Raw genomic sequence first — 55272 nt, forward strand, 5'->3', positions numbered from 1 at the left:
GCGCGGTGGTGCTTTATCACCTGCAAAGAACTCTTGAGGCTGAGGCTCAAAGGTAATCACAACGGAAGGCAGGTTTAGCTCCTTCGCTTTTGCCTTTACCTGAGCAAGTACCTGTCGATGGCCTAAATGCACGCCATCAAAATTGCCGATAGTTGCGACACAACCTCGGTGTTTTTCGCGCAGGTTATGTAATCCGCGAATTAGTTCCATCAGGTACTCTTGCTACTGCCAAAAATAAACGCGGCATTATAGCTCAGATAATATCCAACCTGTACTACTGAGACCCGCTGTAAGCAACAGAATGCAAAATAAACTTAATTATGCTTCAAATGACACACTCTCAAGCCTGCAAAAGCCAACACAACAGCATAAACAGCCCCGCCAGTAACCACCAAAATCGCCATTTGAGAGATTCGCACCCACAGATCCATCTGTAGCCACTCGTCAACTGAACCCATCAACTGGATGATGACAATAGCCATCGCCACATTAGCCACCAACATTCGTAGTAATTGCACGACCCAACCCGAAGACCAGCTAAACACGCCCGATTTAATCAACCCATACAACAACAAACCAGCATTCATAAACGCCGACATCGCTGTCGCAGCGGCCAAACCAACATGCGCAAACGGTCCAATAAGGATCAAGTTAAACACCATATTCGACACAGCAGCTTGAATACCGATTTTCACTGGCGTTTTGGTGTCTTGGCGAGAGAAATAGCCCGTAGCCAAAACCTTAATCAGCATAAAGGCGAGCAAACCACAGGCATAAGCACGCAAACTAGCCGCAGCCATAAAGACATCACGATCGGTTAAAGCGCCATAGTGGAACAAGGTGATCAACAACGGTTCAGCCAACACAAACAACGCTACCGCCGCCGGTATACCGATAAACATCACCATCTGCATTGCCCAATTCAAAGTAGACGAAAACGCCTCTCTAGATTGAGTTGTATGCTTACGCGACAAGCTAGGCAGAATGACCGTCGCAATGGCGATTCCAAACACACCCAAAGGCAGCTCTGCCAGGCGATCTGAGTAATACAACCAAGAGACACTGCCGGTTTGCAGAAACGATGCCAACACCGTATCCAAAAGCAGGTTGATTTGAGTAACAGACACCCCAAACAACGCCGGAATCATCAGCGTCATGATGCGGCGAACACCTGGATCATTCCATCCCCAGACGGGTTTAGGCAAAAGATGAATGCGCGCCAGAAACGGCAACTGGAAAACCAACTGCACCACCCCGGCAATCATGACACCCCAAGCCAAAGCCAAGATAGGTGGATCGAACAACGGACTTAGGAAGATCGCAGAACAGATCAAACTGATATTAAGCAGCACAGGCGTGAACGCAGGAACAGCAAAACGCTCATAACTATTCAGGATAGAACCGGCAAACGCAGTCAACGAGATCAATAGCAGATACGGAAATGTAATCCTCAGCATCTCTGCTGCCAGTGCAAATTTCCCCTCATCTCCCATATAAAAACCTGGGGCAAACATAGCGGTTAACATGGGCGCTGCCACCACCGCCAAGACGGTGATTGCGATTAAAATACTACCGAGCGTACCCGCAACATAATTAACAAGCTGCTGCACTGCTTTTAGATCTTTTTGGGTACGATATTCAGATAGAACAGGCACGAATGCTTGAGCAAACGCCCCCTCAGCAAATAATCTGCGAAGAAAGTTCGGAATTTTAAACGCGACGAAGAAGGCATCTGCACTACCACTGGCACCAAAATAATTGGCAACCACAACATCTCGCGCTAAACCTAGCACTCGCGAAAGCATGGTCATCACACCAACCACGGCACTTGATCGCAGTAATCCCGCTGATTTTTTTGCTTCCGTTTCCTGCTTTGACACCGCTTCCGCCTATAATTTCATGAATAACACTCAAGAGAATGGGAATATTACTGCTTCAACAAGAAAATTTCTGCAGTTTTATTGACAGATAGCTCTCAAATATGAATAATCTCGCCTCTAATTTTCGGTGTATACCAATAAGCCGATATTTTACTAACTAATTTTAAGGAGCCGGACTGTGGCAAATTCCGCAGGATCTCGTAAACGTGCTCGACAGGCAGAGAAGCGTCGCCAGCATAACGCTAGCCTGCGTTCCATGGTACGTACCTACATCAAGAAAGTTGTTGCTGCTGTAGAAGCAGGCGAAAAAGCTGCTGCACAGGAAGCATTCCAAGCTGCACAGCCAGTTCTAGATGGTTCAGTGTCTAAAGGCATCTTCCACAAGAACAAAATCGCACGCACTAAAAGCCGTCTGAACAAGCAGATTGCTGCTCTTTAATTAGAGCCAAGCGTAAAAAAAACCGGCTTATGCCGGTTTTTTTGTGCCTAAATTTAGCCCCTCAATTAAGAGAGGACTAAATTATCTCGATGCACCAACTCTTCTTCACCCATAAAACCAAGAATTGATTCAATTTCACCACTAGGCTTACCGATAATTTTTTGCGCATCCCCAACACCGTAGTTCACCAAACCACGCGCAACGATACGACCAAACTCGTCACTGATGATAACCATCTCTCCTCGAGAAAAGTCACCACTCACACTACGAACACCCGCTGGCAATAGACTCTTACCACGCTCACGCAGCGCCTTAACCGCACCCGCATCAAGCATAAGATTCCCACGCGCCTGTAAATGACCTGCAATCCACTGCTTACGCGCCACCATCGGCCCTTTTTCAGGCACCAACAGCGTACCTATATCTTCCGCCTCTCTTAAACGCAGAAGAACATCATCTTCACGACCACTCGCAATAACGGTCACAGCCCCAGAACGCGCCGCTAATTTAGCCGCACGCACTTTAGTGGCCATACCACCACGACCCAACTTACCACCGTCACCTGCCATCGCCTCGAGCGCTTCGTCACCCGCTCTCGCTTCGGAAATCAAAGTCGCCTCAGGATCATGACGCGGATCCGCCGTGAACAGCCCTTTTTGGTCGGTCAGCAGGATTAGAGCGTCAGCTTGAACCAAGTTAGCCACCAACGCCCCCAGCGTGTCGTTATCACCAAAACGAATCTCTTTAGTGACAACCGTATCGTTCTCGTTAACAACCGGAACAACACCCAACTCAAGCAACTCTTTTAAAGTCGCCTGAGCATTAAGATAACGCTTACGATTTGAGTGATCTTCATGAGTCAGAAGAATCTGTGCCGTATGGGTATTATGGCGCTGAAAGTTAGTTTCATAGGCTTGCACAAGCCCCATCTGCCCAACGGCAGCCGCCGCCTGCAGCTTTGAGATCTCGTGCGGTCGCGAATCCCACCCTAGGCGAGTCATACCTTCCGCAACCGAACCCGAGGAAACCAACACGACTTCAAGCCCAGACGCTTTAAGAGCAGCAATTTGATCTACCCAGCGACTAATCGCATCTAAATCCAGACCCTCACCATCATTTGTGAGTAGCGCACTGCCAATTTTTACCACCCAACGCTTCGCGCGCTTGAGTTTTTCCCTACCTACAGCCACTTAAAAACTCCTAACACCGTCTGCAGTAGCAACAATCACATCAATTGCTATTCACGAACATATTCAACTTCAACGTCGTAATCATCATCGTCAAAGTCGTCATCATCCAGATCATCACCCTCGCGACGCGCACGCATATCTGCACGCATCTGCTCAATACGCTCTCGAGCCTCAGCATCAACCTGCTCACGGATCTTCTGCTCTCGCTCAAGAATAGAAGGATCTTCCTCAATCGCCTCTAGACGATGATCCAAGAACGCCTGAATATCACGCATCATATCATCTGTGCCCTGCTGACTTAGCGCCGAGATACGATAAACTGGACCTTCCCACTGCAACTCATCGATCACAGCCTGACAACGCGCTTCGCGCTCCTCTTCCGGGACCATATCCAGCTTATTCAGTACCAACCAACGCGGCTGATCAGCTAGCGTCTGGCTAAACTTCTCCAGCTCACCCACAGCAACTGCTGCTGCCTCCTCAGGAGAAACACCATCCCAAGGCGCCATATCGACAAGATGCAGCAGGATACGGTTACGCGCTAAGTGCTTAAGGAAACGAATACCTAGACCAGCCCCCTCTGCAGCCCCCTCGATAATCCCTGGGATATCTGCAATAACGAAACTGCGATGCTTTTCGATACGTACTACACCTAAGTTAGGCACAAGCGTAGTAAATGGATAATCAGCCACTTTAGGCTTAGCAGCGGACACCGCTCGTATTAGCGTAGATTTACCCGCATTTGGCAAACCTAACAAACCAACATCAGCCAAAACTTTAAGCTCAAGCTTAAGGTTTCGAGTTTCACCCATTGAGCCTTTAGTTGTTTGGCGTGGAGCACGATTCACACTACTCTTAAATCGCGTATTTCCCAAACCATGAAAACCACCCTGAGCAATCTTCTCAACCTGACCGATCTCAGTCATATCAGCAAGAATCTCATCGGTATCCGTATCGATAATGGTTGTACCAACCGGCACACGCAGCACCTGATCTTCACCTTTAGCACCGGTACAGTTACGACCCATGCCAGACTGACCATTAGCCGCTTTGTAGTGACGCGTGAAACGGTAATCGATCAAAGTATTTAGGTTTTCATCTGCCTCAAAATAAACAGAACCACCATCACCGCCGTCTCCACCATCAGGACCACCTTTGGGGATATACTTTTCACGCCGAAAGCTCATACACCCATTGCCACCCTTACCGGCCTCAACCGTGATGACTGCTTCATCGACAAACTTCATGTTATCCCCCAAAAGTTAAACGTAGGAAACCTACAATTAAGCCCTGAAACACCACAAGACTCAGCGGTAGATCCCCTGAAAAATATTTTAAAAAACTATAAACAAAAAAGCTCCGCCTTGGCGGAGCTTTTTAGAAGCTTAAAACCGTTGCTTACGCATCAACTACAGAGATGTATTGACGCTTCTGCGGGCCTTTAACTTCGAATTTAACAACGCCATCTGCTTTCGCAAATAGAGTATGGTCTTTACCACAGCCTACGTTTGTACCAGCGTGGAATTTAGTACCACGTTGACGAACTAGGATGTTACCTGCAGCAACTACTTGACCACCGTAACGCTTGACACCAAGTCGTTTCGACTCCGAGTCGCGACCGTTCTTAGTAGAACCACCAGCCTTCTTATGAGCCATCTATCTAACTCCTAAACTAGGTTAATATTAGGCAGAAATGCCAGTAATTTTAACTTCAGTGAACCACTGACGGTGGCCCTGACGCTTCATGTGGTGCTTACGACGCTTGAACTTGATGATCTCAACTTTCTTAGCGCGGCCGTGCTGAACAACTTCAGCAGTCACTTTAGCACCGTCAACAACTGGTGCGCCGATTTTGATGTCGTCGCCGTTGCCAACTAGCAGAACACGGTCAAACTCAACGTTTGCGCCCGCTTCAGCCTGCAGTTTTTCCAGTTTAAGGGTTTCACCTTCCTGGACACGGTACTGTTTACCACCGCTTACGATTACTGCGTACATTTTAATCTCCGTTATTTGCCCACCCAGCTACTAGAAAAAGGCCTACTTCTAATGGTTACACCATATGGTAGGGAGCCATTATTGGATGGGTCAGGGCGCGCGATTATATAGCAAACCGCCGTTATACACAACTAAGCTTCTTTAATTACATAGCGTAAAACCAGCATTTCTTGACAGAAACTATGCATACACCTAGCATGCGCTATTCTTGATTCCTTTAAGTTAGTAGCAGCCATTACTTATTATGCAGCCTCACCAGTTCAACCCTGTAATAGAACCCCAATTTGAAGCCGTAAACGATTACATCATTAATCACCTTGGCTCTAACGTACCGCTGGTAGAAAAAATTGGTCATTACATCGTTGAAAGCGGCGGTAAACGTCTTCGTCCGTTACTCGTATTGCTTGCTGCTAATGCTGCAAATTATCAAGGCGATAAGCATATCCCGCTAGCGGCGATTATCGAATTTATCCACACAGCCACGCTGCTGCACGATGATGTAGTTGATAATTCTGATCTACGCCGCGGCAAAGATACCGCTAATGCAAAATGGGGTAATGCACCAAGTGTATTAGTCGGCGATTTCCTTTACTCCCGTGCATTTCAGGTATTAGTAGAAATTGGCTCAATGCCGATTATGGAAGTGATTTCCAATGCGACGAACGTTATCGCTGAAGGCGAAGTTCTGCAGCTACTAAACACAAAAAATCCAGATACCACCGAGGAAGCCTACATGCAGGTTATTCTTGGTAAAACCGCTATGCTGTTTGAAGCCGCTACTGAAGCAGGCGCAATCCTTGCCGAAGCCAGCAAAGAAGAGCAAGAAGGCTTACGCTTGTATGGATTACATTTAGGCACTGCCTTCCAACTTATCGACGATGTTATGGATTACTTATCCACAGCAGAAGAGATGGGCAAGAACGTGGGCGATGATCTGGCTGAAGGCAAAGCAACCCTACCACTTATTCATGCGATGCGTGCTGGTAACGAAGAACAACGCAAACTAGTTCGCCAAGCAATTCGCAAAGGTGGTCTAGACGATCTTCAACCGATTATGGATATCGTAAAAGAGACTGGCGCTATCGAATACACCCAAGAGAAAGCTCAAGGTGAAGCAGATAAAGCGATTGCAGCACTTAATGCTCTTCAAGACACATCCTTTAAAGAAACGTTAATTCAAATTGCCAACTTGGCAGTGAAACGTAAAAGCTAAAAGCTTATATCTGTGCACTTAATTACTATAAATTAAGTGCACAGCGAACCCAGATCAGTCACTCAGCAACCAGACGACTTCCTGCCGATCACCATCTACAGCTTCACCTAAACGCTCCACCTTAAAACGCTGACCAAACAAGTTCTTTATCTCTTCGCCAGAAACATTGAACGGTGGTCCTTGCGGGCTATCAAATTCCAAGGTCACCAACAACACTTTCACACCCTTTGGTAACAATTCAATGAGTTTACTAGCATAGTCAGCTCGCATCTCCATTGGCAAAGCCACCAGCGCTGCACGATCATAAACACCTTTAACATCCGATAGACTTTCACTCGTCAATGCAAAGAAATCACCACATAAAAGATTCAGCTTTTCACACGCATGAGAAACAAACAGCTCTGTATCTTCAGTTTTAGCAACTAGATCATTCTCTTTAAAGAAATCCAAACAAGCATTTGAGTTAAGCTCCACACCCAACACATCATGACCACGACCTCTAAGCCAAAGCATATCCTTGCTTTTACCGCACAAAGGGACAAAAACCTTGTCACCAACAGCTAAATCCACCTTTTCCCAATAGGAGACCAAGTAAGCATTAATCTCCATTTGATGGAAACCTATTCGCCCTTCGGACCACTTTTGATGCCAAAAATCATGTTCCATTTCGCCTTTTACACCCTAAGTCGTAAACTTTTTATTCAATAAACCTGACACAGATCGTGCCTAGTGGCATTCAAATCTGTATAATTGCGCGATATTTTGACTTATAAAAACCTGGATAAACAGAAGCTAATGACAAGACCTTCCTCTTTTAATCGCGATGAGCTGCTGTCTTGCGGCCACGGCGAAATGTTTGGACCAGGCAATGCGCGCCTACCAATTGGCAACATGCTAATGATGGATCGCATCCTGGAAATCACCGAAGACGGTGGCGAATTCGGCAAAGGCGAGATTATCGCTGAGTTGGATATCAACCCAGATCTTTGGTTCTTCGGCTGCCATTTTGAGGAAGACCCAGTAATGCCAGGCTGTCTAGGTCTAGACGCTATGTGGCAGATTGTTGGCTTCTTCCTTGGCTGGAAAGGCAACCCAGGCCGCGGTCGTGCATTAGGTGCTGGCGAAGTTAAGTTCTTCGGTCAGGTACTACCGACTGCTAAGAAGGTTACTTACCGAATCCAGCTTAAGCGCGTTATTGAGCGTAAGCTAGTTATGGGCATCGCGGACGGCAGCATGTCCGTTGATGGTCGTGAAATCTACACAGCGAAAGATCTACGTGTAGGTCTATTCACATCTACAGAAGATTTCTGATCTTTTAAGGCCCTGAATTCAGGGCCTTTCTTCTATTTTCCGTCTACTTTTTTACGAATTTAGTGGCAAAACACTACTGATTCACGGAAAATAAGCACCTTAAATTAGAAAAAGAGAGAGAAGCACATGCGTCGCGTTGTTGTTACCGGTATGGGTATCGTTTCTTGTCTGGGTACAGATAAAGAAACCGTTCTGGAATCACTGCAGCAGGGTCGTTCTGGTATTAAATTCCAAGAAGACTATAAAGAGCGCGGTTTCCGTAGCCAGGTAGCCGGCAGCATCGATATCGATTTCTCTGAGCAAATCGACCGTAAATTGCTACGTTTCATGGGTGATGCAGCAGCATACACTTACATTGCAATGAAAGAAGCAATTGCAGATGCAAACCTAGCTGAAGACCAGGTTTCCAACGAGCGCACTGGCCTTATCGTAGGTTCCGGTGGTGCTTCTGCTGACAACATTGTTGAAACTGCCGATATCACTCGCGAGAAAGGCGTTAAGCGCGTAGGTCCATACCGTGTAACTCGCACCATGGGTTCTACTGTTTCAGCTTGTCTAGCGACACCTTTCAAAATCAAAGGTGTTAACTACTCTATTACTTCTGCTTGTGCGACCAGTGCTCACTGTATTGGTAACGCAATGGAACAGATCCAGCTTGGTAAGCAAGACGTAGTATTTGCAGGTGGCGGTGAAGAACTTCACTGGGTACAAACTGCAATGTTTGATGCTATGGGCGCGCTATCTAGCAAATACAACGAAACACCAGAAAAAGCTTCACGTGCATACGATGCAAACCGTGATGGCTTCGTTATCTCTGGCGGTGCTGGCATCCTAGTTATCGAAGAATATGAACACGCTAAAGCACGTGGCGCGAAGATCTACGCTGAACTAGTAGGTTACGGTGCAACTTCTGATGGCTACGACATGGTTGCTCCTTCTGGTGAAGGCGCTGCTCGCTGCATGAAGCAAGCGATGGCAACTGTAGACGGCAAGATCGATTACATCAACGCACACGGCACTTCTACACCAGCGGGTGACATGCAAGAGCTGAAAGCGATGAAAGAAGCCTTTGGCGATGACATGCCAACAGTTACTTCTACTAAGTCTCTATCTGGCCACTCTCTAGGTGCAGCAGGCGTACAAGAAGCTGTTTACTCTCTTCTTATGCAGGAAAACAACTTCATCGCAGCATCCGCGAACATCGATGAGCTAGACCCAGAAGCAGAAGGCCTACCAATCGCTAGCGAGAAGCAGGAAAACGTAGATCTACAACGCGTTATGTCCAACAGCTTCGGCTTCGGCGGCACTAACTGCACATTGGTATTCGAAAAACTAAAAGACTAATCAGTCTTCTAGTTATAAAAAAACCGCCATTCGGCGGTTTTTTTATATCTGAAATTTAGCTTAGGCTATCTCTAGCGCTTTCATATGCTCTTCCAGCCAAGCCACCATATCTTCATGGATTTCATCCACTGTACGACCTTCTACAGGAATTGGCTCGCCCACATGGACTTGCACAGTACCTGGGATCTTCGCAAAGCTTTTGCCTGGCCAATAGAGCCCAGCATCATGAATCATTGGGATCACCGGCACACCCGCACTTAACGCCAGCATAGCTCCGCCTTTGTTAAACTTACCCATTTTACCCACAGGCACTCGCGTACCCTGCGGGAAGATAATCACAGGGATATCATCTTCTAAACGAGATTTACCCTCTGTTAAAAGCTGCTTAAGTGCACCACGCCTTTGGCTACGATCAATCGCGATAGGATTCAACAGGCCTAGCGCCCACCCAAAGAAAGGAATCTTAAGAAGCTCCTTTTTAAGCACTGTACACTGCGGGCGGACCAAGGTTTGTAAAAACAGCGTTTCCCACTCACTTTGGTGGTTAGCTACAACAACATAAGCACCATCAGTAGGCAGATTTTCACGCCCAGTGATCTTTACACCGACACCACAACACAGCTTTAACCAAAAGATATAAAAGTAGTTAATCAGAGTGACAAATTTAAAGCGCTGCTGGAAATTCAATAGCGGTGAGATGATTAAACTCAGCGTGGCATGCACAATGGTTAGAGGGTAAAAGCCTAAGTAATAAAACACTGCACGTAGATAGTGCAGTGGATTCGCTTTTTTAGACATGCTTAGCCCCCAGTTACCGGCGGGAAGAATGCAACCTCATCACCAGCAGCTACGGCGGCATTCTCGTCACACATCTCTTGGTTAACAGCCATCAATATAGGCGTATCAACCAGAATCTTTTGCCACTGCTCTCCGTGAAGCTCAACTAGCTTATTTAGCACTGCAGACACATCAGCAGGCTGACTCACTTCGATAGATTCTTCAGCTACACCTAAACGCTCGCGCAAGCTGGCGAAATACACCACTTTAACCATGATTACTTCTCCACCTTCCAGTGACCGCTTTTGCCACCTTTCTTTTCCAATACTTTAACTGCGCTCATAACCATGCCTTTATCCACGGCCTTGCACATATCGTAAATCGTTAAACCCGCAACAGATGCCGCCGTTAGCGCTTCCATCTCCACCCCCGTCTGACCTGCCAACTTGCAGGTGGCCGTAATCTCAACGACATTACGCTCGGTATTAGGATGAAGATCTACCGCAACTTTACTCAACATCAATGGGTGACAAAGAGGAATAAGATCACTAGTTCGTTTTGCAGCTTGAATACCTGCGATTCGTGCAACCGCTAAAACATCACCCTTTTTATTACCACCTTCCGTAATTAACTTCATGGTGTCAGGCAGCATTTCAACTTCTGCATAGGCAGTCGCTTCACGAAAAGTCACCTGCTTTTCGGAAACATCAACCATGTTAGCGTTTCCCTGGTCATCCAAATGGGTTAAACGACTCATAACTACTCCTGTGTTTGCGTTGCCTGATTTAGAACAGGATTAGCGTACATCTGACGAAGAATATCCTGCGCACCGCCTTCAACACTGTTAATACGCGCTTCTAAACCAGCCTTCTGATCAGCAGTAGCATCATCACTACGACCTGCTGCAATCAGATTAGATGGGTGCAAATAGTAATTTTCATGAATTTGACGATCGATCTCAGCCGCTAGCTCTTCAGGCGTATCGAAGTCAGCATCGATAGGATCACCAAAAGCGACATGCACATGCCCTTTATCACCGGTAATGCCTTTCACAATACTTGCGATATCTTCGTACTGAGACTTCTCATAAACACCATCAGTTGCCTTAGCATGTAGCTCATTCGCTTTTAAGGCATCACATGGATCGTATTCATAAGAGATAGAAACCGGCACAATATTCAGACGCTTAGCCTGCTCAGCAAAACTACGTGATTTACGATGTGCCATATAAAGCATCTTCAAAATGGCTGGATCCGTCGCATCATTACCATCTTTTGCGCGGCCTTCTCGCTGTGCTAACCAGATAGAATGACCACCTAAGATACTGTGATCGATATAAGAAGATAGCTGCGTTAGCGCTTTCATCATTTCACGTCCTGTCGCAGAACGATTGACAATAAAGCTCTTATTCAAACGCATAATGTCAGAAACATAAGGCTTACGAAGCAGGTTATCACCGATCGCAATCCGAACTGTATCCATGCCGTATTGATGACGAACCCAATTGACGAATGCTGGGTCCATTGCGATATCTCGATGGTTTGAGATAAACAGGTAGGATTCTTCAGGATCAAGTTCATCAATACCACTACAAGTCAGCTTAGTGGTCGAACGTCCAATCATCTTCTTCATATAGTTAGCCACCAGCATCTGAAACTCATAGACACTGTCGATCTCACCAATCTTGGCAGCCAAGGCAATACGCACAAATGGTTTTAACAACCATCCAATACTCGAGGATAATTTAGGAAACTGGTAACGCGTAACAGCGGTCAGGAATTCATCATTGTGAAGAATATTAAGGAGTGCATCCGCCACTTCACTATCGTTGAACGGTCTGATCTCTTTATACGGATCCTGCTGATCTGTCATTCTTTCCTCGAAAGCTCTACTAAAAAGGCCGTTATTTTACCGTTTTCTCACGCAAACTTCAGGGAAATTAAATGTAATTAACCGAGAAGTTCAGAAAACGGGATGAATCCGACCAAATCGCCCTCATCTACAACTGTCTGAGGAGGAATAACAGCAATACCATTCGCCCAACTAGCAGACATCAATACACCGGAACTCTGATTTGCGAACGGCTGTAAACGCCCATCCTCAAACCGAACTCGCAGATATTCTTGGCGCTGAATAGCTCGCTTTCTCTGGAAGCCAGCCGGTACTAAAAGTTGCAGTGGCAGTTCGAATGAAGCCCCCTGCAACTTAAGCAAGAAGGCCCTCGCCAACAAGCAAAAAGTTATGAGTGTAGACGTTGGATTACCCGGCAAACCAATAAATGGCGTACCTTTGACCTGCCCATAGGCAACAGGCTTTCCTGGTTTGATCTTGATCTTCCACATATCCAACTGACCAAGATGCTCAACACAAGATTTGACATGATCCTCTTCACCCACAGACACACCACCGGTACTGATGATGGCATCTGCCGATGCAGCCGCTTTTTCCAATGCTGCTAACGTTGCCTCACGCGTATCTGCTACACAACCTAGATCAACAACCTCCATACCTAGACCCTGTAAAAGCCCAGTCAGAATATAGCGATTAGAGTTATAGATCTGCCCTGCACCAAGAGGAAGACCCGGCTCCACTAGCTCATCGCCTGTGGATAAGATCGCAACCTTGAGACGCTTATATACAGAGACAGAAGACAAGCCTACCGACGCTAATATCCCTAGATCAGCAGCTTGCAAACGTGTGCCTACTGCGAGTACCTGGCTACCAGCCAAAATATCTTGGCCAGCACTGCGGACATTATCACCAACCGGCACATCTGCAGGAAAAACAACCTTATCCCCCTCAAAGTGAACATCTTCCTGCATAACAACTGCATTGGCACCTTGAGGAATCTCTGCTCCAGTAAAAATACGTGCACAGGTACCTGCAACTAAAGGCTGCGGAGGCGTACCTGCAGGGATCCTCTGACTCATTTCTAAGCTTGTATTAGCACCTAAATCAGCCGTATTAATTGCGTAACCATCCATACTGCTATTATCAGCCGGAGGGACTGACACAGAAGCGACTGGCGCTTCAGCTAATACGCGCCCTAATGCCTCTGCAACAGGCACAATCTCAGTCACCACAGAAACATGTGCTCCAGCTAAAAGGCGCTGTAGCGCTTCATCAAAAGGGATCAAACCAGGTTGAGAATCACAGCTTCCCATTTTCTTACCTTAAGCGTTATCTTCTTGATGCTTCATGATCAACGAAGCAAAATTACAAGGCTTATGACGATGATCTAACTGCTGCGCAATCACATCATCCCAACCAGTACGGCAAGCACCTGTAGAGCCTGGCAGACAGAAAATCACGGTACCATTTGCAAGACCACCTAACGCTCTAGACTGAATGGTTGAAGTACCGATCTGACCGGCAGAAACTTGACGGAAAAATTCACCAAACCCTTCAATAGATTTATCAAACAAAGGAGCCATCGCTTCTGGCGTAGAGTCGCGACCCGAAAAGCCTGTACCGCCCGTGGAGATAATTACATGGATATTTGGATCAGCAATCCAACGCGATGCAACCGCTCGCATCTGGTAGACATCATCTTTAACTATTTCACGTGCACCAAGTACGTGGCCTGCAGCCTCTAAACGATCAATCAAAGCTTGCCCAGAGGTATCCGAATCAAGAGTACGAGTATCAGATACAGTTAATACGGCAATATTTAGCGGAATAAATTCCGCTCTGGCAGGAGTATGGGACATGAGTATTTTCCTTAATAAGAAAGTACGGGAGCAAGGACAACGATGAACTCGTTTAGCCCCCTGTCATATTCATAAAACGAATGATTTGTGGCTCATCATCTAGATCAAATTCGTGCTTCTCAGGCTTCAAATCCATAGCATCGATAATAACCTGCTTCAGTTTTTCCTGATCATTAGGGTGAGCACGTAATGTATGTAGAAGATCAACAGAGTGTTCGTTACCCAAACAAAGCAACAAACGCCCCTCAACGGTTACCCTGACACGGTTACATTCAGAGCAGAAGTTATGGCTATGAGGTGAGATAAAACCAACGCGGCTTTCACTATCACTCATGCGATAATAACGAGAAGGCCCAGCCGTCCGTTCTACAGTTGGCTGTAACTCATATTTCTGCTCAATAATCGCGCGAACTTCATCACTTGAGCAGTAAACCTCACCACGATCATGTTCGGAAATTTGACCTAAAGGCATCTCTTCAATAAAACTAACATCAACGCCTTTATCACGCGCAAAATCTACAAGATCGAGAATTTCGTCATCATTGCGGCCTTTCATAACCACCGCATTCAACTTAATACGATCAAACCCTGCTTCAATAGCCGCATCAATACCTGCAAGTACTTTTGGCAATTTACCAATACGGGTCATCGCTTTGAAACGATCTTCACGCAAGCTATCAATACTGATATTTAGACGATTGACGCCAGCATCTTTGAGATCCTGGGCCATATGAACAAGCTGAGAACCATTGGTGGTAATTGCTAACTCAGCATCTAACTGACCAACGCTGCGCATCAGCTTTATGACATCACGACGAACCAACGGCTCACCACCAGTCAAGCGGATCTTCTTTACACCTAAGCTAACAAAAGCTTGGGCTATCTGATCAATCTCTTCGAGTGTAAGTACTTGAGCATGCGGAAGAAAAGTCATCTCTTCAGCCATGCAATAAACACAACGAAAATCGCAGCGATCAGTTACAGACAGTCGAATATAGTCAACGGTTCTGCCAAACCGATCTACCAGCGCTTGCGTATCATCTTTAGAATTGGCCATGGTTTGTCAATGGAGCATGTAATTTATAATTTTATCGCACTAAAATAGCACAAATTCATTTCAACAGCAGTTAGACCAATTTTCATAGGAAACCTAATGTACTTTGCCATTAAGCACATCCATTTAACCTGCATAGCCCTAAGCTTCGTACTCTTTCTTTTACGCGGTGGCTTGGCTCTATTTTGCCCAGAAAAACTAGAAAAACGCTGGTTAAAGATCGTACCACATATTATTGATACCGCACTGCTGGTCAGCGCACTAACGCTCGCGGTAATGATTGAGCAATATCCGTTTGTCCATCACTGGCTAACAGCTAAAGTGATCGCTTTGGTGGTGTATATTGGTCTGGGAACAATCGCTATCAAACGCGGTAAAACCAAAGCCATTCAAGCTACAGCACTAGCAGGCGCTCTGTTTGCTTTCATTTACATTGCAGCCGTTGCGGTTTCTAAATCCCCAATGCCTTGGGGTTAAGAAATCTATAGTACTTGGCGGCTAGGATGATGGATAGATATCTCGCATCAACCATTGCAACTCCTGTCGCCAAGGTCTCTGCCTTATCCCAAATACACTCAATAATTTTTTACACATTAAAACAGACGTATTTGGACGTAATGCTTCAGTGACGTAATCTTTACTCGATACTGGGACCAACTTTTCCACATCAAAATTTTCGTACTGACCTGCAGCAATCAGAATCTCTTTACAGAAATCATAACGATTGATCACCTCAGCGCCGCAGTAATGGAAAGTGCCCCAGGCATCGGCACCATTATGAATCTGCTTTAGCATAGCGAGAATAACTCGGGCCACATCTGATGCAGAAGTAGGGCAGCCCTTACGATCCGTTACCGCTTGTAGCTCAGATTGCTTCTTAGCCGCCTCAAGCGTTCGCAGAACAAAGTTATTCCCTTGATCACTAAACAACCAACTAACTCGCAAGATAATATGCTTCGGCAAAGCTTGGCGAAGTCTCTCTTCACCTTGCCACTTACTATCACCATAGATCCCTAAAGGTGCGACTTCATCCTCTTCGGTATAGCCGCTAGCATAGTGACCATCAAACACGTAGTCGGTGGATAAGTGGAACATTGGGATAGACAGATCACCACATGCGAATGCTAAAGCCTCTACAGCATCAGAGTTAACCGCATAACAAAGCTCTGATTGTGACTCTGCTTCATCGACATCATCAAACGCAGCGCAGTTCACAACATAATCTGGTAGATGATGAGCCAGTTGTTCAGAGATCTGCTCTGGATCAGTAACATCTAACTGAGATTTCCCCAAAGCAATAACTTCAAAAAAGCTATCCGCTTCTACAGCACGCGTCAGCGCGCTCCCCACCTGTCCATGAGCTCCGGTAATTAATATTTTGATAGGCTTTAACAGTAGATCCAGTGCCATTAAACCAAACTCTCCGGCATCTCATTTTGACTCATAAAACTATTCATCCTGCATAACAGCAGAAAGTTACCTCACTTCTTAAAAAATATACCTCAATCTCCCGGCAAGGCCCAGTAAACCCTTAGCAGGGTAGCTATTTTTAATCGAAGCTTGATCTAACACCCTGATAACTGGGTAACAACTGCCCGCAATCGGCCTCTCACAGTAACTTCTGCTCTTGAACATAAGCCGAAAAATCATCAAAGCCACCGATATGCTGATTATTCACAAAGATCTGCGGCACAGTTTTGCGCTGAGTGCGTTGAACCATGGTGGTTTTAACCTTAGGTTTGCCTGTAATTTCGATCTCGTTAAATTGCCACCCCAGCTTTTTCAACAAGCGCTTGGCTGCAATGCAGTATGGGCAATAACTCATGGTATAAATTTCGACTGACGGCATTTTTTAACTCCTAAAAATCATTCTGTTTGTATTTATGCTGTCACTAAATTTACCCGTAAAACTTCTGCTATAGGCCTCCAAAGATCCACAGTAACCGTCCAAGCATCCAAAATAGATTTGCGCTCCCAACCAAGCCCTATGAAAGGCCTAAAACGAAAAAACCTCGCAATGCGAGGTCTTTATCGATCTATCCAGCTCTACAAATATTAGAACGGAATATCATCATCGAAATCATCAAAACCCGGTGCCGCTTGCGGTGCAGGCGCTTGCTGCGGTGCTGGAGCAGGACGCTGCTGAGGAGCTTGCTGAGGCGCAGCTTGTGGAGCCATCTGCGGCGCCATTTGTGGAGCAGGTGCTTGCTGTTGTGGCTGTTGTGCATAACCACCCTGTTGTTGCTGAGGAGCATAGCCACCTTCGTTACCGCCACGACTATCAAGCAACTGCATTTCGCTTGCTACAATCTCAGTCGTGTAACGATCCTGACCACTTTGATCCTGCCATTTACGAGTACGCAAGGCGCCTTCAACGTAAACCTTACCGCCTTTACGCATATACTCGCCAGCGATCTCCGCTAGACGGTTAAAAAATACCACACGGTGCCATTCAGTACGCTCTTGCTGCTGGCCCGTCTGCTTATCTTTCCATGATTCAGACGTTGCGATGGTTACATTAGTTACAGCATTGCCATTTGGCATATAACGTACTTCTGGATCTCCACCCAGATTGCCCACCAAAATTACTTTATTAACACCACGTGCCATTTTCTTTCTCCAAAAATCTTCTCTCACGTCAGATTGATAAACCTGCGCGTATAACACTCAAGCTTAACATGCGATCACCCTCTCGCCCACTCTTATCCCATAGAGATTTTATCGTTTAGAAAAGCTACAGCGGCCACGAAAAATCTCTATAATGGGATGTTTTGTTTTCCACATCTGAGAGCCATTATGGATAAGATTCAGGTCCGGGGTGCGCGTACCCACAACCTTAAAGATATTGATCTTGAGATCCCCCGAGACAAACTCATTGTTATTACAGGGTTATCCGGCTCAGGTAAGTCTTCACTGGCATTTGATACGCTCTATGCAGAAGGTCAACGCCGCTATGTTGAGTCTCTCTCGACTTATGCTCGACAGTTCCTATCGATGATGGAAAAACCTGATGTCGATCATATCGAAGGCTTATCCCCTGCTATTTCGATTGAACAGAAATCAACATCTCACAACCCGCGCTCGACTGTTGGTACAATCACCGAAATATACGATTATTTGCGCCTATTATTTGCTCGTGCAGGTGAACCACGCTGTCCGGATCATGATCTACCACTTGCAGCGCAAACAATCAGTCAGATGGTGGACCAAGTACTTGAGCTTGAGCAAGGCAGCAAATTAATGCTGTTAGCACCTATAGTACAAGGCAGAAAAGGTGAGCACTTACACACTATAAACAACCTGCGCGCTGAAGGTTTCATTCGCGCCAGAATCGATGGAATTGTCGTTGACCTAGATAGTGCACCAGAGCTAGATAAGAACAAGAAGCACGATATCGAAGTAGTTATTGACCGCTTCAAAGTTCGCGATGATCTCCAGACCCGTTTAGCCGAGTCATTCGAAACAGCACTTAACCTCAGCGACGGCATTGCCAAAGTTGCTTACATGGATGGTGACGCTGACGAATTAATTTTCTCTGCTCGCTTTGCCTGTCCAGAATGTGGACATAGTATTCAGGAGCTTGAACCTAGACTGTTCTCTTTCAACAATCCTCATGGCGCTTGTCCAAGCTGTGACGGCTTAGGGGTTAAGCAATATTTTGATCCATCTAAAGTAGTTCACGATTCAAACCTGACCCTATCCGAAGGCGCTATTAGAGGTTGGGACCGCCGCAGCTTGTATTATTTCCAGCAGCTTAAAGCGGTAGCAGAGCAATACGGATTTGATATGGATACACCATTCAAGTCCCTGAAAAAATCCGAACAAGATCTTATTTTGAATGGTAGTGGCAAAGAAACCGTTACTTTCCGTTACCTAAATGATCGCGGCGACATCATTAATAAGGCACACCCTTTCGAAGGCGTGCTGAATAATTTACAACGTCGTTATAAAGAAACCGAATCCGATACCGTTCGCGAAGATCTCGCCAAATATCTAAATATGCAGCCGTGCTCGTCCTGTAACGGCAGTCGTTTGCGCCGCGACGCGAGGCACGTATATATAGATCAACAGACACTTCCTGATATCGTTAAGAAACCGATTGGAGAGAGTTTAGAGTACTTCGAGAATCTTCATCTAACAGGCAAACAAGGTGAGATTGCTGAAAAGATTCTAAAAGAGATTCGAGAACGCCTAAGATTCCTTGTCAACGTAGGCCTCGAGTACCTCTCTCTAGATCGCAATGCCGATACTCTATCAGGTGGTGAAGCACAGCGCATCCGTTTAGCAAGTCAGATTGGCGCTGGCCTTGTTGGTGTTATGTACATTCTGGATGAACCTTCGATCGGCCTGCATCAACGAGATAACGAGCGACTGCTCAAAACACTAGTTCACCTTAGAGACTTAGGTAATACAGTCATCGTTGTAGAACACGATGAAGACGCTATTCGTCTTGCCGATTATGTCATTGATATAGGCCCTGGTGCCGGTGTACATGGTGGACAAGTCATTGCTGAAGGTACGCCAGATGAGGTCATGGCAAACCCCGCCTCTATAACAGGTCAGTATTTAACAGGCACTAAAGAGATCGCTGTACCTGAACAGCGTCATCCTGCTGATAGCAAGAAACAGCTATGCCTGAATGGTGCTAGCGGTAACAACCTAAACAATGTCGATCTGAAGATCCCTGTAGGCTTACTAACCTGCGTTACCGGTGTATCGGGCTCGGGCAAATCAACTCTGATCAACGGTACGCTGTATCCAATCGCAGCAACTGAACTTAATAATGCGACTACCTTGGATCCTGCACCTCACGAATCGATCGAGGGCATTAAGCATTTTGATAAAGTGATCGATATTGATCAAAGCCCGATCGGCCGTACTCCGCGCTCAAACCCAGCAACTTATACAGGTATTTTTACACCCGTACGTGAACTGTTTGCCGGTACTCAAGAGGCACGCTCGCGTGGCTATAAGCCAGGGCGCTTTAGTTTTAATGTCAAAGGTGGTCGCTGTGAAGCTTGTCAGGGTGATGGCGTCATCAAGGTAGAGATGCACTTCCTACCTGATGTATATGTCCCTTGCGATGTTTGTAAAGGTAAGCGCTACAACCGTGAAACATTGGAGATCAAATACAAAGGCAAGAATATCCATGAAGTCTTAGATCTTACGGTTGAAGATGCGCGAGAATTCTTCGATGCGATACCAGCACTGGCTCGTCGCCTACAGACCTTAATGGATGTTGGTTTGTCCTATATCCGTTTGGGTCAAGCTGCAACAACACTATCTGGTGGTGAAGCTCAGCGCGTAAAACTAGCCAAAGAACTTTCTAAGCGTGATACAGGTAAAACTCTGTATATCCTTGATGAACCAACTACAGGCCTGCATTTTTACGATATTCAGCAATTACTGAACGTACTCTATCGTTTACGCGATCACGGCAACACAATTGTAGTGATCGAACACAATTTGGATGTGATCAAAACAGCCGATTGGATTGTAGATTTGGGACCTGAAGGTGGCGTTAAAGGCGGTATGATCATTGCCGAAGGTACACCTGAAGAGGTTGCTGAGAACCCAGCTTCGCATACAGGTAGGTTCTTAAAGCCAATGCTTAACCTGAAATAATCAGGTTAAGCATTTGGGTAGAACTCACTACGATCGTGTTTAATGTTGCCAGTGAACACCTTCTTTAATTTTCTTAGAAGGTGCTCCAGCAATGATCACATCTTTCTCGCCAATTGATCTAGTTACAGTAGTATTTGCAGCAACTATACAGCCATCTTCAATCACAGAGTTCTTCAAGACAAAGCTTCTTGCACCAAGCCAGACATTGTTACCAATGACCACTCTATCTTCAATATTGATCTGATCACCTGATTGATCGAATATTGCATGCTGGTCAGTGTCCATGACCACAGATTCCCAAGCGAACATACAGTCGCTACCGATAGACATATGTTTTTCGCAGATAATCGTGTTATCACCTGTGGCGATAAAATTAGCGCCCAAATTCAAATTACCGGCAACAATTAATCGTGTTCCTTTACCTATCTTAACTTTGCCCTTAACAGTGAACTGACCATCAATTTGGAGCATTGTTCGACTGTAGCGATAATCAATCATATCGGCACCAGTAAAGCCGATACGAACCAAGCCAGTTTTAACCTTATCTAACTTAACCTTACCATTTAGTGAGATGAGTTTAGTTTTATTAGAAACAATGATAGGAAACTTGATCGCTTGATTAATAGGTAATAAGCGTAAGTTGACGTAAAGACTTTTTGGAATCGCAGCTAAATAGCGAAACAACTTAACCAATTTATCAGTATTCATTACAGCTAAAAACCTATCATCGAGCAAGCAGTCTGAAGGGTAATAGTAATGTCTTTACTAAATTTCAGGCAATAAAAAACCCGGCATAAAGCCGGGTTTTTTTAGATCAAGAAATCTTAATCTTCTGCTTCGTCAGCAGCTTCTACAGCTGGACGATCAACTAGCTCAACGTAAGCCATAGGAGCGTTGTCACCTGGGCGGAAACCGCACTTCAGGATACGAACATAGCCACCAGGACGCGCGTTGTAACGCGGACCTAGTTCGTTGAACAGTTTACCAACAGCAACTTTGCTGCCAGTACGTGCGAATGCCAAACGGCGGTTCGCTACAGTGTCGTTTTTAGCCAGTGTAATCAGTGGCTCTGCATAGCCGCGCAGTTCTTTAGCTTTAGGCAAAGTTGTACGAATCAACTCGTGCTCAAACAAAGATACTGCCATGTTTTTAAACATAGCTTTGCGGTGCGCACTGGTACGGCTTAATTTACGACCAGATTTACGATGACGCATGATAAATCCCTACCAAACCAGTCAGTTGTTATCGCCGAATCAGGAAGCGACTTTATCGTCGTTCTTCAGGCTAGCCGGTGGCCAGTTCTCAAGACGCATACCTAGGGACAAGCCCTTAGATGCAAGTACGTCTTTGATCTCTGTCAACGACTTCTTACCCAAGTTCGGAGTCTTAAGCAGTTCAACCTCTGTACGCTGAATCAGATCACCAATATAGTAGATCTGTTCTGCCTTCAGACAGTTGGCGGAACGTACAGTCAGCTCCAGATCATCTACAGGACGCAGAAGAATTGGATCAATTTCCGGCTCTTCTGGTTCATCCTTAGCTTGATCAGCACCATCTTCCAGATCAACAAACACAATAAGCTGTTGCTGAAGGATGGTAGCCGCACGACGGATAGCTTCTTCTGGATCAATGGTACCGTTAGATTCGATATCAATAACCAGTTTATCCAAGTCAGTACGTTGCTCTACACGCGCGCTTTCTACTACGTAAGAAACGCGACGTACTGGGCTGAAAGTAGCGTCCAGCTGTAGACGACCGATTGCACGAGTCTCTTCTTCATCAGAAACACGCAGATCAGCTGGAACGTAACCACGGCCACGACCAACAGTTAGCTGCATGTTTAGACTCGCACCTTCATTAAGGTGAGCAATAACGTGGTCCGGGTTAGCGATTTCAACATCCTGATTCAGTTGAATATCACCAGCAGTTACAGGACCTGCTTCAGATTTGCTCAGAGTCAGGGTTACTTCGTCGTTGTTGTGCAACAACACTGCAACCCCTTTCAGGTTCAGGAGGATCTCAATTACATCTTCCTGAACACCTTCAATTGTGCTGTACTCATGCAAAACGCCTTCAATCTCTACTTCTGTTACGGCACAACCCGGCATAGAAGATAAAAGAATGCGGCGTAATGCATTGCCCAGCGTATGGCCAAATCCACGCTCAAGTGGCTCTAGAGTCACTTTAGCGCGCGTTTTGCTGATTTCTTGTACGTCAATATGACGTGGACTTAGAAACTCATTTACCGAACGCTGCATATTTCCACCAAATTAAAGTTAAAATTACTTCGAGTACAGCTCTACAATTAGCTGTTCGTTGATATCTGCGGACAGATCAGAACGCTCTGGAGTGGCTTTATATGTGCCTTCCATTTTTGCAGCGTCTACATCAACCCACTCAACTGCTGCACGTTGGCCAGCTAGTTCTAGAGCGTTTTTAATACGCAACTGAGATTTAGCTTTTTCACGTACTGCTACAACATCACCTGCTTTAACTTGGTAGGAAGCGATGTTCACAACCTGACCGTTAACAGTGATTGAGCGGTGAGATACGATCTGACGAGATTCGGCACGTGTAGAACCGAAACCCATGCGATATACAACATTGTCCAAACGACCTTCTAGCAGTTGCAGAAGGTTTTCACCTGTTGCACCGCTACGACGAGCCGCTTCTTTATAATAACTGCGGAACTGACGTTCCAGTACGCCGTACATACGACGAACTTTCTGTTTTTCACGTAGCTGCAGGCCGTAGTCGGATAGACGACCGCGACGAGCGCCGTGAACACCAGGGACAGTCTCAGCTTTACACTTGCTGTCCAGTGCGCGAACACCGCTCTTTAGGAAAAGGTCTGTACCTTCCCTACGAGACAGTTTGCACTTTGGTCCAAGATAACGAGCCATATTACCGTCTCCAGATTAAACGCGACGTTTCTTCGGTGGACGACAACCATTGTGAGGGATTGGCGTCACGTCAGTGATATTTGCAATTTTGTAGCCTACAGAGTTCAGAGCACGAACCGCTGATTCGCGACCTGGTCCTGGGCCTTTTACAAATACGTCTAAGTTTTTCAGGCCATATTCTAATGCAGCCTGTCCAGCGCGCTCAGCCGCAACCTGAGCAGCGAAAGGGGTACTCTTACGAGAACCACGGAAGCCGGAGCCACCCGCAGTTGCCCAAGAAAGAGCGTTACCCTGACGATCGGTAATTGTAATGATCGTATTGTTAAAAGAAGCGTGGATGTGGGCGAACCCATCCGCTATTTGCTTCTTCGCTTTTTTGCGTGTGCGATTACCTGGCTTTGCCATATTCGGAATTCCTATCGCTTACCACTTATTTACGGATCGGCTTACGCGGGCCTTTTCGAGTGCGCGCGTTAGTTTTACTACGCTGACCGCGAACCGGAAGGTTACGACGGTGGCGAATGCCGCGGAAACAACCAAGGTCCATCAAACGTTTGATGCTCATGGATACTTCACGACGTAGGTCGCCTTCAACAGTAAATTTAGCAACTTCTCCACGAACGATGTCCAATTGCTCATCGGACAAATCAGAGATCTTAGTAGTCGGTGCAATACCGCAAGTTTCTAAGATCGCAGACGATGTCGTGCGGCCAATACCGTAAATGTAAGTCAGAGAAATTACCGCATGCTTATTGTCAGGAATGTTGACTCCAGCTATACGGGCCATTCTATTACTCCGTTTAATAAAAGGTGTTTGTTTAAATTATCAAACACCAATAAAAATTTGTTCTGTTCGCAGAAGGCGCGCAATAATACACATTGATTAAAATTAAATCAAGTGCTGCACACCATCTGCGCCCAAATCAGGGATTAATTAACCCTGACGCTGCTTGTGACGCGGCTCTACTTTACAGATCACACGTACTGAACCGTTACGACGAACGATTTTGCAGTTACGACAGATCTTTTTAACAGATGCACGTACTTTCATGATCTACTCCAGTTGTGGCCTTAGCGCGAAAGTCCTGCGCCGCCACCTTTGAGATTAGATTTCTTCATCAGGGACTCGTACTGATGTGACATCAGATGAGACTGAACCTGCGCCATAAAGTCCATCACGACAACTACGACGATCAGGAGTGAGGTGCCACCGAAATAGAACGGTACATTCGCTGCGACTACTAGGAACTGAGGCATCAAAGATACAGCAGTAATATAAAGCGCACCGAATAAGGTCAATCGGCCCAGCACGGTATCAATGTAACGTGCGGATTGATCACCTGGACGAATACCCGGAATAAAAGCACCTGATTTCTTCAGGTTATCTGCTACGTCCTTAGGATTGAAAACAATCGCTGTGTAGAAGTAGCAGAAAAATATAATTGCGACCGAGAATAACAAAATGTAAAGCGGCTGACCTGGGCCAAGCGCTAATGCAACATTTTGCAGCCAATCCATGCCTTCACTCTGACCAAACCATTGGCCCATAGAGGCAGGGAAAAGCAAAATACTGGATGCAAAAATCGGCGGAATCACACCAGCCATGTTGACCTTCAATGGAAGGTGGCTAGATTGTGCCGCGAACACACGATTACCCTGTTGGCGTTTAGCATAGTTAATGGTGATACGGCGTTGGCCGCGCTCCATAAACACAACAAAACCAACTGTAGCAATCGCTAGTACAGCAATAGCTAACAGCGCAAGGATGTTTAAATCACCTTGACGCGCTGCTTCAAAGGCCTGTCCGATCGCACTTGGCAAACCGGCAACAATACCAGCAAAGATCAGAATGGAGATACCGTTACCGATACCACGCTCTGTGACTTGCTCACCTAACCACATTAGGAATACTGCACCCGCTACCAAAGTGACAACAGCTACGAAATAGAAGCTGGCATCCGCGGTAAACGATACACCTTGATTGGCTAGGCCTACGGCCATACCAAAGGCTTGTACAGTTGCAAGCGCTACAGTCCCGTAGCGAGTGTACTGGTTAATCTTACGACGACCAGCCTCACCCTCTTTCTTTAACTGAGCCAAGGTAGGGCTAACGACCGTCATCAGCTGCATAATAATCGATGCAGAGATGTACGGCATGATACCCAATGCCAAGATACTCATACGCTCCAGTGCACCACCGGAGAACATGTTAAAGAGACTCAGGATTGTGCCCTGGTTCTGATCAAATAATGCGGCCAGACGATCTGGGTTGATACCCGGTACAGGAATATGTGCACCGATACGATAAACAACGATCGCCATCAAAACGAAAAGTAGACGAGACTTAAGCTCACCTAGTCCGCTTTGGTTGCCCGCTGGTATAGGTCCTTTTTTAGCCATTTACGCCTCGACTTTACCGCCAGCAGCTTCGATAGCAGCCTGTGCACCTTTGGTCACTTTAAGACCTTTAACAGTGACAGCCTTATTGATCTCACCAGACAAAATCACTTTAGCAGTTTTGATTTCCTGCTTGATGATGTCTGCTGCTTTCAAAGCATCTAGATCAATTACTTCAGCTTCGATCTTAGCAAGTTCGTTCAGACGAATCTCTGTAACGTAACGAGCAATACGAGAAGTAAAACCGAATTTCGGCAGACGACGCTGCAAAGGCATCTGACCGCCTTCGAAACCTGGTTTTACAGAACCGCCAGAGCGGGATTTCTGACCTTTGTGACCACGGCCACAAGTCTTACCCAAACCGGAACCGATACCACGACCAACACGTTTAGCCGTTTTACGAGAACCTTCAGCAGGGCTTAGAGTGTTCAGACGCATGTTTTGAACTCCCTTATTAGTCTTCTACCTGAAGTAGGTAGTTAACTTTGTTGATCATGCCACGTACAGATGGAGTATCTTCTACTTCAACTGTGTGCCCAATACGGCGTAGACCTAGACCCTTAACGCACAATTTGTGGTTAGGAAGAGTACCGATAGGGCTACGTACTAGTGTTACTTTAACAGTCTTAGCCATTGTCGATTACCCCAGAATGTCTTCTACGGACTTACCGCGCTTAGCAGCTACATCTTCCGGAGACTTCATTGCAGCAAGACCTTTAACAGTCGCGCGTACAACGTTAACCGGGTTTGTAGAGCCGTAGCACTTAGCCAGTACGTTATGGACACCTGCCAATTCTAGTACTGCACGCATCGCACCACCTGCGATTACACCAGTACCTTGAGATGCAGGCTGCATGTAAACTTTAGAAGCACCATGACGTGCTTTAATTGGGTACTGCAACGTGTCGCCGTTTAGTTCAACTGAAACCATGTTACGACGAGCTTGTTCCATTGCTTTTTGAATAGCAGCAGGAACTTCACGAGCTTTACCACGACCGAAACCTACGCGACCTTTACCGTCACCAACTACAGTTAGTGCTGTAAAGCCGAAGATACGACCACCTTTTACTACTTTAGCGACGCGGTTAACCTGAACCAGCTTTTCCTGCAGATCGCCGTCTTTCTGTTCATGATTTGACATATTCGATCCCTTTAGAATTCCAGGCCGCCTTCGCGGGCTGCATCAGCCAAAGCTTTAACACGACCGTGATACTGGTAACCAGAACGGTCAAATGCTACTTCAGATACGCCAGCTTCTTTAGCACGCTGAGCGATCAATGCGCCTACTTTTTCAGCTGCTGCAACGTTACCGCCAGCAGATTCACGCAGATCTTTTTCTACAGTTGATGCAGCTGCAAGAACTTTAGCACCATCAGCAGAGATAACCTGAGCGTAGATGTGACGCGGTGTGCGTGTAACGCACAGACGTGTTGCACCTAACTCACGCATTTTAAGGCGAGAGCGGCGAGCACGACGAATACGAGATTGTTTCTTAGCGTTCATAACCCTGCCCTATTTACTTTTTCTTCGCTTCTTTACGGCGAACATACTCATCAGCATAACGAACACCCTTGCCTTTATATGGCTCTGGTGGACGGAACGCACGAATCTCAGCAGCAACTTGACCTAGAACTTGCTTATCAGCGCCTGAAAGGATGATAGTAGTTACATTAGGCGTTTCTGCTTTGATACCTTCTGGTAGATCGTAGTCGATTGGGTGCGAGAAACCTAGGTTAAGGTTAAGCGTGTTGCCTTTAGCAGCAGCACGGTAACCAACACCTTGTAGCTCAAGAGTTTTCTTGAAGCCTTCTGACACACCAACAACCATGTTGTTAACCAGTGAGCGTGTAGTACCGGACAAGGAAAGAGACAGCTTGGAAGCTTCACGAGCTGTGAAGTTCACAGAACCTTCTTCTAGAGCAACACCAACAGTTGGGTGAACGTCTAGTGAAAGCTGGCCGTTTTTACCTTTAACATTGACAGTCTGACCGTCAATCTTAACTTCAACACCTGCAGGTACGATAACAGGGCTTTTTGCAATACGTGACATATTGAAATACCTCTTAGAATACCGTGCAGATTACTTCGCCACCAACGCCAGCACTACGTGCAGCGCGGTCAGCCATTACACCTTTACTTGTAGAGATAATCGCTACACCCAGACCACCAGATACTTTTGGTAGTTCGCTTGCGTTCTTGTAGATACGCAGACCTGGACGACTAACGCGTTTGATCTCTTCAATTACCGGCTTTCCTTCAAAGTATTTAAGCTCAATGTTCAGAACCGGTTTTACGTCGCCTTCTACTGCGTAGTCAACGATGTAACCTTCGTCCTTAAGAACTTTGGCAATTGATACTTTTACTTTGGAAGACGGCATAGATACGGCCTGCTTTTCAGCCATATGACCGTTACGAATACGAGTAAACATATCCGCTAGAGTATCTTGCATGCTCATGCATTTACTTCCTCTTGTGCAGCACAGTGCGGTACCCAAAGGGCCGGACCACTGCGCTTACCGTTATACAAACTGGTGGATTACCAGCTTGCCTTTTTCAAACCTGGAACATCACCGCGCATCGCTGCTTCACGCAGTTTAATACGGCTAATACCGAATTTACGGTATACAGCGTGTGGACGACCAGTAATCTGGCAACGACGCTGCTGACGAGATTTGCTTGAGTCGCGTGGTAGCTTCTGTAGAGCGATCACTGCATCCCAAACTTCGTCTTCAGATGAATTAGGGTTATTGATAATTGCTTTTAGTGCAGCACGCTTCTCAGCATACTGTGCAACAAGCTTCGCACGTTTGTCTTCACGTGCCTTCATTGATTCTTTAGCCATGATGTATGCCTATCACTTACGGAACGGGAAGTTCAGGGCAGCCAATAGAGCACGACCCTCATCATTGTTCTTAGCAGTTGTAGTGAACGTAATGTCCATACCACGCATCTTATCAACCTTATCGAATTCGATTTCAGGGAAGATGATCTGCTCTTTAACACCCATGCTGTAGTTGCCACGACCGTCGAAAGATTTCGGGTTTAGGCCACGGAAGTCACGGATACGTGGGATAGAGATATCTACCAAACGGTCCAAGAATTCCCACATACGCTCGCCACGTAGTGTTACTTTACAGCCGATTGGCCAACCTTCACGAACTTTGAAGCCCGCGATAGATTTACGTGCCAAACATACAACTGGCTTTTGGCCCGCAATTGCAGTCATATCTGCAACAGCGTTCTCAAGCATTTTCTTATCGCCCAACGCTTCACCAACACCCATGTTTAGAGTGATTTTAGTCAAACGTGGAACTGCCATTACGTTAGGGCAGTTCAGCTCATCTTTAAGCTGCTGCTTAACGGAATCGTTATAAAGCGCTTTTAATCTAGACATGATATCTCCCCTTATCCGCCAATTACTTCGCCGGTAGACTTGAAGATACGAGTCTTAGTGCCGTCTTCAAGAACTTTGAAGCCTACACGATCGCCCTTACCAGTCTGCGGGTTGAAGATCGCTACGTTAGAAACTGCAATTGCAGCTTCTTTCTCAACGATGCCACCTGCTTTACCCAACATTGGGTTCGGCTTAGTGTGCTTCTTCACCATGTTGATACCAGAAACGATCAAACGATCGTCCAGAACACGCATGACTGTGCCACGCTTGCCCTTGTCTTTTCCTGCGATGACAATTACTTCATCGTCACGTTTAATTTTGCGCATAATTTACCTATATCGCTTCCTGCTACCCTCTCATGCTCAAAAACGCCAACACCTTCCGGTGTTAGCGTTTTCACATAAACCGAACAGTATATTGTTCGATCTTTATAGCACTTCAGGCGCCAGGGAAATGATTTTCATGAACTTCTCTGAACGAAGTTCACGCGTCACTGGGCCGAAGATACGAGTACCGATTGGAGCGTCGCTCGCATTCAGTAGAACCGCAGAGTTTGTATCAAAGCGGATTACTGAACCGTCTGGACGACGAACACCTTTACGGGTACGTACCACTACGGCGTTAAGAACCTGGCCTTTCTTCACTTTACCGCGAGGAATCGCTTCTTTAACAGTAACTTTAATAATGTCACCTACAGAAGCGTAGCGGCGGTGAGAACCACCAAGGACCTTAATACACTGCACTCGCTTAGCGCCACTGTTGTCAGCTACGTCAAGCATAGATTCAGTTTGAATCATGGTCTTACTCCACAAACATTTTTAGGCCGCCCGCAATGCGGACGGACCGTCTAATGGAGCAAAGGTGCGATAGTTTACACCTTTGCTGCACGCTCTTCAATACGAACCAACGCCCAAGATTTATTCTTAGACAAAGGACGAGTTTCTGCGATGGTAACTAGGTCACCTTGCTGGCACTCATTTTTCTCATCGTGAGCATGCAGTTTAGAAGAGCGCTTCATGAATTTTCCGTAAATCGGATGCTTCTCTTTGCGCTCAACCAGAACTGTGATGGTTTTATCCATCTTGTCGCTAACAACGCGACCAGTAACAGTTCGAGTACGTTTTTCGGCGCTCATACTTAGTTACCTGCCTTTTCGTTGAGTACTGTCTTCACACGAGCGATATCGCGACGAACCTGTCCTAGAAGATGATTCTGAGCAAGCTGACCAGTCGTCTTCTGCATGCGCAGGTTGAACTGCTCTTTTAGAAGACCTAGTAGTTCTTGCTGTAGCTCATCAACGGACTTTTCACGTAGTTCAGTTGCTTTCATTACATCACCGTCCGTTTAACAATGGTTGTTGCAACAGGCAATTTAGCAGCAGCTAGGTTGAACGCTTCAGATGCAAGCTGTTCATCAACTCCGCTCATTTCGAACAGAATCTTACCCGGCTTGATTTGAGCAACCCAGTACTCAACCGCACCCTTACCTTTACCCATACGTACTTCAAGCGGTTTCTTAGAAATTGGCTTGTCTGGGAACACACGGATCCAGATTTTACCACCACGCTTAACGTGACGTGTCATGGTACGACGCGCTGCTTCGATCTGACGTGCAGTGATACGACCACGACCGGTCGCTTTCAGTGCAAATTCACCAAAGCTTACAGTGCTACCGCGCTGTGCTAGACCGCGGTTGCGGCCTTTCATCATTTTGCGGAACTTAAGACGTTTTGGTTGTAGCATCGACGTCTACCTCACTTACCTTTCTTCTTAGGCGCATTCTTTTCAGCACGAACTTGTTCGATGCCACCAAGAACTTCACCCTTGAAGATCCAGACTTTAACGCCGATCACACCGTAAGTAGTGTGCGCTTCATAAGTAGCGTAATCGATATCAGCACGAAGTGTGTGCAATGGCACACGACCTTCACGATACCATTCGCTACGAGCGATTTCGGCACCACCAAGACGACCACCTAGCTGAATCTTGATACCTTTAGCACCAAGACGCATTGCGTTCTGTACCGCACGCTTCATAGCACGACGGAACATAACACGACGCTCAAGCTGGCTTGCAACACCTTGTGCAACAAGACGCGCGTCTAGTTCTGGTTTACGAATTTCTTCGATGTTGATGTGAACTGGAACACCCATCATTTCAGATACAGTGTTACGTAGTTTCTCAACATCTTCGCCTTTCTTACCAATCACGATGCCCGGACGAGCTGTGTGAATAGTAATTTTTGCATTCTGTGCAGGACGCTCGATTTCGATGCGGCTAACAGATGCTTTTTCAAGCTGCTTGTCCAGGTACTCACGCACCTGCAGATCGTTCTGCAGCTTGCTTGCGTATTCGCTCTTGTCTGCGTACCACACAGAAGTGTGATCTTTAACAATACCGAGACGAATACCCGTAGGATGTACTTTCTGACCCATAACGGAATCTCCTAGCAGTCAGCTCAGTCGGCCACTTTTACAGTGATGTGACAGGAGCGCTTCAAAATACGATCAGCGCGACCTTTCGCACGCGGCTTGATGCGTTTCATAGTCATTGCTTCATCAACAAAAACTGTAGAAACACGTAGCTCGTCAATATCAGCACCTTCGTTATGCTCTGCGTTAGCAATAGCAGACTCTAGTACTTTCTTAACAAGCGCCGCACCTTTTTTAGGACTATACGCCAGGATATCCAGAGCTTCACCGACAGATTTACCACGGATCTGGTCAGCAACCAGACGTGCTTTCTGTGCAGAGATGCGGGCGCCTTTGTGCTTAGCGGCAACTTCCATCATCTAACTCCTTATCGCTTGGCTTTCTTGTCTACTACGTGACCACGGTAAGTACGTGTCACAGCAAACTCGCCCAGTTTATGACCAACCATGTCCTCGGAAATAAATACCGGAACATGCTGACGGCCGTTGTGTACTGCAATTGTCAAACCTACGAAATTCGGGAAGATCGTAGAACGACGTGACCAAGTTTTGATTGGACGACGGTCGTTTGCTTCAATTGCAGACTCTACCTTTTTCAACAGGTGAAGGTCGATAAATGGACCTTTCTTCAGTGAACGTGGCACAGCTGTATCCTCTTACTTAGCGTTACGACGGCGTACGATCAACTTATCAGTACGCTTGTTCTTGCGAGTTTTATAACCCTTAGTCGGAACACCCCATGGCGACACTGGGTGACGACCACCGGAAGTACGACCTTCACCACCACCGTGTGGGTGGTCTACTGGGTTCATCGCAACACCACGAACAGTAGGACGAACACCACGCCAGCGCGTAGCACCAGCTTTACCAAGCTGACGCAAGGAGTGCTCACTGTTGCTCACTTCACCCAGAGTTGCACGACATTCAACTAGGACTTTGCGCATTTCGCCAGAACGTAGACGAAGAGTCGCATAAGCACCTTCACGTGCAACCAACTGTGCAGATGTACCCGCAGAACGAGCAATCTGAGCACCTTTACCAGGCTTCAACTCAACACAGTGGATTACAGAACCCACTGGGATGTTGCGTAGAGGCATAGTATTACCAGGCTTGATATCTACAGAATCGCCAGACATGATCTTAGCGCCCGCAGAAACACCTTTAGGTGCAATGATGTAACGACGCTCACCGTCTGCATATACAACTAGTGCGATATGCGCAGAACGGTTAGGATCATATTCCAAACGCTCAACTGTCGCTGGAATACCGTCTTTGTTACGACGGAAATCGATGATACGGTACTGCTGTTTGTGACCACCGCCAATATGACGAGTAGTGATGCGACCGTGGTGGTTACGACCACCGCTCTTGCTCTTTTTCTCAACAAGAGCTGCATGAGGCTTACCTTTATGCAGTTCAGTGTTAGTCACTTTAACTACATGACGGCGTCCAGCAGAGGTCGGCTTAGTTTTAGTCACTGCCATTTTATATACCCTCTATTACTCGCCACCAAGGAAATCAATCTCAGAGCCGTCAGCTAGAGAAACGTATGCTTTACGCACATCGCTACGCTTGCCGAAACCACGCATAGTACGCTTGGTTTTGCCCTTAGCATTAAGAACGTTCACGCCTTTAACTTTAACGTTGAACAGCTCTTCAACTGCTTGCTTGATTTCTGGTTTAGTAGCGTCTTTAGCCACACGGAATACTACTTGCTGAGAACCATCAGCTACGATAGTAGCTTTCTCGGAGATGTGCGGACCCAGCAGCACTTGATAAATGCGTTCCTGTTTCATGCCAGCTTCTCCTCGATTTTCTTCAGAGCAGCAACAGTAACTAGTACTTTATCAAAGCCAACCAGAGAAACCGGGTCAACGCCAGCAGCATCACGTACATCAACGTGTGGTACGTTACGTGCAGCTAGGTACAAGTTCTGCTCTACATCTTCAGTAATCAGCAGTGCGTTAGTCAGCTCAAGCTCGTTCAGCTTAGCCACAAACTGTTTTGTCTTTGGAGATTCCAAAGCGAAATCTTCAACAACAACCAGACGTTCTTGACGTACAAGCTCAGAGAAGATGCAACGCATTGCTGCGCGGTACATTTTCTTGTTTACTTTCTGAGCGTAGTCACGCGGCTGAGCCGCGAAGGTAACACCACCGGCACGCCAGATTGGAGAACGGCTAGTTCCCGCACGTGCACGACCTGTACCTTTTTGACGCCATGGCTTAGCACCACCGCCAGAAACCGCAGAACGGTTTTTCTGAGCTTTAGTGCCTTGACGACCGCCAGCCAAGTAAGCTGTAACTACTTGGTGAACTAGCGTTTCGTTGAATTCTTTACCAAAAGCCAGGTCGGAAACTTCAACCGAACCATTAGCTCCAGCTAAATTCAGATTCATTTCAAACCCCCTTAGGCGCCAGCTTTAACAGCTGGTTTAACGATTACGTCACCGCCAGTTGCGCCTGGAACAGCACCTTTGATCAACAACAGGTTGCGTTCAGCGTCTACGCGAACAACTTCTAGGGTCTGCACAGTAACCTGAGCATTACCCATTTGACCTGCCATCTTCTTGCCTTTCCAAACACGACCAGGAGTCTGACATTGACCAATAGAACCCGGAGCACGGTGAGAAAGAGAGTTACCGTGTGTCGCGTCCTGCATGGAGAAGTTCCAGCGCTTAACGCCACCCTGGAAACCTTTACCTTTAGACTGACCTGTTACGTCAACTTTCTGACCAGCTTCGAAGCGCGCAACTGTTAGCTCGTCGCCAACGTTGACTTCGTCGCCACCTGACAGGCGGAACTCCCACAAACCACGACCAGCTTCAACACCAGCTTTAGCAAAGTTACCAGCTTCTGGCTTAGAAAGGCGGTTAGCCTTCTTAGCACCAGTAGTAACCTGCACTGCTTGGTAGCCGTCGGTTTCTTCTGTTTTCACAGCAGTAACACGGTTCGGTTCCACTTCGATGACGGTGACTGGCACGGATACGCCGTCTTCAGTGAAGACGCGAGTCATACCCGCTTTACGTCCGATAAGACCTACAGACATTTTCTTTTAAAACCTCTTGCCAGTTGTGTACGGGGCTGTTACCCACTACGGCTGCCCTTTCCAGAGCATTCCACACTAAATAAGCGCTTCATTAATTAAAATTAACTCTGCGCAGTTGCCTTTTAGCCGAGGCTGATCTGCACTTCAACACCCGCAGCAAGATCTAGCTTCATCAATGCGTCAACTGTTTTTTCAGTTGGCTCAACGATGTCTAGAACACGCTTATGTGTACGGATTTCATACTGATCACGCGCATCTTTGTTTACGTGAGGTGAAATCAGAACAGTGTAGCGTTCTTTGCGAGTAGGAAGTGGGATCGGACCTCGTACTTGAGCGCCTGTTCTCTTTGCAGTATCTACGATTTCCTGCGCAGAAGAGTCGATCAAGCGATGATCAAAGGCTTTCAGACGAATACGAATTTTCTGATTCTGCATTTCGATCACACATTTCCAAAAAATAATTTTACGGCATACGCCGACCTCCCCCTACTATGAGGGGGACGCAAATTCTACTTATGTCACTTGCGAAGGTCAACAGTAAGCAGGATTAATTTGTACAATTAACAAACAATCTATACTTACACCCCCGAACAAGCTTATAAGTAGGCACAAAAAAGCCCTCACAGGGAGGGCTTTTTCAAATCAAAGAGTATTAATTACTCAACGATTTTAGATACAACACCAGCACCTACAGTACGGCCACCTTCACGAATCGCGAAACGTAGACCTTCTTCCATTGCTACTGGGTTGATTAGTGTAACGTCCATCTTAACGTTATCACCAGGCATTACCATTTCTACACCCTCTGGAAGCTCACATGCACCAGTGATGTCAGTTGTACGGAAGTAGAACTGTGGACGGTAACCTTTGAAGAATGGAGTGTGACGACCGCCTTCTTCTTTGGATAGTACGTATACTTCACCCTCGAAACGAGTGTGAGGAGTGATAGAACCTGGAGCTGCTAGTACTTGACCACGCTCAACTTCTTCACGCTTAGTACCACGTAGTAGAACACCAACGTTCTCACCAGCACGGCCTTCGTCAAGAAGCTTACGGAACATCTCAACACCAGTACAAGTAGTAGTCGTAGTTTCTTTGATACCTACGATTTCAACTTCTTCACCAACCTTGATGATACCACGCTCAACACGACCAGTTACTACAGTACCACGACCCTGGATAGAGAATACGTCCTCGATTGGCATGATGAATGCACCGTCGATAGCACGCTCTGGCTCTGGGATGTAAGAATCTAGAGTTTCTAGAAGAGTCTTAACAGCAGTAGTACCTAGCTCGTTGTCGTCCTGGCCGTTTAGAGCCATTAGAGCAGAACCTGGAACGATTGGAGTGTCGTCACCTGGGAATTCGTACTGGTCTAGAAGCTCACGAAGCTCCATTTCAACCAATTCTAGCATCTCAGCGTATTCTTCAGAGTCAGCACCACCACAGTCTTCTGCAAGTAGGTCTGCTTTGTTTAGGAATACTACGATGTAAGGTACACCAACCTGACGAGACAGTAGGATGTGCTCACGAGTCTGTGGCATTGGACCATCAGTCGCACCACATACTAGGATAGCGCCGTCCATCTGTGCAGCACCAGTGATCATGTTCTTAACGTAGTCAGCGTGACCTGGGCAGTCAACGTGCGCGTAGTGACGCTCTGGAGTGTCATACTCTACGTGAGAAGTCGCGATTGTGATACCACGCTCACGCTCTTCTGGAGCGTTATCGATGTTAGCGAAATCTACCGCTTCACCACCGAAAACTTCAGCAGCTACACGTGTTAGAGCAGCAGTTAGCGTTGTTTTACCGTGGTCAACGTGGCCGATTGTACCAACGTTTACGTGCGGTTTCGTGCGTTCAAATTGTTCTTTAGCCACTTTTCATTACCTCAAAGTAATTAGGCGAATAAAAATATTAGTTCTGATTGATTACAGCGTCAGCGACATTTTGTGGCGCTTCAGCGTAGTCGAGAAACTCCATCGAGTAAGTCGCACGACCCTGCGTCGCAGAGCGTAGGTCGGTTGCATAACCGAACATCTCACCCAGCGGAACATGAGCGTTGATAATCTTACCCGAAGAACTGTCTTCCATCCCCTGCACAAGACCACGACGACGGTTCAGGTCACCCATCACGTCACCCATGTAATCTTCTGGGGTTACAACTTCAACTTTCATCATTGGCTCTAACAAGCACGCATTTGCTTCTTGTGCGAACTTTTTAAGCGCCTGTGATGCAGCGATTTTAAACGCCATTTCGTTGGAGTCAACATCATGGAAGGACCCATCGTACAAACGTGCTTTAAGGCCGATTAACGGATAGCCAGCAATGACACCGTTATGCATCTGTTCCTCAATACCTTTTTGTACAGCTGGGATGTATTCCTTAGGAATAGCACCACCGACAATCTCGTTGATAAACTCTAGACCCTCTTCATCAGAAGGGCTAAATTCAACGACAACATGACCATATTGACCACGACCACCTGACTGACGTACAAACTTGTGGTTTGCGTCAACAGACTGACGGATCTTCTCACGGTAGGCTACCTGTGGTTTACCGATATTGGCTTCAACCTTAAATTCACGCTTCATACGATCCACGAGAATATCAAGGTGCAATTCACCCATACCGGAAATAATTGTCTGACCCGTCTCCTGATCTGTTTCAACTTGGAAAGATGGATCTTCTTGCGCAAGCTTACCTAGCGCAATACCCATTTTCTCTTGATCAGCTTGAGACTTAGGCTCAACCGCTACAGAGATAACTGGTGCAGGGAATTCCATACGCTCAAGGACAATCTTGTTGTCACCATCACATAAAGTATCACCCGTAGTTACATCCTTCATACCGATTAGAGCTGCGATGTCGCCTGCGCGAACCTCTTTAATCTCATCACGGTTGTTAGAATGCATCTGCACCATACGACCAACACGCTCTTTTTTACCCTTAACAGAGTTAAAGACCGCATCACCCGACTTAAGAACACCCGAGTACACACGTACGAACGTAAGCGTACCTACAAATGGGTCTGTAGCAATTTTAAATGCAAGAGCAGAGAACGGCGCGTCATCATCAGCCTCACGCTGTGCAACAGTTTCCTGTTCATCATCTAGCGTACCTTCGATCGATTTAACCTCGATCGGAGATGGCATGTATTCGATAACCGCATCCAAAACAGCTTGAACACCTTTGTTCTTAAACGCAGAACCAGCCTGCATAAGAACAATATCGTTATCCAAGGTACGAGCACGAAGCCCCTGTTTAATCTCTTCCTCTGATAGATCACCTTCTTCAAGGTATTTTTCCATCAGCTCTTCTGATGCTTCAGCAGCAGCTTCAACCAGCTCTTCGCGAAGCTCATCAGCTTTATCTTGCAAATCAGCTGGAATATCTTCCAGCTCGTAGGTCATACCCTGATCCACTTCATTCCACATAATGGCTTTCATGCGAACCAGATCGACAACACCAACAAAATCTTCTTCTGCGCCAATCGGGAAATTGATTGGTACAGCATTAGCGCCAAGACGATCTTTTAACTGATCTACAACCATGAAGAAATCCGCACCAAGGCGATCCATCTTATTGACGAATACCATGCGCGGAACTTCATATTTGTTAGCTTGACGCCAAACCGTTTCTGTCTGAGGCTGGACACCGGAAGATGCACATAACACAACAACTGCACCATCAAGCACACGCAGTGAGCGCTCTACTTCGATGGTGAAGTCAACGTGCCCAGGAGTATCGATGATATTGATACGATGATCATCGAACTGCTGGTTCATACCCTTCCAAAAGCAAGTTGTTGCAGCAGAAGTAATTGTAATACCACGCTCCTGCTCTTGCTCCATCCAGTCCATTGTCGCAGCGCCATCATGCACTTCACCGATCTTATGAGAAAGACCGGTGTAGAACAGGACACGCTCAGTTGTAGTCGTTTTACCGGCATCTACATGCGCACAAATTCCGATGTTACGGTAACGTGCGATAGGAGTTTTACGAGCCACGACTTAATCCTCAGTATCTTAGAAGCGGTAGTGAGCGAATGCTTTGTTCGCTTCAGCCATACGGTGCACGTCTTCACGCTTCTTAACTGCAGCACCACGGCCTTCAGCAGCGTCCATCAACTCGCCTGCTAGACGCAGAGCCATTGACTTCTCACCACGACCACGTGCAGAGTCTACAGCCCAACGCATAGCTAGAGCCATACGACGAGCAGGACGTACTTCAACTGGTACTTGGTATGTAGCACCACCAACACGGCGGGATTTAACTTCAACCGCTGGCTGGATAGCTTCTAGAGCTTTTTCGAATAGCTCGATTGGATCTTGTTCAGAACGCTCTTCGATTTTATCTAGAGCACCGTAAACGATCTTCTCAGCTACAGACTTCTTACCGTGAACCATTACATGGTTGATAAACTTAGCAAGAACTGTGCTTCCGAATTTAGGATCCGGTAAAATTTCGCGCTTTGCAGCGACGCGTCTTCTAGGCATTGATAAGCCCTCAATAAATTAAAAGGTCTTCAGGTATTCCAAGCAATTGATGCTAGGCCTTACTCTTACCGTGTATTCAACACAGTGTTTAGGTAACTAAAGCACTATGTTGGGACGACGATTAAGACTTAGGACGCTTAGCACCGTACTTAGAACGGCCTTGCTTACGCTCATTAACACCTGAGCAATCTAGTGCGCCACGAACTGTGTGATAGCGAACACCAGGAAGGTCCTTAACACGACCACCACGAATTAGAACAACGCTGTGCTCCTGCAAGTTGTGACCTTCACCACCAATGTAGGAAGCAACTTCGAAGCCGTTGGTCAAACGAACACGACATACTTTACGTAGTGCTGAGTTCGGTTTTTTCGGAGTAGTGGTGTATACACGGGTACAAACGCCACGACGCTGAGGACAAGCCTGCAATGCACGAACATCGCTTGGCTGAACTTTGCGTTTACGTGGTTTACGTACCAGCTGGTTAATCGTTGCCATTAAGCAAACTCCACGTTTTGATTTAACACCATAAAAAAAATTGGATTTACACAATCCAATCACAAAGGGGCCGGAATTTTAATCAATTCCGGCCCTAAACGTCAAATACTGGATACTATTTATTCAATATTTTCGAATAAATTGTTATTCAGCATCTGGCATTGAAGCATTTAGCGCTTCTGTCAGTGCCTGCTGAACTTCTTCAGCACTTACTGTCACGGACTCACCTTCAGCAGGTTGAGCACGTTTGCGCTTACGCTCTTCATGGTAAGCAAGACCTGAACCCGCTGGGATCAGACGACCTACTACCACGTTTTCTTTCAGGCCGCGCAGGAAGTCCTGCTTGCCTGTTACCGCACCCTCCGTTAGAACTCGAGTTGTTTCCTGGAAGGATGCTGCTGAGATGAAGGACTCAGTAGCCAAAGATGCTTTAGTGATACCCAATAGTACGCGATCGTACTTAGCTGGGATCTTACCAGCAGCTTCTAGCTCTTCGTTCTCTGCCAATACAGCTTGGTATTCAACCTGATCACCTGGGATGAATGTAGAATCACCCGCAGATACAATCTCAACTTTACGCAGCATCTGACGAACAATTACCTCGATGTGCTTATCGTTGATGCCTACACCCTGTAGACGGTATACGTCCTGGATTTCACCAGTGATGTATTTCGCCAGCTCTTCTACACCTAGTACGCGTAGAATGTCATGTGGGTTAGACGGACCATCAGAAACAACCTCACCCTTCTCTACATGTTCACCTTCGAACACGTTCAGGTTACGCCATTTCTGGATCATTGTTTCATGTGGCTCTGCATCACTAGGAGAGATCACAAGACGTTTCTTGCCTTTAGTCTCTTTACCGAAGCCGATTAGACCAGAAACTTCTGCAAGAATCGCAGACTCTTTCGGTTTACGTGCTTCGAATAGATCCGCAACTCGCGGCAGACCACCGGTGATATCCTTGTTCACAGTACCTTCTTGAGGAATACGTGCAAGAACGTCACCTACTTGTACTTCAGCGCCATCGCTAAGGTTCATGATCGCTTTAGCTGGTAGTAGATACTGCGCTGCAGAATCTGTACCTGGATGCATTACTTCATTACCTTTCGCATCCAATAGCTTGATCATAGGACGGATATCTTTACCTGCTGCTGGACGATCTTTAACGTCCAATACCTCAGTTGTAGATAGACCTGTTAGCTCATCAGTCTGGCTCTTAACGGTAATACCGTCTTCCATGCCTGAAAGCTCAACCTTACCCGCCACCTCAGAGATGATTGGGTGAGTATGTGGATCCCAGTTAGCTACGATGTCGCCTGCTTCAACAGAGCTACCGTCTTTAACTTTGATCACAGAACCGTATGGAAGCTTGTAACGCTCACGCTCACGACCGTGCTCATCAGTTACACCCAGCTCACCAGAACGAGAAGTTGCAACCAACGCACCATCTGGACGCTCTACAAACTTAAGGTTGTGAAGACGAATTTCACCGCCGTTCTTAACCTGAATGCTGTCTACAGCAGCTGCTCGTGATGCAGCACCACCGATGTGGAACGTACGCATCGTTAGCTGTGTACCTGGCTCACCGATTGACTGAGCAGCGATAACACCCACTGCTTCACCTGGGTTAACCAAGTGACCGCGACCAAGATCACGACCGTAACATTTAGCACAGATACCGTGACGTGTACGACATGTGATCGCACTGCGCACGATAATCTCATCGATAGAAGAGTACTTCTCATCGTTTTCTAGACGATGTTTCCATGCTTCATCGATTAGCGTACCCGCTTCGATTAGAACCTCTACACCCTGTGGATCTAGAACATCAACAGCCACTGTACGACCTAGTACACGATCACCCAGCGCAACTACTACGTCACCACCTTCGATCAGAGGTACCATGCTCAGACCTTCTTCAGTACCACAATCATGCTCTGTGATAACTACGTCTTGAGCTACGTCTACTAGACGACGCGTTAGGTAACCGGAGTTCGCTGTCTTCAATGCCGTATCGGCTAGACCCTTACGAGCACCGTGGGTCGAGATAAAGTACTGAAGTACGTTTAGACCTTCACGGAAGTTCGCAGTGATCGGTGTTTCGATGATAGAGCCATCCGGCTTAGCCATCAGACCACGCATACCCGCCAACTGACGAATCTGTGCAGCACTACCACGGGCACCGGAGTCGGCCATCATGTATACAGAGTTAAAAGATTCCTGCTCGGACTCTTCGCCATCTTTTGTAACAACCGGCTCAGTCTTCAAGTTATCCATCATCTTCTTAGCCAACAATTCGTTAGCACGAGACCAGATATCGATAACTTTGTTGTATTTCTCACCCTGAGTTACCAAACCATCAGCGAACTGACGTTCGATATCCATTACCTCAGCTTCTGCTTCATCGATAATAGTTGTTTTCTCAGCTGGAATTTCGAAGTCGTTAACACCGATAGAAACACCAGACATAGTTGCCTGACGGAAGCCCATGTACATCAGTTGGTCAGCAAAGATTACTGTATCTTTCAGACCACAGCGACGGTAAGCTTCGTTAAGAAGGCGAGAGATCGCTTTCTTCTTCATTGGCTGGTTAACAAGCTCGTAAGGTAGACCTGCTGGAACGATTGCGAACAACAACGCACGACCGGCCGTTGTTTCTTTCATTTCAGTAATCGTTTCTAGGTTACCTTCGATGTCACGAATGCTTTCTGTAACACGTACTTTGATCTTTGCTTGTAGATCAAGTTCACCGGCACCTTGCGCTCGAGCGATCTCTTCGATGTCAGCAAATACCATGCCTTCACCTTTCGCGTTCACTCGATCACGAGTCATGTAGTAAAGACCCAATACAACGTCCTGAGAAGGTACGATGATCGGCTCACCATTGGCAGGTGATAGTACGTTGTTTGTAGACATCATCAACGCACGCGCTTCCAACTGAGCTTCAATAGTCAGTGGAACGTGTACAGCCATCTGGTCACCGTCGAAGTCGGCGTTGTATGCCGCACAAACTAGTGGGTGTAGCTGAATAGCTTTACCTTCGATCAGTACCGGCTCGAATGCCTGGATACCAAGACGGTGAAGTGTTGGAGCACGGTTAAGTAGTACAGGGTGCTCACGGATTACTTCGTCTAGGATATCCCATACTAGTGCTTCTTCGCGCTCAACCATCTTCTTAGCCGCTTTAATTGTAGTCGCATGACCACGAAGCTCTAGCTTGGAGAAGATGAATGGCTTAAATAGCTCAAGTGCCATCTTCTTAGGAAGACCACACTGGTGTAGACGTAGGTATGGACCTACCACGATTACAGAACGGCCAGAGTAGTCAACACGCTTACCTAGAAGGTTTTGACGGAAACGACCCTGCTTACCTTTGATCATATCGGCCAAAGATTTCAGAGGGCGCTTGTTAGAGCCAGTAATCGCACGACCGCGACGGCCGTTATCTAGCAATGCATCAACAGATTCCTGCAACATACGTTTTTCGTTACGTACGATGATATCTGGAGCATTAAGGTCAAGTAGACGCTTAAGACGGTTGTTACGGTTGATAACACGACGGTAAAGATCGTTAAGATCAGATGTCGCGAAACGACCACCATCTAGTGGTACTAGCGGACGAAGATCTGGTGGAAGTACTGGTAGTACTTCAAGAATCATCCACTCAGGCTTGTTGCCTGACTTGTAGAAAGCTTCTAGTAGCTTAAGACGCTTAGAAAGCTTCTTGATCTTAGTTTCAGAGTTAGTCTGCGGTAGTTCTTCACGCAGTTGATTAACTTCTTCTTCAAGCTCAATAGAAGACAATAGTTCTTTAACAGCTTCTGCACCCATACGTGCGTCGAAGTCATCACCGAACTCTTCTAGCGCTTCAAAGTACTGCTCATCGTTCAGTAGCTGACCGCGCTCAAGCGTAGTCATGCCTGGATCGATTACTACGAAAGATTCGAAGTAAAGAACACGTTCGATATCACGTAGCGTCATATCCAGCATCAAACCGATACGGGATGGCAGAGACTTAAGGAACCAAATGTGCGCTACAGGAGAAGCAAGTTCGATGTGTGCCATACGCTCACGACGAACTTTAGCTAGCGTTACTTCAACGCCACACTTCTCACAGATAACACCACGGTGTTTCATGCGCTTATATTTACCGCACAAGCACTCGTAGTCTTTTACTGGACCAAAGATTTTGGCACAGAATAGACCTTCACGTTCTGGCTTGAACGTACGGTAGTTAATAGTTTCCGGCTTTTTAACTTCACCGTACGACCATGAACGGATCATTTCCGGAGAGGCCAGAGTGATCTTGATAGAGTCGAACTCTTCAGATTGGCCCTGTGTTTTCAGCAGATTCAGCAGATCTTTCATTCTTTCAAGCTCCTAACGGAGTTCTTGCTTGAGGCCGCCCGAAGGCGACCCCCGCCTGGTATACAGTTTTGTGCTTATTCGGATTCGAGCTCGATGTCGATACCCAGAGAACGGATCTCTTTAATAAGTACGTTGAAGGATTCCGGCATACCCGGCTCCATACGGTGATCGCCGTCGACGATGTTCTTATACATCTTCGTACGACCATTCACGTCATCGGACTTAACTGTAAGCATCTCTTGTAGAGTATAAGCAGCACCGTATGCTTCTAGTGCCCATACCTCCATCTCACCGAAACGCTGACCACCGAACTGCGCCTTACCACCCAGCGGCTGCTGCGTAACAAGACTATAAGAACCAGTAGAACGAGCGTGCATTTTGTCGTCTACCAAGTGGTTCAGTTTCAGCATGTACATGTAACCAACAGTTACAGGACGGTCAAACTTGTTGCCGGTACGGCCGTCAAACAACGTTGACTGACCTGTATCGCTCAAACCTGCAAGACGAAGTAGAGATTTCAATTCAACCTCTTTCGCACCGTCAAAGGCAGGTGTAGCTAGAGGTACACCACCACATAGGTTCTTAGCTAGCTCTAGAATCTCATCATCAGAGAAGCTATCTAGATCTTCTGTGCGGCTGTTCATGCCAGCACCCAGATCTGCATTATAGATCTGATCTAGGAAGCTACGGATCTCAGTTACTGTTTCAGTGCGCTCGCGCTCCTGATCCAGCATCTCATTGATACGACGACCTAAGCCTTTCGCAGCCATACCCATGTGCGTCTCTAGGATCTGACCTACGTTCATACGAGACGGTACACCCAGTGGGTTCAGTACGATATCTACTGGCTCACCGTTCTCATCGTAAGGCATGTCTTCTACAGGCATGATTACAGAGATAACACCCTTGTTACCGTGACGACCCGCCATCTTGTCACCAGGCTGTACGCGACGCTTAGTAGCAACGTAAACCTTAACAATCTTAAGGACGCCAGGTGCAAGATCATCACCTGTCTGCAGCTTGCTCTTCTTATCTTCGAAACGCTTGTCTAAAGATTCTTTACGATCTTCAAGCTGTTTCTGAGCTAGCTCTAGCTGTTCAACTGCATTTTCATCAGAAATGCGGATGTTGAACCAATCAGATTTAGACAATCCAGCCAGGAATTCAGCTGTGATCTCTTCGCCTTTCTTCAGGCCTGCACCACCGTCAGCTTTCAAGCCAACTAGTACACGACCTAGACGTTCGAACGTTGCCTGCTCAACGATGCGAAGCTCTTCGTTTAGATCCTTACGGATTGCGTCAAGCTCCGCCTTCTCGATAGATAGCGCACGCTCATCTTTCTGAACGCCATCACGTGTGAATACTTGTACGTCGATTACTTTACCAACAGTACCTGTTTTAACACGTAGAGATGTATCTTTAACGTCAGAAGCTTTCTCACCGAAGATCGCACGTAGCAGCTTCTCTTCTGGCGTTAGCTGGCTTTCACCTTTAGGCGTTACTTTACCTACAAGGATGTCACCTGGGCCTACTTCAGCACCGATGTGAACAATACCTGCTTCATCAAGCTTCGCCAGTGCAGACTCACCAACGTTTGGAATATCTGATGTAATCTCTTCAGAACCCAATTTCGTATCACGCGCCACACAGGTTAGTTCCTGAATGTGGATAGTTGTGAAACGATCTTCCTGAACTACACGCTCAGAGATTAGGATGGAGTCCTCGAAGTTGTAACCATTCCAAGGCATGAAGGCGATACGCATGTTCTGACCAAGTGCTAGCTCACCCATATCAACGGATGGACCATCAGCCATAACATCGCCAACTTTTACAGTATCACCAGGATTAACGATAGAGCGCTGGTTGATACATGTATTTTGGTTGGAACGTGTGTATTTAGTCAGGTTGTAGATATCTACACCTGCATCACCCGCTGTAACTTCGTCGTCGTTTACACGAACCACGATGCGGCTCGCATCTACAGACTCAATCAGACCACCGCGACGTGCCACAACACATACACCGGAGTCTTGAGCTACGTTACGCTCGATACCAGTACCTACTAGCGGCTTATCAGCACGTAGTGTTGGTACAGCCTGACGCTGCATGTTCGATCCCATCAATGCACGGTTCGCATCATCGTGCTCTAGGAATGGAATCAAGGATGCCGCAACAGATACAACCTGACGTGGAGATACGTCCATGTACTGGACTTTGTCAGGAGACATTACTGTTGTTTCGTTTAGGTGACGAACTGTTACAAGCTCATCCAATAGACGACCTTCGTCATCCATTGTTGCAGACGCCTGTGCGATTACGAATGTATTCTCTTCAATCGCAGATAGGTAATCTAACTCATCTGTTACTTTGCCATCTACTACACGACGGTAAGGAGTCTCTAGGAAACCATAGTCATTTGTACGAGCAAATGTTGCCAAAGAGTTGATCAAACCGATGTTTGGACCTTCCGGCGTTTCGATTGGACATACACGACCGTAGTGAGTTGGGTGTACGTCACGTACCTCGAAGCCCGCACGCTCACGTGTTAGACCACCTGGACCTAATGCAGAAACACGACGCTTGTGAGTTACTTCTGAAAGAGGGTTGTTCTGATCCATAAACTGAGACAGCTGAGATGAACCGAAGAACTCTTTAATTGCAGCCGCAACAGGTTTAGCGTTGATCAAATCCTGAGGCATCAGGTTATCAGATTCCGCCATGCTTAGACGTTCACGAACAGCACGCTCAACACGAACCAGACCTACACGGAACTGGTTTTCTGCCATTTCACCAACAGAACGGATACGACGGTTACCCAAGTGATCGATATCATCCACGGTACCTTTACCGTTACGGATATCAATCAAGGTCTTCATAACCTCAAGAATATCTTCTTTATCTAGTACGCCAGAACCAGTAACTTCTTCGCGACCTAGACGGCGGTTGAACTTCATGCGACCAACAGCAGAAAGATCGTAACGCTCTTCAGTGAAGAAAAGGTTTTCGAACAATGCTTCAGCAGATTCTTTTGTTGGTGGCTCACCAGGACGCATCATACGGTAGATTTCTACCAATGCTTCTAACTGGTTACGCGTAGGATCGTTACGTAGCGTATCAGAGATGAATGGACCACAATCTAGGTCATTCGTGTACAGAGTTTCGAACTCAGTGATATTTGCAGCACGAAGCTGTTCAACCAGTTCTTCTGTAATCTCAGCGTTACAACCACAGATCAGTTCACCTGTAGATGGGTCGATAACATCTTTAGCAATTGCCTTGCCAGCCAAGTACTCCATTGGTACTTCAAGCTGTTCCATGTTGGCTTTTGCCATCTGACGGATGTGACGAGGCGTGATACGACGACCCGCTTCAACAATCACATTACCTTCAGGATCTTTCACTTCAAAAGACAGTGTTTCACCACGTAGACGATCAGCAACCAACTTCATGTTGATTGTTTCAGACGTCAGGTTCCAAGACGTGTTATCGAAGAAGATATCTAGGATCTCTTCAGCCTGGTAACCCAAAGCGCGCAACAAGATAGTTGCAGGCAGCTTACGACGACGGTCAATACGTACGAATAGGCTATCTTTTGGATCAAATTCAAAGTCTAACCAAGAACCACGGTAAGGAATCACTCGCGCAGAGTAAAGTAGCTTACCAGAAGAGTGTGTTTTACCTTTATCGTGATCAAAGAACACACCTGGTGAACGGTGTAGCTGAGATACGATTACACGCTCAGTACCGTTAACTACGAAAGTTCCGTTTTCAGTCATCAAAGGCATTTCGCCCATATAGACTTCTTGTTCCTTGATGTCTTTTACGGCTTTGTTGCTGGATTCACGGTCATAAATAACCAGACGAACTTTCACACGCAGAGGTGCTGCGTATGTAATACCGCGTATTTGACACTCTTTTACGTCAAATACAGGCTCACCCAGACGGTAGCCAACATATTCTAGAGATGCATTTCCAGAATAGGACACGATCGGGAAGACGGAGTTAAATGCTGCATGCAGACCAGCATCTAAACGATCTGCTGCTTCAACCCCTGTCTGCAAAAACTTTTTATAGGAGTCAAGCTGAATTGCCAGCAAGTAAGGCACATCCATTACTTGCGGTAATTTACCGAAGTCCTTACGGATGCGTTTCTTTTCAGTGTATGAATAAGCCATCAGTGTTCCCCAGCAAGTGCACCAATTTATAAGCAGGCCGAAAACCCGTTTCGGACTGTGTTACCGCTATTTATTTGCTGTCTATAAATAACGGAAAAAGGCCGGTGGCATATAGCCACCAGCCGTCAGCACTTCGAACAGAAATCTGTTCGGATTAGCATGAAGTTATTACTTAACTTCAACAGAAGCGCCAGCTTCTTCCAGTGCTTTCTGAAGTTCTTCAGCTTCTTCTTTGCTAACGCCTTCTTTAACAGCAGCTGGAGCGCCGTCAACGATGCCTTTAGCTTCTTTCAGGCCAAGACCTGTAGCGCCACGTACTGCTTTGATTACGTTAACTTTCTTATCGCCAGCAGCAGTTAGGATAACGTCAAATTCAGTTTTCTCTTCAGCAGCCGCACCAGCATCGCCAGCAGGACCAGCAGCTACAGCAGCAGCTGCAGTTACACCGAATTTTTCTTCCATTGCTTCGATAAGAGCAACAACGTCCTTAACAGACATTTCAGCAATTGCGTTTAGGATATCTTCGTTAGTCAGAGACATTTTCTATATTCCTGATATTTGTAAGCCCGAAGGCTCATTAAAACTTGTATAAATAAAGGTGCGTATAAACTTACGCAGCTTCTTCTTTCTGGTCGCGAACTGCTGCAATAGTACGGCATAGTTTGCCGGCTGCAGCTTCTTTCATGCAAGCCATCAGCTTCGCAATTGCTTCGTCGTAAGTTGGCAAGCTTGCTAGCATAGCCACGTCTACAACTTCACCTTCGAATGCTGCTGCTTTCAGTTCAAAGTTCTCATTGTCTTTCGCAAAGTTCTTCAGGATACGAGCGCCAGCGCCCGGGTGTTCCTGAGAGAAAGCAATGATACTTGGACCTTTGAAAGTGTCCTGTAGGCATGCATAGTCAGTGCCTTCAACTGCGCGTTTAGCAAGCGTGTTACGTACAACTTTAAGCCATACGCCGTTTTCACGAGCTTCTTTACGCAGTGCAGTCATATCGCCTACTTCAACGCCGCGGGAATCCGCAACAACAGCAGACAGAGCACTAGATGCAGCTTCCTGGACTTCAGCGACGATCGCTTTTTTATCTTCGAGTCCTAATGCCACGATTTACTCCTGGAGTAGTCTTTCGACTTATTACCAACCGCCTCATTACTGAGGCTTTCCGAGTACGGTGGTTTGATTCAAATACAGAATCTCACCGTCTGCGCAGGCTGGTTTAGCCCATTAAGATAAGGAAACCCCTATCACCTGCGGTCTTTGACGGCCTTCATCTCTGTGTAACAGGTACAGAAGACCCTCAAAAAACCTTTCATGTTGATTAAACTTCTAGAGAAGCCTGATCAACTAGCAAACCTGGACCCATAGTAGTCGACAGGGTTACTTTCTTAAGATACACGCCTTTAGCAGAAGCCGGCTTCAGCTTCTTAAGGTCAGCAACAAGTGCTTCGATGTTCTGCTTGATAGCAGCCGCTTCGAAGTCAGCTTTACCAACACCTGCGTGGATGATGCCGTTCTTGTCAGTACGGAAACGAACCTGACCAGCTTTAGCATTGTTTACAGCTGTAACAACATCTGGAGTTACTGTGCCAACTTTAGGGTTAGGCATTAGACCACGCGGACCTAGAACCTGACCAAGCTGACCAACAACGCGCATCGCGTCTGGAGTTGCGATAACAACACCAAAGTCCAGATCACCACCTTTCATCTGCTCTGCTAGGTCTTCGAAACCAACAACATCAGCACCTGCAGCTTTTGCTTTCTCAGCGTTTTCGCCTTGAGCAAATACAGCTACACGAACATCGTTACCAGTACCGTTTGGCAGCACAGTAGAACCACGAACAACCTGATCAGATTTACGTGGATCAACACCAAGGTTTACAGCAACATCAACAGTTTCTTTGAACTTAACAGTAGAAAGTTCAGATAGTAGAGAAACTGCATCTTCAATAGAGTAAGCTTTACCCGCTTCAACTTTCTCAGCGATTAGCTTCTGACGCTTAGTCAACTTAGCCATTACTCATCACCCTCCGGAATCAGACCCATGCTACGCGCAGTACCTGCGATAGTACGTACAGCTGCATCCATATCTGCAGCAGTTAGGTCAGGCATTTTAACAGTTGCGATCTCTTCCATCTGAGCGCGAGTAACGTTACCCACTTTCTCAGTATTTGGACGACCAGAACCGCTCTTAAGACCTGCAGCTTTCTTAAGAAGAACTGCTGCTGGAGGTGTTTTAGTGATGAAAGTAAAGCTACGATCAGCATAAACAGTAATTACAACAGGAACTGGCAAGCCGTTTTCCATGCTCTGAGTTTGAGCATTGAACGCTTTACAGAATTCCATGATGTTAACACCATGCTGACCTAGCGCAGGACCTACTGGTGGTGACGGGTTAGCGCCGCCGGCAGGAACTTGCAGCTTGATATAAGCTTCAATCTTCTTAGCCATTTTTATTTAACTCCTAGTGGGTTCAAACGCCTTACAGCTCCCCATTTTCTCAAGACAGAAAAACCCCAGCTCTCGCTGAGGTTATTCCTTAAAACTCTAAATCAGGCTTTTTCGACCTGACCGAAATCCAATTCAACCGGTGTAGATCGACCGAAGATCAATACTGCCACCTGCAGCTTGTTCTTCTCGTAGTTAATCTCTTCAACCACACCGTTAAAGTCAGCAAACGGCCCATCGATAACTCGAACCATTTCACCCGGCTCGAACACAGTCTTCGGACGCGGCTTATCAACACCGCTCTCAACTCGACTAAGGATCTCGTTAGCTTCTGCTTCTGTGATCGGCGCAGGATTACCTGCAGTACCACCAATAAATCCAAGAACGTGCGGCGTATTCTTAACTAAGTGCCAGCTCTCATCATTCATATCCATGTGAACTAACACATAACCTGGATAGAACTTACGCTCAGATTTACGTTTCTTACCGTCACGGATTTCAACAACCTCTTCGGTAGGCACCAACACCTCACCAAAAAGATCCTGCATAGAATGCAGCTCAATTCGTTCTTTCAGCGTATTCATTACACGCTTTTCGTACCCGGAGTACGCATGAACAACATACCAACGCTTAGACATGCTTATCAGCCTCTTAACCTATTGCTCCAGATACTAACCAGCTCAACAATGAGTCAAGCCCCCACAACGCCAAACCCATAATCAGAACCACAACCACAACAATCGCTGTTGTCTGTGCTGTTTCTTGACGTGTCGGCCATACTACCTTGCGAATTTCCTGCTTTGCTTCTTTAAACAAAGTAAAAAACGCTTTCCCTTTTGCTGTTTGCAGAGAGATAAAACCTGCAATCAACGCTAACACAAGCAGTGCAACCACACGGTAGAACAAAGACTGATCTGCGTATACAGAGTTACCTACAACGCCCGCAGTAACAATTGCCACTACAGCGACCCACTTAAGGGCGTCAAACTTTGAACCTTCGGAATTCACTTTGGCATTCACGCTTAGGGCCTCAGGATTACTTAAAAATAGCTTGTGTCTTGATGCCATCTCAGAAAAGAGATGGCAGGCCAGGAGGGACTCGAACCCCCAACCTGCGGTTTTGGAGACCGCTGCTCTGCCAATTGAGCCACTGGCCTACTGCATAATAGGGAGGCATATTGTATAAGCCTCCCTATCAGTTGGCAATACCTAATTGTTGATTTTATTCAACAATTTTAGATACAACACCAGCACCTACAGTACGGCCACCTTCACGAATCGCGAAACGTAGACCTTCTTCCATTGCTACTGGGTTGATTAGTGTAACGTCCATCTTAACGTTATCACCAGGCATTACCATTTCTACACCCTCTGGAAGCTCACATGCACCAGTGATGTCAGTTGTACGGAAGTAGAACTGTGGACGGTAACCTTTGAAGAATGGAGTGTGACGACCGCCTTCTTCTTTGGATAGTACGTATACTTCACCCTCGAAACGAGTGTGAGGAGTGATAGAACCTGGAGCTGCTAGTACTTGACCACGCTCAACTTCTTCACGCTTAGTACCACGTAGTAGAACACCAACGTTCTCACCAGCACGGCCTTCGTCAAGAAGCTTACGGAACATCTCAACACCAGTACAAGTAGTAGTCGTAGTTTCTTTGATACCTACGATTTCAACTTCTTCACCAACCTTGATGATACCACGCTCAACACGACCAGTTACTACAGTACCACGACCCTGGATAGAGAATACGTCCTCGATTGGCATGATGAATGCACCGTCGATAGCACGCTCTGGCTCTGGGATGTAAGAATCTAGAGTTTCTAGAAGAGTCTTAACAGCAGTAGTACCTAGCTCGTTGTCGTCCTGGCCGTTTAGAGCCATTAGAGCAGAACCTGGAACGATTGGAGTGTCGTCACCTGGGAATTCGTACTGGTCTAGAAGCTCACGAAGCTCCATTTCAACCAATTCTAGCATCTCAGCGTATTCTTCAGAGTCAGCACCACCACAGTCTTCTGCAAGTAGGTCTGCTTTGTTTAGGAATACTACGATGTAAGGTACACCAACCTGACGAGACAGTAGGATGTGCTCACGAGTCTGTGGCATTGGACCATCAGTCGCACCACATACTAGGATAGCGCCGTCCATCTGTGCAGCACCAGTAATCATGTTCTTAACGTAGTCAGCGTGACCTGGGCAGTCAACGTGCGCGTAGTGACGCTCTGGAGTGTCATACTCTACGTGAGAAGTCGCGATTGTGATACCACGCTCACGCTCTTCTGGAGCGTTATCGATGTTAGCGAAATCTACCGCTTCACCACCGAAAACTTCAGCAGCTACACGTGTTAGAGCAGCAGTTAGCGTTGTTTTACCGTGGTCAACGTGGCCGATTGTACCAACGTTTACGTGCGGTTTCGTGCGTTCAAATTGTTCTTTAGCCATCAGTCTGTCCAGTACAATTAAATTTACAAAGCGCAAATATAACAAAGGGCAGATATATTACTATATCTACCCTAAAAAAATAAATTCTGGAGCTCAAGAGCGGAATTGAACCGCCGACCTCACCCTTACCAAGGGTGTGCTCTACCCCTGAGCTACTTGAGCTTAGTCTCACTTGGAGCGGGTAGCGGGAATCGAACCCGCCTCTTCAGCTTGGAAGGCTGAGGTAATAGCCACTATACCATACCCGCCTTACTGTGAATGGTGGTGAGGGGTGGATTCGAACCACCGAAGCTTACGCGTCAGATTTACAGTCTGATCCCTTTGGCCACTCGGGAACCTCACCAACAATTTCAAAACTTCACTGACCTATGAGATGGTGCCGGCACCAAGAGTCGAACTCGGGACCTACTGATTACAAGTCAGTTGCTCTACCAACTGAGCTATACCGGCGTCTCAATGAAGTGGCGCGTATGTTACCACCGAATCAGGGCTTTGCAACCCCTTTACACAACTTTTTTTCAATTTTTATAAAATAATAGTTTTCTTTGACTATTTCTTTGATTTTACTGGATAAATTTCGATCAACTGAAGCATCCATTACAACAACATAGCGAGTTCCAGTAGATTCGCGCTTTTCTACACGACTATCAATTGCTAGCGAAGATAGTACCTTTACCTGCTCTACAGCCAATTCTTTATTACTATAACCTTCTAGGCTGTATTCAAAGTCCAGTAATTCGTCACCAACTTCACTTAACCCCTTATTTTCCAGATAATCCATTAAAGCCAAGCGTTTCTTTAGATCTTCCGGTAAGGAAATCACTACCACATAGCTAGCAACAGCTACTTCTATCGCTTTATATTCTGCCTGACCGCCCAAGCCGACAATAAATTGCGTCACGGCAGCTGCTTTTACATCGGTTTCAAAACCAGCAAACCACAAACACTCTTGCTGGCTAGACTTCTCAGCCTTTAGTTTTTCAAGAGCGCCCTGATCCATCTCAGTAACCAGCTTTAACGTATTCAGCTGCTGGCGCGCCTCAGAGGTTTTATTAGTCTCTGGCTCTAGCTGAATGGAATGCCAAAACAGTAATACCGCATTGGCCAATAGAAGAAAGAGAAATAACCAACGAAACATAACTAAGACAACGCCCAAGCCAAACCGTCTAAAACCAAATCATGCTCGAGCTGCCCGCAGCCTGCCATCTTATAGAACAGTTCGCCATCACCGCCTGTTATATAGAGTGCGTTATGCTCAATATTTAGTTCCTTTACAATTTTTTCCGCCAAAGCAACAAACGCAAAATCAATTCCGTTAGATACGGCTGAATTTGTATCTTTACCCGGCTGAGGATTAAAGGACTTAAGTGAATGATCGACAAGAATTTCAGAAGTGTTTTCTAATAAGCCTTTTTGCATCAACCTGAGGCCCGGAATGATATGACCACCTATATGTTGGCCTTCATGATCAACGTGATCGACTGTAATTGCACTTCCACAATCAACCACACAACAAGCGCCCCCCGCCTTTTTAAAGGCAGCCAACATAGCCAACCAACGATCAACCCCCATCCGTTGCGGATCAACATAGCTATTTTTTAATCCAGCTTGCTCTGCTGTTGTTTTAGCAAATAAAGGTTCGACTTGCTCTAGCGCTTGAAATATTACTTTCAGCTGCAGGTTTATCTCTTTACCTGCAACTGACGCCACTCTGATTTTTGAAAATTTTTGTAGCCAGCTATCCGGAATTGACTGCTCGCTCAATTCTCGCGTTAACAGCTTACCTCGAGCACCATTCTGTTCGAGCACTCGCCACTTTATAAACGTATTGCCAGCATCTATTTCAAGAATCATAAGTTTCGCTGAACACTCACTTCTCCGCCATGGAAAGCCTGCACGCCAGACGGCGTCTGTAGAAGCAGTGCACCGGAGGTATCAATACCGTTACAAATACCCTCTACTACCTTCTCGCCAACCTGTAATGCGATCTCTTTATTCTGCATCGCATGATAGGACTGCCATTCATCAACCCATGCAGCAAAGCCCGTACGCTCAAACTCTTCAAGCCTTACTACCAGCTGATTAATAACTTCGGCCAATAGTCGATTGCGGCTTACTTCAGTACCAGCAAT

Annotated in this window: 68 protein-coding genes and 5 tRNA genes (2 of these 73 running past the window's edge); 6 read left to right on the forward strand and 67 right to left on the reverse strand. The window is 46.5% G+C overall.

All coding sequences use genetic code 11. The features are described 5' to 3' along the window. Together ribF and murJ are read right to left on the reverse strand one after the other, a co-directional pair. Positions 1-210, reverse strand: the beginning of a protein-coding gene (ribF, locus tag ACMXYT_RS15445) for a bifunctional riboflavin kinase/FAD synthetase (protein ID WP_415899422.1). 723 nt of this gene lie to the left of the window's left edge; only the first 210 of its 933 coding nucleotides appear in the window; the start codon lies at positions 208-210; its stop codon lies beyond the left edge, outside the window. A 104-nt stretch (positions 211-314) separates the two neighbouring features. Continuing rightward, entirely contained in the window at positions 315-1811 is a 1497-nt protein-coding gene (murJ, locus tag ACMXYT_RS15450) for a murein biosynthesis integral membrane protein MurJ (protein WP_415912208.1), read from the reverse strand. 247 nt (positions 1812-2058) lie between these two features. On the opposite strand from murJ, the gene rpsT reads away from it, so the two are divergent. Beyond that, a complete protein-coding gene (gene rpsT / locus ACMXYT_RS15455) occupies positions 2059-2319 on the forward strand; it encodes a 30S ribosomal protein S20 (RefSeq protein WP_415882698.1) in 261 nt (86 codons plus the stop codon). A gap of 65 nt (positions 2320-2384) precedes the next feature. Here the strand turns inward: rpsT and proB are convergent, their stop codons facing one another. The 4 genes from proB to rplU form a co-directional block, all read right to left on the reverse strand. After that, on the reverse strand, positions 2385-3509 hold the full coding sequence (proB, locus tag ACMXYT_RS15460; protein WP_415899423.1) for a glutamate 5-kinase: 1125 nt from the start codon (positions 3507-3509) through the stop codon (positions 2385-2387). A gap of 47 nt (positions 3510-3556) precedes the next feature. Continuing rightward, positions 3557-4756, reverse strand: a complete 1200-nt coding sequence (gene cgtA / locus ACMXYT_RS15465) for an Obg family GTPase CgtA (protein ID WP_415899424.1) — start codon at positions 4754-4756, stop codon at positions 3557-3559. A 151-nt stretch (positions 4757-4907) separates the two neighbouring features. Next, positions 4908-5165 carry a 50S ribosomal protein L27 gene (gene rpmA, locus ACMXYT_RS15470; RefSeq protein WP_415882701.1) on the reverse strand — a complete coding sequence of 86 codons (258 nt, stop codon included), beginning with the start codon at positions 5163-5165 and terminating at the stop codon, positions 4908-4910. Positions 5166-5192: 27 nt separating this feature from the next. Then, positions 5193-5504: a 50S ribosomal protein L21 gene (rplU, locus tag ACMXYT_RS15475; RefSeq protein ID WP_286240327.1), complete on the reverse strand. Its 312-nt coding sequence runs from the start codon at positions 5502-5504 to the stop codon at positions 5193-5195. A 244-nt stretch (positions 5505-5748) separates the two neighbouring features. Here rplU and ispB point away from each other — a divergent pair, with 244 nt between their 5' ends. Beyond that, the gene (gene ispB / locus ACMXYT_RS15480; protein ID WP_415899425.1) at positions 5749-6717 is read left to right on the forward strand and encodes an octaprenyl diphosphate synthase; all 969 of its coding nucleotides are present in this window, start codon (positions 5749-5751) and stop codon (positions 6715-6717) included. Positions 6718-6771: 54 nt separating this feature from the next. On the opposite strand, the gene ACMXYT_RS15485 is transcribed toward ispB, so the two are convergent. Then, entirely contained in the window at positions 6772-7383 is a 612-nt protein-coding gene (locus ACMXYT_RS15485) for a thiopurine S-methyltransferase (protein WP_415911655.1), read from the reverse strand. Between the two features lie 129 nt (positions 7384-7512). On the opposite strand from ACMXYT_RS15485, the gene fabA reads away from it, so the two are divergent. Further along, positions 7513-8028, forward strand: a complete 516-nt coding sequence (fabA, locus tag ACMXYT_RS15490; RefSeq protein WP_415899428.1) for a 3-hydroxyacyl-[acyl-carrier-protein] dehydratase FabA — start codon at positions 7513-7515, stop codon at positions 8026-8028. A gap of 126 nt (positions 8029-8154) precedes the next feature. Next, positions 8155-9372 (forward strand): beta-ketoacyl-ACP synthase I, encoded by a 1218-nt coding sequence (gene fabB / locus ACMXYT_RS15495; RefSeq protein WP_415886098.1) that lies wholly within the window; start codon positions 8155-8157, stop codon positions 9370-9372. Between the two features lie 60 nt (positions 9373-9432). Here fabB and ACMXYT_RS15500 read toward each other — a convergent pair whose 3' ends face one another. From ACMXYT_RS15500 to moaA, 7 genes are all read right to left on the reverse strand, one after another. Then, positions 9433-10170, reverse strand: a complete 738-nt coding sequence (locus tag ACMXYT_RS15500) for a lysophospholipid acyltransferase family protein (protein ID WP_415882706.1) — start codon at positions 10168-10170, stop codon at positions 9433-9435. A 2-nt stretch (positions 10171-10172) separates the two neighbouring features. Continuing rightward, entirely contained in the window at positions 10173-10424 is a 252-nt protein-coding gene (moaD, locus tag ACMXYT_RS15505; protein ID WP_415899429.1) for a molybdopterin converting factor subunit 1, read from the reverse strand. A gap of 2 nt (positions 10425-10426) precedes the next feature. Next, positions 10427-10906 carry a cyclic pyranopterin monophosphate synthase MoaC gene (gene moaC, locus ACMXYT_RS15510; RefSeq protein ID WP_415882708.1) on the reverse strand — a complete coding sequence of 160 codons (480 nt, stop codon included), beginning with the start codon at positions 10904-10906 and terminating at the stop codon, positions 10427-10429. Positions 10907-10908: 2 nt separating this feature from the next. Continuing rightward, positions 10909-12021 (reverse strand): 1-acyl-sn-glycerol-3-phosphate acyltransferase, encoded by a 1113-nt coding sequence (locus ACMXYT_RS15515; RefSeq protein ID WP_415897108.1) that lies wholly within the window; start codon positions 12019-12021, stop codon positions 10909-10911. Between the two features lie 77 nt (positions 12022-12098). After that, positions 12099-13313: a gephyrin-like molybdotransferase Glp gene (gene glp / locus ACMXYT_RS15520; protein ID WP_415899431.1), complete on the reverse strand. Its 1215-nt coding sequence runs from the start codon at positions 13311-13313 to the stop codon at positions 12099-12101. Positions 13314-13322: 9 nt separating this feature from the next. After that, a complete protein-coding gene (gene moaB, locus ACMXYT_RS15525) occupies positions 13323-13859 on the reverse strand; it encodes a molybdenum cofactor biosynthesis protein B (RefSeq protein ID WP_415899432.1) in 537 nt (178 codons plus the stop codon). A gap of 52 nt (positions 13860-13911) precedes the next feature. Continuing rightward, positions 13912-14916 (reverse strand): GTP 3',8-cyclase MoaA, encoded by a 1005-nt coding sequence (gene moaA, locus ACMXYT_RS15530; protein ID WP_415882712.1) that lies wholly within the window; start codon positions 14914-14916, stop codon positions 13912-13914. A gap of 96 nt (positions 14917-15012) precedes the next feature. Here moaA and ACMXYT_RS15535 point away from each other — a divergent pair, with 96 nt between their 5' ends. Then, on the forward strand, positions 15013-15390 hold the full coding sequence (locus tag ACMXYT_RS15535) for a SirB2 family protein (protein WP_415899433.1): 378 nt from the start codon (positions 15013-15015) through the stop codon (positions 15388-15390). 21 nt (positions 15391-15411) lie between these two features. Here ACMXYT_RS15535 and rfbD read toward each other — a convergent pair whose 3' ends face one another. The 3 genes from rfbD to ssb all read right to left on the reverse strand — a co-directional run bounded on the left by rfbD (position 15412) and on the right by ssb (position 17523). After that, positions 15412-16323, reverse strand: coding sequence for a dTDP-4-dehydrorhamnose reductase (gene rfbD / locus ACMXYT_RS15540; protein ID WP_415899434.1), 912 nt, complete (start codon positions 16321-16323; stop codon positions 15412-15414). Positions 16324-16522: 199 nt separating this feature from the next. Then, positions 16523-16762 (reverse strand): glutaredoxin 3, encoded by a 240-nt coding sequence (gene grxC / locus ACMXYT_RS15545; RefSeq protein ID WP_415882715.1) that lies wholly within the window; start codon positions 16760-16762, stop codon positions 16523-16525. Positions 16763-16968: 206 nt separating this feature from the next. Continuing rightward, complete coding sequence (gene ssb / locus ACMXYT_RS15550) at positions 16969-17523, reverse strand: single-stranded DNA-binding protein (protein ID WP_415889519.1); 555 nt, start codon at positions 17521-17523, stop codon at positions 16969-16971. A 186-nt stretch (positions 17524-17709) separates the two neighbouring features. On the opposite strand from ssb, the gene uvrA reads away from it, so the two are divergent. Next, positions 17710-20538, forward strand: a complete 2829-nt coding sequence (gene uvrA / locus ACMXYT_RS15555) for an excinuclease ABC subunit UvrA (protein ID WP_415899435.1) — start codon at positions 17710-17712, stop codon at positions 20536-20538. Positions 20539-20577: 39 nt separating this feature from the next. Here uvrA and ACMXYT_RS15560 read toward each other — a convergent pair whose 3' ends face one another. From ACMXYT_RS15560 to birA, 50 genes are all read right to left on the reverse strand, one after another. After that, the gene (locus ACMXYT_RS15560; RefSeq protein WP_415899436.1) at positions 20578-21246 is read right to left on the reverse strand and encodes an acyltransferase; all 669 of its coding nucleotides are present in this window, start codon (positions 21244-21246) and stop codon (positions 20578-20580) included. 116 nt (positions 21247-21362) lie between these two features. Continuing rightward, entirely contained in the window at positions 21363-21752 is a 390-nt protein-coding gene (gene rplQ, locus ACMXYT_RS15565) for a 50S ribosomal protein L17 (protein ID WP_415882719.1), read from the reverse strand. 39 nt (positions 21753-21791) lie between these two features. After that, complete coding sequence (locus ACMXYT_RS15570) at positions 21792-22796, reverse strand: DNA-directed RNA polymerase subunit alpha (protein ID WP_415882720.1); 1005 nt, start codon at positions 22794-22796, stop codon at positions 21792-21794. A 24-nt stretch (positions 22797-22820) separates the two neighbouring features. Further along, a complete protein-coding gene (rpsD, locus tag ACMXYT_RS15575) occupies positions 22821-23441 on the reverse strand; it encodes a 30S ribosomal protein S4 (RefSeq protein ID WP_415882721.1) in 621 nt (206 codons plus the stop codon). A gap of 15 nt (positions 23442-23456) precedes the next feature. After that, positions 23457-23846, reverse strand: a complete 390-nt coding sequence (gene rpsK, locus ACMXYT_RS15580; protein ID WP_415882722.1) for a 30S ribosomal protein S11 — start codon at positions 23844-23846, stop codon at positions 23457-23459. A 25-nt stretch (positions 23847-23871) separates the two neighbouring features. Further along, positions 23872-24228: a 30S ribosomal protein S13 gene (gene rpsM, locus ACMXYT_RS15585; RefSeq protein WP_415882723.1), complete on the reverse strand. Its 357-nt coding sequence runs from the start codon at positions 24226-24228 to the stop codon at positions 23872-23874. A 147-nt stretch (positions 24229-24375) separates the two neighbouring features. Further along, positions 24376-24492, reverse strand: a complete 117-nt coding sequence (rpmJ, locus tag ACMXYT_RS15590) for a 50S ribosomal protein L36 (protein ID WP_007021200.1) — start codon at positions 24490-24492, stop codon at positions 24376-24378. Positions 24493-24512: 20 nt separating this feature from the next. Continuing rightward, complete coding sequence (gene secY / locus ACMXYT_RS15595) at positions 24513-25841, reverse strand: preprotein translocase subunit SecY (protein ID WP_415882724.1); 1329 nt, start codon at positions 25839-25841, stop codon at positions 24513-24515. Beyond that, positions 25842-26276 carry a 50S ribosomal protein L15 gene (gene rplO / locus ACMXYT_RS15600; RefSeq protein ID WP_415886121.1) on the reverse strand — a complete coding sequence of 145 codons (435 nt, stop codon included), beginning with the start codon at positions 26274-26276 and terminating at the stop codon, positions 25842-25844. Positions 26277-26292: 16 nt separating this feature from the next. Beyond that, positions 26293-26472 carry a 50S ribosomal protein L30 gene (gene rpmD / locus ACMXYT_RS15605; RefSeq protein ID WP_297309705.1) on the reverse strand — a complete coding sequence of 60 codons (180 nt, stop codon included), beginning with the start codon at positions 26470-26472 and terminating at the stop codon, positions 26293-26295. Between the two features lie 6 nt (positions 26473-26478). Next, the gene (rpsE, locus tag ACMXYT_RS15610; protein WP_297309703.1) at positions 26479-26979 is read right to left on the reverse strand and encodes a 30S ribosomal protein S5; all 501 of its coding nucleotides are present in this window, start codon (positions 26977-26979) and stop codon (positions 26479-26481) included. Between the two features lie 11 nt (positions 26980-26990). Continuing rightward, a complete protein-coding gene (gene rplR, locus ACMXYT_RS15615; RefSeq protein WP_415886122.1) occupies positions 26991-27341 on the reverse strand; it encodes a 50S ribosomal protein L18 in 351 nt (116 codons plus the stop codon). Positions 27342-27354: 13 nt separating this feature from the next. After that, on the reverse strand, positions 27355-27888 hold the full coding sequence (gene rplF, locus ACMXYT_RS15620) for a 50S ribosomal protein L6 (RefSeq protein WP_415886124.1): 534 nt from the start codon (positions 27886-27888) through the stop codon (positions 27355-27357). A gap of 13 nt (positions 27889-27901) precedes the next feature. Beyond that, positions 27902-28294 carry a 30S ribosomal protein S8 gene (gene rpsH / locus ACMXYT_RS15625; protein ID WP_415882729.1) on the reverse strand — a complete coding sequence of 131 codons (393 nt, stop codon included), beginning with the start codon at positions 28292-28294 and terminating at the stop codon, positions 27902-27904. Positions 28295-28374: 80 nt separating this feature from the next. Then, complete coding sequence (rpsN, locus tag ACMXYT_RS15630) at positions 28375-28680, reverse strand: 30S ribosomal protein S14 (protein ID WP_415882730.1); 306 nt, start codon at positions 28678-28680, stop codon at positions 28375-28377. A gap of 12 nt (positions 28681-28692) precedes the next feature. After that, positions 28693-29232, reverse strand: a complete 540-nt coding sequence (gene rplE, locus ACMXYT_RS15635; protein ID WP_415882731.1) for a 50S ribosomal protein L5 — start codon at positions 29230-29232, stop codon at positions 28693-28695. Positions 29233-29243: 11 nt separating this feature from the next. Further along, positions 29244-29558, reverse strand: coding sequence for a 50S ribosomal protein L24 (rplX, locus tag ACMXYT_RS15640; protein ID WP_415886125.1), 315 nt, complete (start codon positions 29556-29558; stop codon positions 29244-29246). 102 nt (positions 29559-29660) lie between these two features. Then, entirely contained in the window at positions 29661-30029 is a 369-nt protein-coding gene (gene rplN, locus ACMXYT_RS15645) for a 50S ribosomal protein L14 (protein WP_007021360.1), read from the reverse strand. 74 nt (positions 30030-30103) lie between these two features. Continuing rightward, positions 30104-30367, reverse strand: a complete 264-nt coding sequence (rpsQ, locus tag ACMXYT_RS15650; RefSeq protein WP_292949289.1) for a 30S ribosomal protein S17 — start codon at positions 30365-30367, stop codon at positions 30104-30106. Between the two features lie 2 nt (positions 30368-30369). Continuing rightward, positions 30370-30561, reverse strand: coding sequence for a 50S ribosomal protein L29 (rpmC, locus tag ACMXYT_RS15655; RefSeq protein ID WP_299179666.1), 192 nt, complete (start codon positions 30559-30561; stop codon positions 30370-30372). Further along, positions 30561-30974: a 50S ribosomal protein L16 gene (gene rplP / locus ACMXYT_RS15660; protein WP_415899437.1), complete on the reverse strand. Its 414-nt coding sequence runs from the start codon at positions 30972-30974 to the stop codon at positions 30561-30563. Before rplP ends, rpmC begins: the two co-directional genes overlap by 1 nt. A gap of 11 nt (positions 30975-30985) precedes the next feature. Next, positions 30986-31666 (reverse strand): 30S ribosomal protein S3, encoded by a 681-nt coding sequence (rpsC, locus tag ACMXYT_RS15665; RefSeq protein WP_415882734.1) that lies wholly within the window; start codon positions 31664-31666, stop codon positions 30986-30988. A gap of 23 nt (positions 31667-31689) precedes the next feature. Then, complete coding sequence (gene rplV, locus ACMXYT_RS15670) at positions 31690-32019, reverse strand: 50S ribosomal protein L22 (protein WP_415884689.1); 330 nt, start codon at positions 32017-32019, stop codon at positions 31690-31692. 11 nt (positions 32020-32030) lie between these two features. Beyond that, complete coding sequence (rpsS, locus tag ACMXYT_RS15675) at positions 32031-32306, reverse strand: 30S ribosomal protein S19 (protein WP_415882735.1); 276 nt, start codon at positions 32304-32306, stop codon at positions 32031-32033. Between the two features lie 12 nt (positions 32307-32318). Then, positions 32319-33146, reverse strand: coding sequence for a 50S ribosomal protein L2 (rplB, locus tag ACMXYT_RS15680; RefSeq protein ID WP_415882736.1), 828 nt, complete (start codon positions 33144-33146; stop codon positions 32319-32321). 15 nt (positions 33147-33161) lie between these two features. Then, complete coding sequence (rplW, locus tag ACMXYT_RS15685) at positions 33162-33458, reverse strand: 50S ribosomal protein L23 (protein WP_415886126.1); 297 nt, start codon at positions 33456-33458, stop codon at positions 33162-33164. Next, positions 33455-34060: a 50S ribosomal protein L4 gene (gene rplD / locus ACMXYT_RS15690; RefSeq protein WP_415886127.1), complete on the reverse strand. Its 606-nt coding sequence runs from the start codon at positions 34058-34060 to the stop codon at positions 33455-33457. Before rplD ends, rplW begins: the two co-directional genes overlap by 4 nt. Before the next feature lie 11 nt (positions 34061-34071). Further along, the gene (rplC, locus tag ACMXYT_RS15695) at positions 34072-34710 is read right to left on the reverse strand and encodes a 50S ribosomal protein L3 (protein ID WP_415882738.1); all 639 of its coding nucleotides are present in this window, start codon (positions 34708-34710) and stop codon (positions 34072-34074) included. A gap of 122 nt (positions 34711-34832) precedes the next feature. Next, the gene (gene rpsJ, locus ACMXYT_RS15700; protein WP_075174125.1) at positions 34833-35144 is read right to left on the reverse strand and encodes a 30S ribosomal protein S10; all 312 of its coding nucleotides are present in this window, start codon (positions 35142-35144) and stop codon (positions 34833-34835) included. Between the two features lie 221 nt (positions 35145-35365). Then, complete coding sequence (gene tuf, locus ACMXYT_RS15705) at positions 35366-36589, reverse strand: elongation factor Tu (RefSeq protein WP_415886129.1); 1224 nt, start codon at positions 36587-36589, stop codon at positions 35366-35368. 37 nt (positions 36590-36626) lie between these two features. After that, positions 36627-38720, reverse strand: a complete 2094-nt coding sequence (gene fusA / locus ACMXYT_RS15710) for an elongation factor G (RefSeq protein WP_415911656.1) — start codon at positions 38718-38720, stop codon at positions 36627-36629. A gap of 18 nt (positions 38721-38738) precedes the next feature. Next, positions 38739-39209, reverse strand: a complete 471-nt coding sequence (gene rpsG / locus ACMXYT_RS15715; protein ID WP_415882741.1) for a 30S ribosomal protein S7 — start codon at positions 39207-39209, stop codon at positions 38739-38741. A gap of 121 nt (positions 39210-39330) precedes the next feature. Further along, entirely contained in the window at positions 39331-39705 is a 375-nt protein-coding gene (gene rpsL, locus ACMXYT_RS15720) for a 30S ribosomal protein S12 (protein WP_007021369.1), read from the reverse strand. 144 nt (positions 39706-39849) lie between these two features. Next, positions 39850-44076 (reverse strand): DNA-directed RNA polymerase subunit beta', encoded by a 4227-nt coding sequence (rpoC, locus tag ACMXYT_RS15725; protein WP_415899439.1) that lies wholly within the window; start codon positions 44074-44076, stop codon positions 39850-39852. A gap of 74 nt (positions 44077-44150) precedes the next feature. Further along, positions 44151-48251, reverse strand: coding sequence for a DNA-directed RNA polymerase subunit beta (rpoB, locus tag ACMXYT_RS15730; protein ID WP_415911657.1), 4101 nt, complete (start codon positions 48249-48251; stop codon positions 44151-44153). A 168-nt stretch (positions 48252-48419) separates the two neighbouring features. Further along, entirely contained in the window at positions 48420-48791 is a 372-nt protein-coding gene (gene rplL / locus ACMXYT_RS15735) for a 50S ribosomal protein L7/L12 (protein WP_007021372.1), read from the reverse strand. Between the two features lie 70 nt (positions 48792-48861). Beyond that, positions 48862-49353: a 50S ribosomal protein L10 gene (rplJ, locus tag ACMXYT_RS15740; RefSeq protein WP_415882744.1), complete on the reverse strand. Its 492-nt coding sequence runs from the start codon at positions 49351-49353 to the stop codon at positions 48862-48864. 214 nt (positions 49354-49567) lie between these two features. Beyond that, entirely contained in the window at positions 49568-50263 is a 696-nt protein-coding gene (rplA, locus tag ACMXYT_RS15745; protein WP_415882745.1) for a 50S ribosomal protein L1, read from the reverse strand. Then, on the reverse strand, positions 50263-50697 hold the full coding sequence (rplK, locus tag ACMXYT_RS15750) for a 50S ribosomal protein L11 (RefSeq protein ID WP_297305736.1): 435 nt from the start codon (positions 50695-50697) through the stop codon (positions 50263-50265). The genes rplA and rplK overlap by 1 nt, the downstream gene beginning before the upstream one ends. 101 nt (positions 50698-50798) lie before the next feature. Next, positions 50799-51332, reverse strand: coding sequence for a transcription termination/antitermination protein NusG (gene nusG, locus ACMXYT_RS15755; protein WP_415882746.1), 534 nt, complete (start codon positions 51330-51332; stop codon positions 50799-50801). Between the two features lie 13 nt (positions 51333-51345). Continuing rightward, positions 51346-51762, reverse strand: coding sequence for a preprotein translocase subunit SecE (gene secE, locus ACMXYT_RS15760; RefSeq protein WP_415882747.1), 417 nt, complete (start codon positions 51760-51762; stop codon positions 51346-51348). 13 nt (positions 51763-51775) lie between these two features. Next, a tRNA-Trp gene (locus ACMXYT_RS15765) sits at positions 51776-51851 on the reverse strand. Between the two features lie 65 nt (positions 51852-51916). Continuing rightward, on the reverse strand, positions 51917-53140 hold the full coding sequence (gene tuf, locus ACMXYT_RS15770) for an elongation factor Tu (protein WP_415886129.1): 1224 nt from the start codon (positions 53138-53140) through the stop codon (positions 51917-51919). Positions 53141-53227: 87 nt separating this feature from the next. Continuing rightward, positions 53228-53302: transfer RNA gene (locus ACMXYT_RS15775), tRNA-Thr, on the reverse strand. An 11-nt stretch (positions 53303-53313) separates the two neighbouring features. Further along, a tRNA-Gly gene (locus tag ACMXYT_RS15780) sits at positions 53314-53388 on the reverse strand. 11 nt (positions 53389-53399) lie between these two features. Next, a tRNA-Tyr gene (locus tag ACMXYT_RS15785) sits at positions 53400-53483 on the reverse strand. A 31-nt stretch (positions 53484-53514) separates the two neighbouring features. After that, positions 53515-53590, reverse strand: a tRNA-Thr gene (locus tag ACMXYT_RS15790). A 34-nt stretch (positions 53591-53624) separates the two neighbouring features. Next, positions 53625-54278, reverse strand: coding sequence for a hypothetical protein (locus ACMXYT_RS15795; protein WP_415899441.1), 654 nt, complete (start codon positions 54276-54278; stop codon positions 53625-53627). A 2-nt stretch (positions 54279-54280) separates the two neighbouring features. Next, a complete protein-coding gene (locus ACMXYT_RS15800; RefSeq protein WP_415899442.1) occupies positions 54281-54994 on the reverse strand; it encodes a type III pantothenate kinase in 714 nt (237 codons plus the stop codon). After that, positions 54991-55272 carry the end of a bifunctional biotin--[acetyl-CoA-carboxylase] ligase/biotin operon repressor BirA gene (gene birA, locus ACMXYT_RS15805; protein ID WP_415899443.1) on the reverse strand. The gene runs 693 nt beyond the window's last position, so the window shows 282 of its 975 coding nt (coding positions 694-975); its start codon lies off the right edge, out of view — the gene reads right to left on this strand; it ends in the stop codon at positions 54991-54993. Before birA ends, ACMXYT_RS15800 begins: the two co-directional genes overlap by 4 nt.

Source organism: Neptuniibacter sp. QD37_11 (assembly GCF_047778105.1).
In the GTDB taxonomy this organism is placed as follows: domain Bacteria; phylum Pseudomonadota; class Gammaproteobacteria; order Pseudomonadales; family Balneatricaceae; genus Neptuniibacter.

What these genes read in the sequence shown, in the direction of transcription:
- nusG (WP_415882746.1), bottom strand. Translation starts at nt 51,332, where the DNA reads ATGTCTAAGCGTTGGTATGTTGTTCATGCGTACTCCGGGTACGAAAAG.
- rpsQ (WP_292949289.1), bottom strand. Translation starts at nt 30,367, where the DNA reads ATGAGCGCCGAAAAACGTACTCGAACTGTTACTGGTCGCGTTGTTAGC.
- rplV (WP_415884689.1), bottom strand. Translation starts at nt 32,019, where the DNA reads ATGGAAGTTGCCGCTAAGCACAAAGGCGCCCGCATCTCTGCACAGAAA.
- rplN (WP_007021360.1), bottom strand. Translation starts at nt 30,029, where the DNA reads ATGATTCAAACTGAATCTATGCTTGACGTAGCTGACAACAGTGGCGCT.
- rplU (WP_286240327.1), bottom strand. Translation starts at nt 5,504, where the DNA reads ATGTACGCAGTAATCGTAAGCGGTGGTAAACAGTACCGTGTCCAGGAA.
- rpsL (WP_007021369.1), bottom strand. Translation starts at nt 39,705, where the DNA reads ATGGCAACGATTAACCAGCTGGTACGTAAACCACGTAAACGCAAAGTT.
- rpsN (WP_415882730.1), bottom strand. Translation starts at nt 28,680, where the DNA reads ATGGCTAAAGAATCAATGAAGGCACGTGAAGACAAACGTGCGAAGCTT.
- rplA (WP_415882745.1), bottom strand. Translation starts at nt 50,263, where the DNA reads ATGGCTAAGTTGACTAAGCGTCAGAAGCTAATCGCTGAGAAAGTTGAA.
- ACMXYT_RS15500 (WP_415882706.1), bottom strand. Translation starts at nt 10,170, where the DNA reads ATGTCTAAAAAAGCGAATCCACTGCACTATCTACGTGCAGTGTTTTAT.
- secE (WP_415882747.1), bottom strand. Translation starts at nt 51,762, where the DNA reads ATGGCATCAAGACACAAGCTATTTTTAAGTAATCCTGAGGCCCTAAGC.
- moaC (WP_415882708.1), bottom strand. Translation starts at nt 10,906, where the DNA reads ATGAGTCGTTTAACCCATTTGGATGACCAGGGAAACGCTAACATGGTT.
- ACMXYT_RS15570 (WP_415882720.1), bottom strand. Translation starts at nt 22,796, where the DNA reads ATGCAGCGTTCGGTAAATGAGTTTCTAAGTCCACGTCATATTGACGTA.
- ACMXYT_RS15800 (WP_415899442.1), bottom strand. Translation starts at nt 54,994, where the DNA reads ATGATTCTTGAAATAGATGCTGGCAATACGTTTATAAAGTGGCGAGTG.
- ACMXYT_RS15535 (WP_415899433.1), top strand. Translation starts at nt 15,013, where the DNA reads ATGTACTTTGCCATTAAGCACATCCATTTAACCTGCATAGCCCTAAGC.
- rplC (WP_415882738.1), bottom strand. Translation starts at nt 34,710, where the DNA reads ATGTCTGTAGGTCTTATCGGACGTAAAGCGGGTATGACTCGCGTCTTC.
- ssb (WP_415889519.1), bottom strand. Translation starts at nt 17,523, where the DNA reads ATGGCACGTGGTGTTAATAAAGTAATTTTGGTGGGCAATCTGGGTGGA.
- secY (WP_415882724.1), bottom strand. Translation starts at nt 25,841, where the DNA reads ATGGCTAAAAAAGGACCTATACCAGCGGGCAACCAAAGCGGACTAGGT.
- moaD (WP_415899429.1), bottom strand. Translation starts at nt 10,424, where the DNA reads ATGGTTAAAGTGGTGTATTTCGCCAGCTTGCGCGAGCGTTTAGGTGTA.
- rplW (WP_415886126.1), bottom strand. Translation starts at nt 33,458, where the DNA reads ATGAAACAGGAACGCATTTATCAAGTGCTGCTGGGTCCGCACATCTCC.
- rpsD (WP_415882721.1), bottom strand. Translation starts at nt 23,441, where the DNA reads ATGGCTCGTTATCTTGGACCAAAGTGCAAACTGTCTCGTAGGGAAGGT.
- ACMXYT_RS15515 (WP_415897108.1), bottom strand. Translation starts at nt 12,021, where the DNA reads ATGACAGATCAGCAGGATCCGTATAAAGAGATCAGACCGTTCAACGAT.
- rpsM (WP_415882723.1), bottom strand. Translation starts at nt 24,228, where the DNA reads ATGGCCCGTATAGCTGGAGTCAACATTCCTGACAATAAGCATGCGGTA.
- moaB (WP_415899432.1), bottom strand. Translation starts at nt 13,859, where the DNA reads ATGTCCCATACTCCTGCCAGAGCGGAATTTATTCCGCTAAATATTGCC.
- rpsH (WP_415882729.1), bottom strand. Translation starts at nt 28,294, where the DNA reads ATGAGCATGCAAGATACTCTAGCGGATATGTTTACTCGTATTCGTAAC.
- grxC (WP_415882715.1), bottom strand. Translation starts at nt 16,762, where the DNA reads ATGCCGTCAGTCGAAATTTATACCATGAGTTATTGCCCATACTGCATT.
- rfbD (WP_415899434.1), bottom strand. Translation starts at nt 16,323, where the DNA reads ATGGCACTGGATCTACTGTTAAAGCCTATCAAAATATTAATTACCGGA.
- rpsC (WP_415882734.1), bottom strand. Translation starts at nt 31,666, where the DNA reads ATGGGTCAGAAAGTACATCCTACGGGTATTCGTCTCGGTATTGTTAAA.
- rplB (WP_415882736.1), bottom strand. Translation starts at nt 33,146, where the DNA reads ATGGCAGTGACTAAAACTAAGCCGACCTCTGCTGGACGCCGTCATGTA.
- rplE (WP_415882731.1), bottom strand. Translation starts at nt 29,232, where the DNA reads ATGTCTAGATTAAAAGCGCTTTATAACGATTCCGTTAAGCAGCAGCTT.
- rplL (WP_007021372.1), bottom strand. Translation starts at nt 48,791, where the DNA reads ATGTCTCTGACTAACGAAGATATCCTAAACGCAATTGCTGAAATGTCT.
- rplF (WP_415886124.1), bottom strand. Translation starts at nt 27,888, where the DNA reads ATGTCACGTATTGCAAAAAGCCCTGTTATCGTACCTGCAGGTGTTGAA.
- cgtA (WP_415899424.1), bottom strand. Translation starts at nt 4,756, where the DNA reads ATGAAGTTTGTCGATGAAGCAGTCATCACGGTTGAGGCCGGTAAGGGT.
- fabB (WP_415886098.1), top strand. Translation starts at nt 8,155, where the DNA reads ATGCGTCGCGTTGTTGTTACCGGTATGGGTATCGTTTCTTGTCTGGGT.
- ACMXYT_RS15560 (WP_415899436.1), bottom strand. Translation starts at nt 21,246, where the DNA reads ATGAATACTGATAAATTGGTTAAGTTGTTTCGCTATTTAGCTGCGATT.
- rpsE (WP_297309703.1), bottom strand. Translation starts at nt 26,979, where the DNA reads ATGTCAAATCATGAACAGAAAGACGGCGATCTGCAGGAAAAGCTGGTT.
- rplX (WP_415886125.1), bottom strand. Translation starts at nt 29,558, where the DNA reads ATGCGCAAAATTAAACGTGACGATGAAGTAATTGTCATCGCAGGAAAA.
- ispB (WP_415899425.1), top strand. Translation starts at nt 5,749, where the DNA reads ATGCAGCCTCACCAGTTCAACCCTGTAATAGAACCCCAATTTGAAGCC.
- rpsK (WP_415882722.1), bottom strand. Translation starts at nt 23,846, where the DNA reads ATGGCAAAGCCAGGTAATCGCACACGCAAAAAAGCGAAGAAGCAAATA.
- fabA (WP_415899428.1), top strand. Translation starts at nt 7,513, where the DNA reads ATGACAAGACCTTCCTCTTTTAATCGCGATGAGCTGCTGTCTTGCGGC.
- murJ (WP_415912208.1), bottom strand. Translation starts at nt 1,811, where the DNA reads ATGACCATGCTTTCGCGAGTGCTAGGTTTAGCGCGAGATGTTGTGGTT.
- moaA (WP_415882712.1), bottom strand. Translation starts at nt 14,916, where the DNA reads ATGGCCAATTCTAAAGATGATACGCAAGCGCTGGTAGATCGGTTTGGC.
- rplR (WP_415886122.1), bottom strand. Translation starts at nt 27,341, where the DNA reads ATGAACGCTAAGAAACAATCTCGTATTCGTCGTGCTCGCCGCTCTCGC.
- rpmC (WP_299179666.1), bottom strand. Translation starts at nt 30,561, where the DNA reads ATGAAAGCAACTGAACTACGTGAAAAGTCCGTTGATGAGCTACAGCAA.
- rpsG (WP_415882741.1), bottom strand. Translation starts at nt 39,209, where the DNA reads ATGCCTAGAAGACGCGTCGCTGCAAAGCGCGAAATTTTACCGGATCCT.
- rpsJ (WP_075174125.1), bottom strand. Translation starts at nt 35,144, where the DNA reads ATGCAGAATCAGAAAATTCGTATTCGTCTGAAAGCCTTTGATCATCGC.
- rpoC (WP_415899439.1), bottom strand. Translation starts at nt 44,076, where the DNA reads ATGAAAGATCTGCTGAATCTGCTGAAAACACAGGGCCAATCTGAAGAG.
- rpmJ (WP_007021200.1), bottom strand. Translation starts at nt 24,492, where the DNA reads ATGAAAGTACGTGCATCTGTTAAAAAGATCTGTCGTAACTGCAAAATC.
- rplO (WP_415886121.1), bottom strand. Translation starts at nt 26,276, where the DNA reads ATGCGTCTGAACACTCTAAGCCCTGCTGAAGGTTCTCGTAAAACGGCT.
- rplK (WP_297305736.1), bottom strand. Translation starts at nt 50,697, where the DNA reads ATGGCTAAGAAGATTGAAGCTTATATCAAGCTGCAAGTTCCTGCCGGC.
- ACMXYT_RS15795 (WP_415899441.1), bottom strand. Translation starts at nt 54,278, where the DNA reads ATGTTTCGTTGGTTATTTCTCTTTCTTCTATTGGCCAATGCGGTATTA.
- rplD (WP_415886127.1), bottom strand. Translation starts at nt 34,060, where the DNA reads ATGAATCTGAATTTAGCTGGAGCTAATGGTTCGGTTGAAGTTTCCGAC.
- rplP (WP_415899437.1), bottom strand. Translation starts at nt 30,974, where the DNA reads ATGCTACAACCAAAACGTCTTAAGTTCCGCAAAATGATGAAAGGCCGC.
- rpoB (WP_415911657.1), bottom strand. Translation starts at nt 48,251, where the DNA reads ATGGCTTATTCATACACTGAAAAGAAACGCATCCGTAAGGACTTCGGT.
- glp (WP_415899431.1), bottom strand. Translation starts at nt 13,313, where the DNA reads ATGGGAAGCTGTGATTCTCAACCTGGTTTGATCCCTTTTGATGAAGCG.
- rplQ (WP_415882719.1), bottom strand. Translation starts at nt 21,752, where the DNA reads ATGCGTCATCGTAAATCTGGTCGTAAATTAAGCCGTACCAGTGCGCAC.
- tuf (WP_415886129.1), bottom strand. Translation starts at nt 53,140, where the DNA reads ATGGCTAAAGAACAATTTGAACGCACGAAACCGCACGTAAACGTTGGT.
- rpmA (WP_415882701.1), bottom strand. Translation starts at nt 5,165, where the DNA reads ATGGCTCATAAGAAGGCTGGTGGTTCTACTAAGAACGGTCGCGACTCG.
- uvrA (WP_415899435.1), top strand. Translation starts at nt 17,710, where the DNA reads ATGGATAAGATTCAGGTCCGGGGTGCGCGTACCCACAACCTTAAAGAT.
- rpmD (WP_297309705.1), bottom strand. Translation starts at nt 26,472, where the DNA reads ATGGCTAAGACTGTTAAAGTAACACTAGTACGTAGCCCTATCGGTACT.
- ACMXYT_RS15485 (WP_415911655.1), bottom strand. Translation starts at nt 7,383, where the DNA reads ATGGAACATGATTTTTGGCATCAAAAGTGGTCCGAAGGGCGAATAGGT.